Annotated in this window: 53 protein-coding genes, 3 tRNA genes and 1 pseudogene (1 of these 57 only partly in view); 43 read left to right on the top strand and 14 right to left on the bottom strand. The window is 42.1% G+C overall.

Annotated features, from left to right (window positions below; translation table 11 throughout):
• Positions 1 to 15: 15 nt before the first annotated feature.
• Both RM556_RS14565 and yciH read right to left on the bottom strand, forming a co-directional pair.
• Positions 16 to 825: a response regulator gene (locus RM556_RS14565; RefSeq protein WP_311359815.1), complete on the bottom strand. Its 810-nt coding sequence runs from the start codon at positions 823 to 825 to the stop codon at positions 16 to 18.
• Between the two features lie 29 nt (positions 826 to 854).
• Positions 855 to 1,178 carry a stress response translation initiation inhibitor YciH gene (yciH, locus tag RM556_RS14560; RefSeq protein WP_409220093.1) on the bottom strand — a complete coding sequence of 108 codons (324 nt, stop codon included), beginning with the start codon at positions 1,176 to 1,178 and terminating at the stop codon, positions 855 to 857.
• A 254-nt stretch (positions 1,179 to 1,432) separates the two neighbouring features.
• On the opposite strand from yciH, the gene RM556_RS14555 reads away from it, so the two are divergent.
• The 23 genes from RM556_RS14555 (at position 1,433) to RM556_RS14445 (ending at position 24,553) form a co-directional block, all read left to right on the top strand.
• Positions 1,433 to 2,458 (top strand): Fe(3+) ABC transporter substrate-binding protein, encoded by a 1,026-nt coding sequence (locus RM556_RS14555; RefSeq protein ID WP_311374950.1) that lies wholly within the window; start codon positions 1,433 to 1,435, stop codon positions 2,456 to 2,458.
• A gap of 13 nt (positions 2,459 to 2,471) precedes the next feature.
• A complete protein-coding gene (locus RM556_RS14550) occupies positions 2,472 to 4,106 on the top strand; it encodes an iron ABC transporter permease (protein ID WP_311359818.1) in 1,635 nt (544 codons plus the stop codon).
• A complete protein-coding gene (locus RM556_RS14545) occupies positions 4,099 to 5,142 on the top strand; it encodes an ABC transporter ATP-binding protein (RefSeq protein ID WP_311359819.1) in 1,044 nt (347 codons plus the stop codon). The genes RM556_RS14550 and RM556_RS14545 overlap by 8 nt, the downstream gene beginning before the upstream one ends.
• A 117-nt stretch (positions 5,143 to 5,259) precedes the next feature.
• Complete coding sequence (locus tag RM556_RS14540) at positions 5,260 to 7,332, top strand: EAL domain-containing protein (RefSeq protein WP_311359820.1); 2,073 nt, start codon at positions 5,260 to 5,262, stop codon at positions 7,330 to 7,332.
• Between the two features lie 248 nt (positions 7,333 to 7,580).
• Entirely contained in the window at positions 7,581 to 9,374 is a 1,794-nt protein-coding gene (gene aspS / locus RM556_RS14535; protein ID WP_311359821.1) for an aspartate--tRNA ligase, read from the top strand.
• A 3-nt stretch (positions 9,375 to 9,377) separates the two neighbouring features.
• Positions 9,378 to 9,857, top strand: a complete 480-nt coding sequence (nudB, locus tag RM556_RS14530) for a dihydroneopterin triphosphate diphosphatase (RefSeq protein WP_311374949.1) — start codon at positions 9,378 to 9,380, stop codon at positions 9,855 to 9,857.
• Between the two features lie 3 nt (positions 9,858 to 9,860).
• Positions 9,861 to 10,385 (top strand): crossover junction endodeoxyribonuclease RuvC, encoded by a 525-nt coding sequence (ruvC, locus tag RM556_RS14525; protein WP_311359823.1) that lies wholly within the window; start codon positions 9,861 to 9,863, stop codon positions 10,383 to 10,385.
• Positions 10,386 to 10,400: 15 nt separating this feature from the next.
• Complete coding sequence (gene ruvA, locus RM556_RS14520) at positions 10,401 to 11,030, top strand: Holliday junction branch migration protein RuvA (protein WP_311359824.1); 630 nt, start codon at positions 10,401 to 10,403, stop codon at positions 11,028 to 11,030.
• 89 nt (positions 11,031 to 11,119) lie between these two features.
• Positions 11,120 to 12,136: a Holliday junction branch migration DNA helicase RuvB gene (gene ruvB / locus RM556_RS14515; RefSeq protein WP_311359825.1), complete on the top strand. Its 1,017-nt coding sequence runs from the start codon at positions 11,120 to 11,122 to the stop codon at positions 12,134 to 12,136.
• A 541-nt stretch (positions 12,137 to 12,677) separates the two neighbouring features.
• Entirely contained in the window at positions 12,678 to 13,148 is a 471-nt protein-coding gene (locus RM556_RS14510) for a tol-pal system-associated acyl-CoA thioesterase (protein WP_311359826.1), read from the top strand.
• Positions 13,138 to 13,821, top strand: coding sequence for a protein TolQ (gene tolQ, locus RM556_RS14505; protein ID WP_311359827.1), 684 nt, complete (start codon positions 13,138 to 13,140; stop codon positions 13,819 to 13,821). Before RM556_RS14510 ends, tolQ begins: the two co-directional genes overlap by 11 nt.
• Positions 13,822 to 13,867: 46 nt before the next feature.
• On the top strand, positions 13,868 to 14,290 hold the full coding sequence (gene tolR, locus RM556_RS14500) for a protein TolR (protein ID WP_311359828.1): 423 nt from the start codon (positions 13,868 to 13,870) through the stop codon (positions 14,288 to 14,290).
• A complete protein-coding gene (gene tolA, locus RM556_RS14495; protein ID WP_311359829.1) occupies positions 14,280 to 15,116 on the top strand; it encodes a cell envelope integrity protein TolA in 837 nt (278 codons plus the stop codon). The genes tolR and tolA overlap by 11 nt, the downstream gene beginning before the upstream one ends.
• An 11-nt stretch (positions 15,117 to 15,127) precedes the next feature.
• Positions 15,128 to 16,513, top strand: a complete 1,386-nt coding sequence (tolB, locus tag RM556_RS14490) for a Tol-Pal system beta propeller repeat protein TolB (protein ID WP_311359830.1) — start codon at positions 15,128 to 15,130, stop codon at positions 16,511 to 16,513.
• 31 nt (positions 16,514 to 16,544) lie between these two features.
• Positions 16,545 to 17,120, top strand: a complete 576-nt coding sequence (gene pal / locus RM556_RS14485) for a peptidoglycan-associated lipoprotein Pal (protein WP_311359831.1) — start codon at positions 16,545 to 16,547, stop codon at positions 17,118 to 17,120.
• A gap of 6 nt (positions 17,121 to 17,126) precedes the next feature.
• Positions 17,127 to 17,945: a tol-pal system protein YbgF gene (ybgF, locus tag RM556_RS14480; protein ID WP_311374948.1), complete on the top strand. Its 819-nt coding sequence runs from the start codon at positions 17,127 to 17,129 to the stop codon at positions 17,943 to 17,945.
• 144 nt (positions 17,946 to 18,089) lie between these two features.
• Positions 18,090 to 18,165: transfer RNA gene (locus tag RM556_RS14475), tRNA-Lys, on the top strand.
• A 30-nt stretch (positions 18,166 to 18,195) separates the two neighbouring features.
• A tRNA-Lys gene (locus tag RM556_RS14470) sits at positions 18,196 to 18,271 on the top strand.
• 191 nt (positions 18,272 to 18,462) lie between these two features.
• On the top strand, positions 18,463 to 19,521 hold the full coding sequence (gene nadA / locus RM556_RS14465; protein WP_311374947.1) for a quinolinate synthase NadA: 1,059 nt from the start codon (positions 18,463 to 18,465) through the stop codon (positions 19,519 to 19,521).
• 99 nt (positions 19,522 to 19,620) lie between these two features.
• Positions 19,621 to 19,710: transfer RNA gene (locus RM556_RS14460), tRNA-Ser, on the top strand.
• Positions 19,711 to 20,203: 493 nt separating this feature from the next.
• Positions 20,204 to 20,578 carry a helix-turn-helix domain-containing protein gene (locus tag RM556_RS14455; protein WP_311359835.1) on the top strand — a complete coding sequence of 125 codons (375 nt, stop codon included), beginning with the start codon at positions 20,204 to 20,206 and terminating at the stop codon, positions 20,576 to 20,578.
• A gap of 2 nt (positions 20,579 to 20,580) precedes the next feature.
• A complete protein-coding gene (locus RM556_RS14450; protein ID WP_311359836.1) occupies positions 20,581 to 21,915 on the top strand; it encodes a type II toxin-antitoxin system HipA family toxin in 1,335 nt (444 codons plus the stop codon).
• Positions 21,916 to 22,120: 205 nt separating this feature from the next.
• The gene (locus RM556_RS14445) at positions 22,121 to 24,553 is read left to right on the top strand and encodes a DNA polymerase II (protein ID WP_311374946.1); all 2,433 of its coding nucleotides are present in this window, start codon (positions 22,121 to 22,123) and stop codon (positions 24,551 to 24,553) included.
• A 99-nt stretch (positions 24,554 to 24,652) separates the two neighbouring features.
• On the opposite strand, the gene RM556_RS14440 is transcribed toward RM556_RS14445, so the two are convergent.
• Both RM556_RS14440 and RM556_RS14435 read right to left on the bottom strand, forming a co-directional pair.
• Positions 24,653 to 25,792: a porin gene (locus RM556_RS14440; RefSeq protein ID WP_311374945.1), complete on the bottom strand. Its 1,140-nt coding sequence runs from the start codon at positions 25,790 to 25,792 to the stop codon at positions 24,653 to 24,655.
• A gap of 11 nt (positions 25,793 to 25,803) precedes the next feature.
• Positions 25,804 to 26,214 (bottom strand): phosphate ABC transporter substrate-binding protein, encoded by a 411-nt coding sequence (locus tag RM556_RS14435; RefSeq protein ID WP_311359839.1) that lies wholly within the window; start codon positions 26,212 to 26,214, stop codon positions 25,804 to 25,806.
• Positions 26,215 to 26,464: 250 nt separating this feature from the next.
• Here RM556_RS14435 and RM556_RS14430 point away from each other — a divergent pair, with 250 nt between their 5' ends.
• Positions 26,465 to 27,100, top strand: coding sequence for a DUF4304 domain-containing protein (locus RM556_RS14430; RefSeq protein ID WP_311374944.1), 636 nt, complete (start codon positions 26,465 to 26,467; stop codon positions 27,098 to 27,100).
• 67 nt (positions 27,101 to 27,167) lie between these two features.
• Here RM556_RS14430 and RM556_RS14425 read toward each other — a convergent pair whose 3' ends face one another.
• Positions 27,168 to 27,602: a universal stress protein gene (locus RM556_RS14425; RefSeq protein WP_311359841.1), complete on the bottom strand. Its 435-nt coding sequence runs from the start codon at positions 27,600 to 27,602 to the stop codon at positions 27,168 to 27,170.
• Positions 27,603 to 27,789: 187 nt separating this feature from the next.
• A complete protein-coding gene (locus RM556_RS14420; protein WP_311374943.1) occupies positions 27,790 to 29,193 on the bottom strand; it encodes an MBL fold metallo-hydrolase in 1,404 nt (467 codons plus the stop codon).
• A 182-nt stretch (positions 29,194 to 29,375) separates the two neighbouring features.
• On the opposite strand from RM556_RS14420, the gene RM556_RS14415 reads away from it, so the two are divergent.
• The 5 genes from RM556_RS14415 (at position 29,376) to RM556_RS14395 (ending at position 34,805) form a co-directional block, all read left to right on the top strand.
• Positions 29,376 to 29,606, top strand: coding sequence for a hypothetical protein (locus RM556_RS14415; RefSeq protein WP_311359843.1), 231 nt, complete (start codon positions 29,376 to 29,378; stop codon positions 29,604 to 29,606).
• Between the two features lie 130 nt (positions 29,607 to 29,736).
• Positions 29,737 to 32,817: a hypothetical protein gene (locus RM556_RS14410; RefSeq protein ID WP_311374942.1), complete on the top strand. Its 3,081-nt coding sequence runs from the start codon at positions 29,737 to 29,739 to the stop codon at positions 32,815 to 32,817.
• A 145-nt stretch (positions 32,818 to 32,962) separates the two neighbouring features.
• Complete coding sequence (locus RM556_RS14405; protein ID WP_311359845.1) at positions 32,963 to 33,358, top strand: hypothetical protein; 396 nt, start codon at positions 32,963 to 32,965, stop codon at positions 33,356 to 33,358.
• Positions 33,359 to 33,467: 109 nt separating this feature from the next.
• A complete protein-coding gene (locus tag RM556_RS14400) occupies positions 33,468 to 34,154 on the top strand; it encodes a hypothetical protein (protein WP_311374941.1) in 687 nt (228 codons plus the stop codon).
• Between the two features lie 69 nt (positions 34,155 to 34,223).
• Positions 34,224 to 34,805 (top strand): hypothetical protein, encoded by a 582-nt coding sequence (locus tag RM556_RS14395; protein WP_311359847.1) that lies wholly within the window; start codon positions 34,224 to 34,226, stop codon positions 34,803 to 34,805.
• Positions 34,806 to 34,901: 96 nt separating this feature from the next.
• On the opposite strand, the gene RM556_RS14390 is transcribed toward RM556_RS14395, so the two are convergent.
• The 3 genes from RM556_RS14390 to RM556_RS14380 form a co-directional block, all read right to left on the bottom strand.
• Complete coding sequence (locus RM556_RS14390; protein ID WP_311359848.1) at positions 34,902 to 36,050, bottom strand: serine hydrolase domain-containing protein; 1,149 nt, start codon at positions 36,048 to 36,050, stop codon at positions 34,902 to 34,904.
• A 79-nt stretch (positions 36,051 to 36,129) separates the two neighbouring features.
• On the bottom strand, positions 36,130 to 37,359 hold the full coding sequence (locus RM556_RS14385; RefSeq protein ID WP_311374940.1) for a HAMP domain-containing sensor histidine kinase: 1,230 nt from the start codon (positions 37,357 to 37,359) through the stop codon (positions 36,130 to 36,132).
• Positions 37,352 to 38,041, bottom strand: a complete 690-nt coding sequence (locus RM556_RS14380; RefSeq protein ID WP_311374939.1) for a response regulator transcription factor — start codon at positions 38,039 to 38,041, stop codon at positions 37,352 to 37,354. Before RM556_RS14380 ends, RM556_RS14385 begins: the two co-directional genes overlap by 8 nt.
• Before the next feature lie 77 nt (positions 38,042 to 38,118).
• On the opposite strand from RM556_RS14380, the gene RM556_RS14375 reads away from it, so the two are divergent.
• From RM556_RS14375 to RM556_RS14360, 4 genes are all read left to right on the top strand, one after another.
• A complete protein-coding gene (locus tag RM556_RS14375; RefSeq protein WP_311359851.1) occupies positions 38,119 to 39,243 on the top strand; it encodes a S41 family peptidase in 1,125 nt (374 codons plus the stop codon).
• A 102-nt stretch (positions 39,244 to 39,345) separates the two neighbouring features.
• Positions 39,346 to 40,410, top strand: coding sequence for a type 1 glutamine amidotransferase domain-containing protein (locus RM556_RS14370; RefSeq protein ID WP_311359852.1), 1,065 nt, complete (start codon positions 39,346 to 39,348; stop codon positions 40,408 to 40,410).
• A 42-nt stretch (positions 40,411 to 40,452) separates the two neighbouring features.
• Positions 40,453 to 41,712 (top strand): aspartyl protease family protein, encoded by a 1,260-nt coding sequence (locus RM556_RS14365; RefSeq protein WP_311374938.1) that lies wholly within the window; start codon positions 40,453 to 40,455, stop codon positions 41,710 to 41,712.
• 71 nt (positions 41,713 to 41,783) lie between these two features.
• Positions 41,784 to 42,656 carry an SDR family oxidoreductase gene (locus RM556_RS14360; RefSeq protein ID WP_311374937.1) on the top strand — a complete coding sequence of 291 codons (873 nt, stop codon included), beginning with the start codon at positions 41,784 to 41,786 and terminating at the stop codon, positions 42,654 to 42,656.
• Between the two features lie 13 nt (positions 42,657 to 42,669).
• Here RM556_RS14360 and RM556_RS14355 read toward each other — a convergent pair whose 3' ends face one another.
• A complete protein-coding gene (locus tag RM556_RS14355; RefSeq protein ID WP_311374936.1) occupies positions 42,670 to 43,965 on the bottom strand; it encodes a sigma 54-interacting transcriptional regulator in 1,296 nt (431 codons plus the stop codon).
• Positions 43,966 to 44,204: 239 nt separating this feature from the next.
• Here RM556_RS14355 and RM556_RS14350 point away from each other — a divergent pair, with 239 nt between their 5' ends.
• From RM556_RS14350 to RM556_RS14310, 9 genes and pseudogenes are all read left to right on the top strand, one after another.
• Positions 44,205 to 44,855 (top strand): DUF3365 domain-containing protein, encoded by a 651-nt coding sequence (locus tag RM556_RS14350; RefSeq protein WP_311359856.1) that lies wholly within the window; start codon positions 44,205 to 44,207, stop codon positions 44,853 to 44,855.
• A gap of 226 nt (positions 44,856 to 45,081) precedes the next feature.
• On the top strand, positions 45,082 to 46,677 hold the full coding sequence (locus RM556_RS14345) for a cytochrome ubiquinol oxidase subunit I (protein WP_311359857.1): 1,596 nt from the start codon (positions 45,082 to 45,084) through the stop codon (positions 46,675 to 46,677).
• Positions 46,674 to 47,810 carry a cytochrome d ubiquinol oxidase subunit II gene (cydB, locus tag RM556_RS14340; protein WP_311359858.1) on the top strand — a complete coding sequence of 379 codons (1,137 nt, stop codon included), beginning with the start codon at positions 46,674 to 46,676 and terminating at the stop codon, positions 47,808 to 47,810. Before RM556_RS14345 ends, cydB begins: the two co-directional genes overlap by 4 nt.
• Before the next feature lie 14 nt (positions 47,811 to 47,824).
• Positions 47,825 to 47,929: pseudogene (gene cydX, locus RM556_RS14335) on the top strand (cytochrome bd-I oxidase subunit CydX); the annotation flags it as partial.
• 78 nt (positions 47,930 to 48,007) lie between these two features.
• Complete coding sequence (locus RM556_RS14330) at positions 48,008 to 49,642, top strand: ABC transporter transmembrane domain-containing protein (RefSeq protein WP_311374935.1); 1,635 nt, start codon at positions 48,008 to 48,010, stop codon at positions 49,640 to 49,642.
• Entirely contained in the window at positions 49,639 to 51,195 is a 1,557-nt protein-coding gene (locus tag RM556_RS14325) for an ATP-binding cassette domain-containing protein (RefSeq protein ID WP_311374934.1), read from the top strand. Before RM556_RS14330 ends, RM556_RS14325 begins: the two co-directional genes overlap by 4 nt.
• On the top strand, positions 51,188 to 52,060 hold the full coding sequence (locus RM556_RS14320) for an MBL fold metallo-hydrolase (protein WP_311359861.1): 873 nt from the start codon (positions 51,188 to 51,190) through the stop codon (positions 52,058 to 52,060). The genes RM556_RS14325 and RM556_RS14320 overlap by 8 nt, the downstream gene beginning before the upstream one ends.
• A gap of 2 nt (positions 52,061 to 52,062) precedes the next feature.
• On the top strand, positions 52,063 to 52,818 hold the full coding sequence (locus RM556_RS14315) for a sulfite exporter TauE/SafE family protein (RefSeq protein ID WP_311374933.1): 756 nt from the start codon (positions 52,063 to 52,065) through the stop codon (positions 52,816 to 52,818).
• Positions 52,819 to 52,830: 12 nt separating this feature from the next.
• Positions 52,831 to 53,241 (top strand): TIGR01244 family sulfur transferase, encoded by a 411-nt coding sequence (locus RM556_RS14310; protein ID WP_311374932.1) that lies wholly within the window; start codon positions 52,831 to 52,833, stop codon positions 53,239 to 53,241.
• A gap of 53 nt (positions 53,242 to 53,294) precedes the next feature.
• Here RM556_RS14310 and RM556_RS14305 read toward each other — a convergent pair whose 3' ends face one another.
• From RM556_RS14305 to RM556_RS14290, 4 genes are all read right to left on the bottom strand, one after another.
• On the bottom strand, positions 53,295 to 54,227 hold the full coding sequence (locus tag RM556_RS14305) for a PA2778 family cysteine peptidase (RefSeq protein WP_311359864.1): 933 nt from the start codon (positions 54,225 to 54,227) through the stop codon (positions 53,295 to 53,297).
• 2 nt (positions 54,228 to 54,229) lie between these two features.
• Entirely contained in the window at positions 54,230 to 54,610 is a 381-nt protein-coding gene (locus tag RM556_RS14300; RefSeq protein WP_311359865.1) for a PA2779 family protein, read from the bottom strand.
• A 320-nt stretch (positions 54,611 to 54,930) separates the two neighbouring features.
• Complete coding sequence (locus RM556_RS14295; protein ID WP_311374931.1) at positions 54,931 to 55,482, bottom strand: TlpA disulfide reductase family protein; 552 nt, start codon at positions 55,480 to 55,482, stop codon at positions 54,931 to 54,933.
• Positions 55,483 to 55,566: 84 nt separating this feature from the next.
• Positions 55,567 to 57,066, bottom strand: a complete 1,500-nt coding sequence (locus RM556_RS14290) for an Hsp70 family protein (RefSeq protein WP_311374930.1) — start codon at positions 57,064 to 57,066, stop codon at positions 55,567 to 55,569.
• 240 nt (positions 57,067 to 57,306) lie between these two features.
• Between RM556_RS14290 and RM556_RS14285 the strand changes: the two genes are divergently transcribed.
• Positions 57,307 to 57,671, top strand: partial view of an iron-containing alcohol dehydrogenase gene (locus tag RM556_RS14285; protein WP_311359868.1) — the 5' portion only. 835 nt of this gene lie beyond the right edge of the window; only the first 365 of its 1,200 coding nucleotides appear in the window; its start codon is at positions 57,307 to 57,309; its stop codon lies beyond the right edge, outside the window.

Here is a 57,671-nt window from a genome sequence, read left to right as displayed (position 1 = left end):
ACAGCTTGTTAGGGGCTATTCGCCCTCAGAATCCAACAAACGGATTAGCATTGCTTTCACCTCATCAGACTCAAATGGTTTATCACAAAGCGCATTTACACCAGTTTGCTGTATGTTCGCCATGTGAGGACTAGAGCTAGACTCCGAAGTCACCATGATGATTGGGATATGAGTGGTTGCTGGGTTGAAGCGTATGAACTCTGATAGTTCTCGACCGTCCATTTCAGGCATATTGTAGTCGGTTACCACAAGGTCGAATTCATGGTCTTTAAGCATTGTCAGCGCATGCGCACCGTTCTCTGCCTCTTTCAATTTACTCAAGCCCATTCCCTCTAAGACTCGGCGAATATGATTCCTCGCTAGTCGACTATCATCTACCACGAGTACCCTGACATCTTGAACATCGAAGAAGTTCAAGTTGAGCTCATCGGTATTAATCAACTGCAAGCTGGCGTTTAAGCCTCTGGATAAATGAATTGGTTCAAACGGTTTTGGCAAAATCGCTGCAACACCGGCTTGCTTGAACTCATCTAACTTGCTCAGACTGTTCTCACTGCTGACAAGCATGAATGGAATAGAGGCAGTGCTTTCGTCCTGTTTGATAAACTTGATAATATCCAGTCCGTTACCATCAGCAAGATACATCGTGCTCACCACAATATCAGCACCATGGGCACTAATGGCTGCTTTAGCCTCGCTGACTGTCTTTACCACATCAACTGTTTGTACATCTTCGCCCAACAACAAGGTCTTGATGATCTTGCTTTGGGTGTCGGAAGGCTCCACCAATATTATGTGTAAATCTGATATAGAAAGTTTATGCATTGCTTCAGTTTCTCTCGCTCAAAGTAGGTTTAGCCGCCTGCTAACTTAACTCGCATTCCCTTAGCTTCTAATAGTTGTTTTAGCTTGTCACGAACATCGCCTTGAATTTCGATCTTATGATCCTTAACCGAACCACCGCACCCACATTGTTTTTTTAATTGTGTGCACAATGCTTTCAGTTCTGCATCGTTCATAGCCAAGCCATCTATAATACTCATTCCTTTGCCTTTTCGCCCTTTAGTTTCTTTGCGAATGCGAACAATGCCATCGCCTTTAGGGGCATCACTTTGAGTATTATTTGTTTCTTTTATTCTACCTGTATCGGTCGAATACACTAATCTTGAATCATTCATTGTCAAAAAACAGATATTTCGTTAGTTGTCATGGCATTGAGTATATCTTATGGCTAATACCATTGCTATTGAACACTTTTTATAAACACGACGTAGTGAAAGTTACTTAAAGTAATTGCCCTGTAGTATTGCAATTGAGAACTATTATCAATTACACTTGTCGTAATCCTAAGTATCGCTATTCAAATACAAATGAAAGGCGTTGAACTTATCAGTAAGTAACTGAATAACATAAAAAAGGGGTTTTTGCCTAGATGAAAGTGATGAACAAAACGAAAATGTTACTTGTTGCTTCATTTGCAACATTTTTTACGGCAACTAGCATCGCTGCTGAAGTTAATGTCTACTCTGCTCGTAAAGAAGCATTAATCAAGCCGATTCTTGACGACTTTACTGAGCAAACTGGTATAAAAGTCAATTTGATTACGGGCAATGCTGACGCACTTATTTCGCGAATAAAGTCTGAAGGTCAATTTAGTCCTGCTGACGTGCTTGTGTCGACAGATGTCGGCCGCTTAGTTCGAGCCAAGCAAATGGGCATTACACAAGCTAACGATGACGATATTGTGAAGAGTAGTGTGCCAGCTTACTTGCGCGATGAAGACGAACATTGGACAGCATTGACACTGCGTGCAAGACCCATCATGTATGCAAAGGATAGAGTTGACCCTGAAACACTATCTACGATGCAAGGCCTTACCAAAGAAGAGTGGAAAGGGCGTATTTGTATCCGTTCTTCAAACAATATTTATAATCAGTCAATGATTTCTGGCATGATCCAGACACAAGGCGATGCACAAACGCTAGCTTGGGCTGAGGGTTTAGTTGAAAACTTTGCACGTTCCCCAAAAGGTGGTGATCGCGACCAAATCAAAGCCGTGGTTGCTGGTGAGTGTGATATTGCCATTGCGAATACCTATTACCTTGCGGGGATGCTGAATTCCGAAGATGCAGACACTCGCAAAGTGGCTGAGCAAGTTGCTGTATTTTGGCCGGATCAAGCGGGCGCTGGTGCTCATGTGAACATCTCAGGTATTAGCATCGCCAAGCATGCGACAAACACAGCCGAAGCTAAAAAGCTGGTTCAGTTTATGTTGAGCGACCAAGCTCAGTCATGGTATGCAGACACAAACCATGAATATCCTGTAAAAGAAGGCATAGAATGGAGCGATACGCTGAAGGAAATGGGCGAGTTTAAAGCACAAGAAGTCTCGCTAACCAAAGTAGGTGAAACAAATGCGAAAGCACTTATGTTGATGGACCGCGCTGGATGGCGTTAGACTCGATCGCCGAATGCAATTAAAAGCGTCGGCATTCTCCCTTTATACAGTATTGGCAGGCCTAATCATTGGCCTGCCAATTTTCGTTGTGCTCCTGAGTTTTTATTCATTGGACACTGCTGTTTGGACTCATCTCAGTGAAACGGTATTAAGCGGCTATATTTACAATTCATTAGTCCTCGCGCTTGGTGTTGGCTTCGGGGCTACCTTATTAGGTACCGGTCTGGCTTGGTGTGTTGTGAGCTACGATTTTGTCGGCAAGATCTGGCTTCAGCGTCTTATTCTTTTACCTCTGGCTATGCCCGCATACATCATTGCCTATACTTATACTGGGCTACTTGATTTCTCTGGTCCTGTACAATCAACGTTGCGAACATGGTTTGAGCTCGGTAAACAGGATTATTGGTTCCCTGAGGTAAGGTCGTTGCCAGGAGCAATCATCATGATGGCACTGGTTTTGTACCCCTATGTGTATATCTTGGCTCGAACCGCATTTGCTGAACAGGCGCAGAAATTCCGTGAAGTCAGCGTGCTTGCCGGTGTTTCAAAATTTCAACATTTCTTGCAGGTGGCATTACCATTAGCAAGACCCGCTATTATGACGGGTGCAGCGCTGGCGATGATGGAAGCATTAGCCGATTTCGGAACCGTTGAGTACTTTGGAGTCAGTACTTTTACCACCGGCATTTATCGCACGTGGTTCGGGATGGGTGACATCCAAGCGGCATCGCAGCTATCAGGTTTACTGTGTATGTTTGTCTTTGCTTTGTTAGTGCTTGAAAAGCAAAGCCGGCGAAGTGCTGAAACATATTCATCGCGGCAGGGTACAGGGACTCAGGCGCTTAAGCTAAGCACCGGGAAAGGAACAACAGTCCTTTTGTTGTGCAGTTTACCGCTTATATTTGGCTTCATAGTGCCATTTATTCAACTCGCGGTCTGGGCTTTAGCCTATACTGATGCTGGCAGTCTAGGTGAGTACCCGTCATATGCCTTGAATTCAGCTATGCTTGCAGCCATTGGTACCGTGGTTATCGTGCTACTCGCCTTAATGTTTAGCTATGCCAAACGGCTTCAAGCAACAAAGCTAAACCGTTCCGTTGTTCAATTTGTTGGTTTGGGCTATGCAATGCCAGGTACCGTTATTGCAATTGGCGTGCTTATCCCTCTTGGCTGGCTAGATATCAAATTAAACCTCTTTACCAAGCACTTTTTTGATGTCCAACCCGGTTTAGTCTTTTCTGGCACTATTGTCACTTTGATTTTTGCTTATACTATTCGTTTCATGAGTGTCGCTTTGCACAATACAGAGGCCGGTATTCAACGTATTAAACCAAGTATGGATGAAGCTGCTATCACACTCGGCGACACGCGCTTACAAACCTTATTCAAAGTCCATATTCCTTTATTGTCGGCTAGCCTGCTAAGCGCGTGTTTACTGGTATTTGTGGATATATTAAAAGAATTGCCAGCGACGCTCGTGTTACGGCCATTCAACTTCAATACTTTAGCGGTGAAAACCTTCGAACTGGCTTCAGATGAGCGCTTAATCGATGCTGCTTTGCCAGCTATCACGATTGTACTCGTCGGCATTCTTCCGGTGCTATTGTTAACGCGAACCTTGAATCAAATAGAGAAAAAACATGCTTGATATTCGAGACCTTACACTCAGTTACGGCGACAATACTGTACTTCATAATGTGTCGCTGTCACTTGCTCAGGGTGAAATTGGATGTGTCCTTGGTCCATCAGGCTGCGGTAAAACAACCTTGTTACGCGCTATTGCTGGCTTCAAAAAGCCTGAGTCCGGCTGCATTACTATTGGCGAGCAAACCGTTTGTGATGAATTGGTAAATATCGAAGTAGCTGAGCGGAAAGTAGGGGTTATTTTCCAAGATTTTGCTTTATTCCCGCATTTGAGCGTTGAAAAAAATATTGCTTATGGATTGCAGAAAATCAATAAGCAAGAGCGCAAAACATTGACTGACAGTGCAATGGCGCTGGTAGACTTACAGGATTATGCGCACAAATATCCCCATGAATTGTCGGGCGGACAACAACAACGAGTTGCCATTGCCAGAGCATTAGCGCCCAAACCAGATTTGCTGCTTCTTGATGAAGCATTTTCTAGTCTTGACCCCGAACTGCGTGAGCGCTTGTCAGGCGAAATACGAAGCCTGTTAAAAAAACAAAACATCACAGCATTGTTAATTACCCACGATCAAACAGAAGCGTTTGCTATGGCTGATAAAATTGCTGTATTGCAAGATCATGTTTGTCATCAGTGGGATACGGCTTATGCGCTTTATCATGAACCCGCGACAGAATTTGTGGCGAAGTTTATTGGTGAAGGTACATTTATAGAAGGTACGATCAGGCAAGAAAATCAGCAATTGATTATTGATACGCACTTGGGAAGCTTTCCTCTCGAGCCCGGGAAACCGCTCGCAGAAGGCATCAAAGGGAAGCTATTGGTGCGACCTGATGATTTACGGCATCAAGATGAAAGCTTATTAAAAGCTCAGGTGGTAGGGCGTTCATTCAGAGGTGCGCACATCATGTATCGGCTACAACTTGAGAATTCCAATGAGACGCTGCTTTGCTTGGCTCCCAGCCATCATGACCACGCAGTTGGTGAAAGTTTTGGGATCCATTTAGAAATCGAACATGTCATTTGTTTTGCTTGATCTTGTATATTTCAATAAATTATTGCGTTGTGGTTAAAATTCGACCATAGTGACAACGGTGCGATAAAACCTTAGTGTTTGATATGGAGAGCGTTTTCACAGGAGGGTATGCAGTAGATGTTTAAGAGTATTCAATCTTCATTGATTGTTATTGTTATCAGTGTTGTGATCCTTTCGTCTTTGACGGTTCTAGCTGTAGCCCTAAATGAAAGCGAATCGTCATACACAGTGGTAGCTAAAAAGGGGGCACTGGGTGTTACCCGAAGTATTGCGAAAACACTCAATAAAGTAGAGGCATCTGAAAGTCAATTAAGTGACGTGATGGCGTATTTTGAGCTATATCCAAACGTTGTCATGGCTGAGTTGAAAACTGCTGACCGCACCGTTTTAGCTAGCTACAAAAGCAAATTTCCTGTTGCTGATTTATCACTCGCTGCACAGTCGATAGAAGAGCTGCCTAACGAACCACCGCTTGGCTCCTTTGAAACCCACAATGAATTGCTTACCACAACCTTGGTGACTTTGCAGAGTGGGCAAACTGCATATTTAGTGGTCATCAGTGATATTTCTAGCCAGATATTTTCAAATAGAGAGGAGCTATTAACAACATTAGCGCCACTTGTGCTACTCGTGATGATGGTCTCTTTATTTATCACTGTATGGTTAATCAATCGTATTACGTGGCCAGTCATACAACTCACCGATTTTACCAAACGCGTAAGAGATGAAAATAACTATAAGTTGCGTGCTACGCCTACCGGTACTCAAGAAGTGATTACCTTGAAGCGAAATATCAACGCGATGATGGACACCATCAGCGAAGAATTAGACAAAAACCAAGCGACTACCGATCAGTTGATTGAGCAGCAGAAGCTAATGTCTAAACTCGCTAACTTCGACAGTCTAACGGGCTTACCAAACCGACAATTCGTGCTAGATAACTTGCGTTTAGAACTGTCTCGCGCTAAACGCTCGAAACAAGAAATCTCGCTCCTGTTCTTTGATCTCGACGGATTCAAAAATGTGAATGATTCTCTTGGACATGAAACGGGTGATAGTTTGTTGATTGCTGTATCAGAGCGAGTAAAAACGGTATTGCGAGAGGGCGACCTATTTGCCCGCTTAGGTGGTGATGAATTCCTGATTGTGCCAGACAAAGAGGCTCACTCGGTTGCCAGCCCAGTGATGCTTGCCGAGCGTTTGCTTAAGGCTATGGAAGCGCCGGTCATATTAGACGATATAGAATTGCAGATGTCAGTAAGCATCGGTATTGCCAATGCCTCGGATGTTGACTTCGATTTGTCACAGCTAGTGGGCAACGCGGATATTGCGATGTATCGCTCTAAGACTGATGGCCGAGGCACGTATACCGTGTTTACCGATGACATGAATGAAGGGACGAAGCGTCGCTTGGAAATTGCCAACAGTATTTTGAATGGCTTAGAGCGAGACGAATTTAAAGCGTTTTATCAACCCAGAGTTGACCAACGGGGCACGATTGTAGGTTATGAAGCGCTCATCAGGTGGGAGCATCCTACATTCGGTAATATTTCACCGGTAGAGTTTATTTCGATAGCTGAGCACAGCGGTAAGATTAGGAAGATTACTGCCTGGATGGTTAAGCAAGTCTGTAAGGAGCTGGCTCAGATCCAAGCGATGAAGTCAGCCGATATCCGTGTGTCGATAAACCTGTCGGCGCATGACCTTCACGATAAAGGTTTATATCAATATCTGGTAGATACGATTAAAGAATACAAAGTTAGCCCGAAAAACCTTGAGTTTGAGGTGACTGAATCTGCTTTTTTAGAAAGTTTTAAGGTCAGTAATCAGTTTATTAACAAAGTACATCAATTGGGGTGCTTAATTGCTCTCGATGACTTTGGCACGGGTTACTCGTCGCTCAGCTACCTTACTCAAATGAGTGTAGACACGCTGAAAATCGATCGTGAGTTTGTCAAAGAACTCGATTCGTCTACTCAAAGTCGGCTAGTGACTCAAAGTATTATTGATTTGGCAAAGCGCCTTAAATTAAGCGTATGTGCAGAAGGTGTTGAAAATCAATTTCAGCAAGATTACTTAGCAGAAAATCAATGTAATCAGTTTCAAGGTTTTTATTACGATAAACCTGCGCCATTGAGCAAACTAGCTGATGCGCCGAAGGATTATCGTTCTCACTTTGAGAAAGTCTAAAGCACTGTTTCTGCCAGTGTACGATTATCCAGCAACATGCCCCGAATAAGTTACTAATAATTGCATTCAGCCGTTTAGAATCCCGATTGATTAGTTTATAATTCCATGCTTTCAGGCACACGAGTGTAGCCGTGCAATCTTTTGTACTGGCTTTTACACATGCTCTTGCTCTTTTACGAGCAAAGTCGAGGCCATTCGAACAAGTATCGTCTGATACTCAAATAATTAGCTCTATTGGGATGTAGTTTATGCGCACAGATTACTGTGGAAATATTGATGCAAGCTTCGCGAATAAAGAAGTGACGCTTTATGGTTGGGTGAACAAGCGACGTGACTTGGGCGGTGTGATTTTTATCGATTTACGTGATCGTGAAGGCATTGTGCAAGTGGTGATTGACCCTGATACTGCGGACACATTTGAGCTAGCATCTACTTTGCGCGCAGAATTTTGTGTTGAGATTAAAGGCTTAGTGCGTTTACGCCCAGACTCTCAAGTAAACAAAGATATGAAAACAGGCGAAATTGAAGTGCTAGGTAAGGCTCTTTCTATCTTCAACAGCGCGCCAGCATTACCTCTAGACTGGAATCAAGAAAACTCTGAAGAGCAGCGATTAAAATATCGTTACTTAGATTTGCGCCGTCCGATGATGACCGAGCGCTTAGTATTCCGTTCAAAAGTAACTGCCGCGGTGCGTCGCTTCCTAGAGGATAGTGGTTTTCTTGATATCGAAACGCCAATTTTAACCAAAGCCACACCGGAAGGTGCTCGCGATTATTTAGTGCCAAGCCGGACGCACAAAGGTCAGTTCTTTGCATTGCCACAGTCTCCTCAATTATTTAAACAATTGCTGATGATGTCTGGCATGGATAAGTATTATCAGATCGTAAAATGCTTCCGAGATGAAGATTTGCGTGCCGATCGTCAACCTGAATTTACCCAAATAGATATCGAAACCACTTTCTTAGACGCTCAAGGTGTTATGGATATCACAGAGCGCATGATTAGAAACTTGTTTTCACAGTTGCTAAACGTTGATTTAGGTGAATTCCCTAAGATGAGCTATGCAGAAGCCATGCAGCGCTACGGTAGTGATAAACCAGACTTGCGTAATCCGCTTGAACTGGTTGATGTAGACGATATTGTGAAAGATATTGATTTTAAAGTATTCAGTGGCCCAGCAAATGATGAAAAAGGCCGTGTTGCAGCTATTAGAGTACCTAACGGTGCAACGCTATCACGTAAACAGATTGACGAATATGGTAAATTTGTTGGTATCTACGGAGCAAAAGGCTTGGCTTGGATTAAAGTCAATGACTTAGCTGCTGGTTTGGAAGGTCTACAATCGCCAATTTTAAAATTCTTCGATGACGCTGCTGTAACAGCATTACTAGAAAAAACGGGTGCACAAACAGGTGACATTTTATTGTTTGGTGCAGACACTAGCGCAATCGTTACAGATGCCATGGGTGCACTTCGTTTGAAGCTTGGTCAAGATTTTGATTTGTTGGAAGGCGAGTGGAAACCTTTATGGGTTGTCGACTTCCCAATGTTTGAAGAAGTAGATGGTCAATTATACGCGTTACATCATCCATTCACTGCGCCACGTGACTCTAGCATTGACGCGCTGAAAGCAAATCCAGCAGCAGCATTGTCAAACGCTTACGATATGGTCTTAAACGGTGTTGAGCTAGGCGGCGGTTCGGTTCGTATTCATAACATGGATATGCAAGCAACTGTATTTGAATTACTCGGTATTAGTGATGAAGAAGCGAATGAGAAATTTGGTTTCTTATTAGAAGCACTGCGTTACGGTACCCCACCACATGCTGGTCTGGCATTCGGTTTGGATCGCATGGTTATGCTAATGACGGGAGCAGAGTCGATTCGCGATGTGATGGCCTTCCCGAAAACCACTACTGCGGCATGCCCATTAACGGATGCGCCAGGATTCGCTAATCCAGCTCAACTTGCTGAACTTTCTATCGTAACCGTGTTAGAAAAAGAAAAAGGTGAGGCGGAAGATGGCGCTGGTGATGCATAATCGATGCAGTTAAAACGGCCTGAATCGGTACTTGTGATTATTCGTGACTTGAATGAGCAAGTACTGATCATGCAACGTGATGATGATGCTGATTTTTGGCAATCAGTCACCGGCACAGTAGAAGAAGGTGAAGCCCCCTTAGTGACAGCCTATCGGGAATTACTGGAAGAAACCGGTATTTCCCTGTCAAAAGCGCAGCATCCCATTGTCGATTGTCGACGAGTGAATCAATATCAAATAAGGTCTGCTTGGCTTTATCGCTACCCCGAAGGTACACAGTTCAACAACGAATACGTATTTAGTATACAAGTGCCAGTAGGCCTACCAATTAAGTTAACAGAGCACACAGATTACGCTTGGGTAACAAAATCAGAAGCTATTGAGCGCGTGTGGTCTAAAACTAACCGCGACGCTATTGCTGATTTTGTGCCGGATGTTCAAGTGGCTCACGTTAGCAAAACCCCACTTAATCCACAGAGTTAATCAATGTCCATCATTCTTGGAATCGACCCAGGCTCTAGGATCACCGGATATGGTGTGATCAAAGTTGCGGGTGGCAAGGCAAGTTACTTAGGTAGTGGTTGTATTCGCGTTGCTCATGACGAGTTGTCCATCCGCCTAAAAAGAATATTCGATGGAGTGAGTGAAATTATTCAGCAATTTTCTCCTGACGATTTTGCGATTGAACAAGTATTTATGGCCAAAAATCCCGATTCAGCACTGAAGTTGGGACAAGCTAGGGGCGCAGCCATCGTTGCGGCAACAAATTTCGATTTACCCGTCGCCGAATATTCTGCCCGACAAATCAAACAATCTGTTGTAGGCACAGGTGGCGCAGATAAAACACAGGTGCAGCATATGGTCATGCATCTATTGAAATTGAGTGCCACTCCACAGGCGGACGCAGCGGATGCATTGGCAGTCGCTTTGTGTCATATTCATACTCAACAGAGTTTAATTAAAATGTCAGGACGCGTATCTAAAACAGTGCGTGGAAGACTCAGAAAATAATAGGTAATAGACGACATGATCGGCCGAATTCGCGGAACTCTTATTAGTAAAACACCGCCCGATATTCTTATTGATGTGCAAGGCGTGGGATACGAAATTCAACTGCCGATGACCAGCTTCTATCAACTACCCAACGTAGGTGAAGAAGCGATAGTTTATACCCACTTTGTGGTGCGTGAAGATGCGCAACTCTTGTTTGGTTTTTCAGATACATCCGAGCGTGCTTTATTCAGAGAGCTGATTAAAGCGAATGGGGTTGGACCTAAACTAGCGTGTACCATCCTGTCAGGCATGTCGGCACAGGACTTCATGCACTGCGTGATCCATGAGGACGTTACAAATCTAGTTAAATTGCCAGGTGTCGGAAAGAAAACGGCAGAACGCTTGGTTGTAGAATTGAAAGATAAACTTGAGAAACTATCTCAAGCTGATGCACACTTTGATATGTCAAATACATCAGCTAATTTGGTTGATGTGAAAAAACCACTCTTGCAAGGCTCTGCGCATGCGAAAGACGAGGCGCTCAGTGCATTATTGGCATTAGGTTACAAACCCGTGCAAGCAGAGAAAGTGATCAAACAAATCTACCAAGACGGAATGACCAGTGAACAAGTGATCCGTGAGTCACTCAAATCAATGGTGTAGGTTTAAATATTGTGTGGCTTGTCCAACACAAGATGAATACGAAAAAATAGCAATTAATAGTTACGAGTACACTATTCAAGGAATATCGAATGATTGAAGCTGACCGTTTGGTTCAAGCTGGCGCAGATCGCGAAGACGAAGTCATTGATCGCGCAATCCGACCGAAAATGCTGTCGGATTACACAGGACAAGACCATGTGTGCGAGCAAATGGAAATTTTTATTGAAGCTGCTCGCAAACGAAATGATGCGCTTGATCATCTCTTGATATTTGGGCCTCCAGGTTTGGGTAAAACCACCTTGGCGAACATTGTAGCAAATGAGATGGGTGTAAATATTAAAACTACCTCGGGCCCAGTATTGGAAAAGGCAGGGGACCTTGCTGCATTGCTAACCAACTTGGAAGAAAACGACGTTCTATTTATAGATGAAATTCACAGGTTAAGCCCTGTCGTGGAAGAAGTGCTATATCCCGCTATGGAAGACTATCAGCTTGATATCATGATAGGTGAGGGTCCAGCTGCTCGTTCGATTAAACTAGACTTACCGCCTTTTACCTTAATTGGTGCGACGACTCGTGCGGGTTCACTCACATCGCCATTGCGAGACCGTTTCGGTATTGTGCAGCGTTTAGAGTTTTATAACGTCACAGACCTTACCGATATTATTCAGCGCAGCGCATCTTATTTGAATCTCCAAATGGAGAAAGAAGGTGCATTTGAAGTTGCAAAACGATCTCGCGGCACACCTAGAATAGCAAACCGTTTGTTACGTCGTGTTCGTGATTATGCGGAAATAAAGGCTGACGGAAACATCAATTCAGACGTTGCAGGCAAGGCACTCAATATGCTTGATGTTGACCAACAGGGCTTTGATTTCATGGACAGAAAACTATTACTCGCCATCATTGAGAAATTTATGGGGGGCCCAGTCGGCTTAGACAATATCGCAGCAGCCATTGGCGAAGAAAAGGAAACGATCGAAGATGTGATTGAACCCTATCTTATTCAGCAGGGTTTTCTGCAAAGAACACCACGCGGTCGTATCGCCACGCAACACGCTTATTTGCATTTTGGATTGACTCTGCCGTCCTCGGAAAAAGACTAGGCCTGTTATAAATCGTCATTCCTGTAACCGAACGTCATTCCTGCGATAACTTGTCATTCCTGCGATAACTTGTCATTCCTGCGAAGGCAGGAATCTGGTCCCCGCCTGCGCGGGGATGACGAGAAGCGGGGATGACGAGAAGCGGGGGATGACAAAATGCGAAGGCAGGAATCTGGTCCCCGCCTGCGCGGGGATGACGAGAGGCGGGGATGACAAAAAACAGGCAAAAAAAAGCCCACACAATCGGTGGGCCAAAACAACAAGTAAAACGGAAGGAATACCGTTATCAGGGAACATAAATAGCTAAACGACAAGTTGGGTTAACTAATTAAGTGATGCGTATTTTAGACAGATCCGATGAGATATCAAACTAGAAATACTTGCTAGATTAATTAGTTTTTCTAATGGTTTGCTTGAGCTGGTCAACTTTTATTTAACAAGGTCTCACTGTTGGTCGGCTTTTTGGGTCGAAGTGAAACTTTCTTTGATATATCGACATTCGTATTGCCATACAAAATCTAGGGTAAAATAAGAGGCTAATTTGAACAATTCAGATGTTTTTTCTATACCTATTCGCGTATATTACGAAGATACCGATGCCGGTGGTATTGTTTATCATACAAATTATTTAAAGTTCATGGAACGCGCCAGAACCGAATGGTTGAGAGATTTAGGCTTAGAACAACAAAGTTTATTGGAACAATCCGTAGGTTTTGTCGTCAAAGACCTGAATATGCAAAATACTAAGGCGGCAGTATTCAATGATATGTTGAGTATTAGCTGTGAGGTAGTAGAATTGCGCAAGGCAAGTATGTTGTTCAAGCAACATGCATATCGAGTAAAAGACGATAGCCTCGACAAAAATATAATACAAAATAATAAAAATAATCTGAGTAGTGAAAAAGAACTACTTGTAAGCGCTGAAGTTAGAGTGGCCTGTGTGGATTTAGGAAAAATGAAACCTATTGCCATTCCTGACTTTATATTAAGGGAAATCAAACGTGCAGTCTGAAATGTCTATCCTTAACTTGTTTTTAGAAGCAAGTATAGTTGTACAATTTATTATGCTCTTGTTACTCACGGTATCCGTGGTGTCTTGGGCCTTTATCTTTCAACGCAATGCGGTATTAAAAGCAGCGACCAATGAAGTAAAAGTCTTCGAAGATAAATTTTGGTCCGGCGCTGACCTCAATAAACTCTATCAGGAACTCTCTGCCAGAGCGCAGCTTACCGGCTTATCCCTGATCTTTTGCTCTGGGTTTAAAGAGTATGTGCGTCTACGCAAAACATCAGGTGCTGTTAGTGAAGCAATTATGGATGGTACCTATCGTTCTATGCGTGTCACGATGTCTCGTGAAGTAGATGAACTTGAAGCTCGCCTGCCATTCTTAGCGACTGTTGGTTCGATTTCTCCTTATGTCGGCTTATTAGGCACTGTGTGGGGGATTATGAATTCCTTTATCGCACTTGGCCAAGTTAAACAGGCCACCTTAGCAATGGTTGCACCAGGCATAGCAGAAGCGCTGATTGCGACAGCAATCGGTTTGTTTGCGGCTATCCCAGCGGTTGTTGCATTCAACCGTTTCAGCAATCGTGTCGAAAAATTAGAGAACGCTTATGGCAACTTCATGGAAGAGTTCTCAGCTATCTTAAATCGCCAAAATATGGCGTCCTCCAACCAATAGGCGATGCACGTGCATAGCTTACGTTGGCAAATAGAGGAGGTGTGAAGTGTTTGTAAGAAAACGTAGAAAGCCAGTTTCAGAAATCAATGTGGTGCCTTATATCGACGTTATGTTGGTGTTGTTAGTTATTTTCATGGCAACGGCCACTGCAGTGACACAAGGCGTGAAGGTTGATCTGCCAAAAGCGGATGCCAAAACAATCGAAACTGAAGAAGACGACATGTTGATTGTGTCAATTGATGCAGCGGGTTCCTATTATTTGAACATCGGTGATGACTCGAATGCAGAGTTGACCGCAGCAGACGTGATCGGTTTAGTTCAAGCCAAACTCGCGCAATCACCGAACATTCCTGTCGTTGTAAATGGTGATGGCAAAGTGCCTTATGAGAAGGTAGTCGAACTGATGGTGATATTGCAAAGCGCTGGTGCGCCTTCAGTTGGCTTGATGACTGATCCGAATGACGTTTAAAGAAACAAATAAATCACGTAAGCCAATGGACCTGAAAAAGAAATCATTCTTGATTTCTATCGGTGCGCATTTGGCTTTGGTGATTTCGTTATTAGTGAGTTTTCAATTCGCGGCAAAACCGGTCGACTTGGCGACGGGAACAAAAGATACCAAAGCCCCGGTGATCATCGAAGCAACGTTCATCGACAGCAATGTGCTAGAAGCAAAAAAACGTGAGAAGCAACAAGCCGAGGCGGCTGCAAAAAGAAAACGTGAACAAGAAGCGGCTCAGAAACGTAGAGATCAACAACGTAAAAAAGAGCAGCAAGAAAAGGCTGATAAAGCAAAACGTTTAAAGGCTGAGCAAGATAAAAAGCGCAAAGAGGAAGCTGCGCGCGCTGAACGTGAACTGCAAGAAAAGGCGCGTTTGGCAGCAGAAAAAGCAAAGCAAGAAAAGGCTGAACAAGAGCGCCAGAAAAAGCTGGCTGAAGAACGAGCCAGACAAGATAAAGCTTTGCAAGAACAAATAGCGCAAGAGCAAGCGGAACGAAATGAGCGTAGGCAGCGTCAAATTTTGTCAGAGCTGCAAATTGCAAATAGCAAAATAAAAGCGCGAATAGAACAAAACTTAATAGAAACGGGTAATTTATCGGGTAAGTCCTGTCGCTTGAAATTGCGCATAGCAGCGAACGGTCTAGTCTTAGATGCCCGGAAAGTTGATGGCGACGACGCGCTTTGTATAGCGCTTAGAAATGCAGCACTACGAGCGAAAACTTTACCAATGCCGGCAGATGAAGACGTAAATAAAGAATTAAGAGATACAATTTTAAGGTGGGATAATAATTAATGGTTCAAACAATGATAAAAGAGCTACGCTCAGCCAAACAATGCTTAAGTACGTTATTTGTGTTCCTGACACTAATCGTGGCCAGCGCACAGGTCAGTGCAGCCACTAATGAGATCATCATTACGGGAGGCGTTGACTCCGCGCGTCCTATAGGAATTGTCCCTTTCAAATATACCGGCACTGTAAGTTTACCAGAGAACTTGAGCGAAGTTATTGCATCTGATTTACAGCGCAGTGGTAAATTCAGTCCATTGAAGTTATCGAACATGCCACAATTTCCTAGCACTGATAGTGAAATTAACTACCAAGCATGGGCCGATAAAGGCATCGATATGCTTGTTGTGGGCAGTATTGAAGCAAGCGGTTTGAATCAATTTTCAGTGCGCTTCGAACTTGTTGATGTGTTACAAGCTATCTCAACAGGTGGACAATCCAAGTCACTTCAGAATGGCCAACTGGTATTAACCAGAGATCACATTCTTGAACAACGCTCTAAAACGATAGAAAGTGCAGACTTCAGACAGTATGCGCATATTATCAGTGATATTGTGTATGAAAAGCTAACAGGTGAGCGCGGCGCATTTTTAACACGTATCGCATACATCAAAGTGATGGACAGAGACACTAATCCAAAACCTTTCCGTTTAGTCATTGCCGACTATGACAACGAAAACCCGACTACCTTATTGAGTTCACCTGAACCATTGATGTCACCTACATGGTCGCCAGATGGCAACAGTTTGGCATACGTGAGTTTTGAAAATAAACGCTCGCAAATTTACATTCAAGATATTTACACGACTAGCCGTACAAGATTGACCGATTTTCCTGGCATTAATGGTGCGCCAACTTTTTCTCCAGATGGCAAGAAGCTAGCAATGGTGCTGTCTAAAGACGGTAATCCTGAAATCTATGTGATGGATTTACAAAGCCGCAAACTTACCCGAGTGACGCGAAATCGTGCCATTGACACCGAGCCTTCTTGGACGCCAGATGGAAAAAGCTTAATATTTACTTCCGAACGGGGTGGTAAACCGCAGATTTATCGAGTAAATTTAGCGAGTAACCGTAAAACTAGGCTAACATTCGAAGGCGAGATGAATTTAGGGGCTGCGGTAACACCAGATAATTCGCAATTAGTGATCGTAAATCGAACGCGAGGCAATTATCATATAGCGAAACAAGATTTGAAAAACGGTGATATGTTGGTGTTGACTAAAACGTACCTAGACGAGTCGCCCAGTATTTCTCCGAATGGAAGTATGATAATATATAGCGCACTGGAGAATGGTAATTCGGCATTGTCCTGGGTTTCACTCGACGGGCGCTTTTCGTTTAGAGAGCCAGTGACTGATGGGGAAGTAAAATCTCCGAGTTGGTCGCCGTTTTTACTATAAATTGAATTTTATAAAATAATAAGGAACTAGTATGTTGAACAAAAACACACTCAAAACGCTTATGGTAGTTGTACCTTTACTAACGTTAGCGGCATGTAAATCTGGCCCTACGGAAGAAGAGATACAAGCTGAGAAAAACCGCGCCGCTGAAGCTGCTGCGGCTGAAGCTGAAGCTGCAAAAGCAAGAGCGGAAGAAGAAGCACGTAAAGTTGAACTTGCGAAAGCGGAAGGCTTACGTAAAGCACAACAAATGATGGAAGATGAGAAAGAAAAACTTTCTAATCAAAACGTTGTTTATTTTGACTTCGATGGTGCAAACGTGAAGTCTGACTTCCATTCAGTACTAGATATGCATGCGGCATTCTTGGTGAAAAACCCAGGTCAATCAATTGTTATCGAAGGTCACTGTGATAACCGTGGTACGCCAGAGTACAACATTGCATTAGGCGAGCGTCGTGCTAAATCAGTACAAACTTACTTACAAAACGCAGGTGTGAGCTCTTCACAAATTTCAGTTGTATCTTACGGTGAAGAAAAGCCAGCTGTACAAGGCGCGTCTGAGTATGCATTCGCTCAAAACCGTCGTGGTGTAGTGGTATATCAATAAGAACCTATGATTAAACCAATTCTAACAGTTGGTCTCATTAGTTTTACAGGCGCTTGGGCATTCGCTCAAGCGCCTGTTGTCGATCTAAACGATCCAAAAGAAACTGAGCAGACACAAACAACACAAACTAACAGCAGTAATTTGGTGATTGCGAATCCAACCGATATCGAAACCCGCTTACTGATTTTAGAAAGAAAAGATAAAAGCCGTGTGGAAGCGCAGCAGCGAGTGCAAATGCAGCTTGATACCTTGCAGTCGGAAGTCGATGAGTTAAGAGGCTCTATTGAGCTACATAACCATCAACTGGAGCAAATACTGCAACGTCAGCGTGAATTGTACTTAGAGCTTGATAATCGTTTTGCTAAGCTGTCAGAGCAAACGACATCGCTGGGTCAATCTACTGGAGCCACTCCAAGTGTGCCAAGCACCACGCCAAGTATTCCAACAGGGCAATCTGAAGAGCAAGCGTATCAGTCTGCGGTTAATCTAATTCTGAAAGATCGCAATTATGATGACGCAATTCCAGCCTTTCAAAGTTTCCTGAGTGATTTTCCAAACTCTAGTTATACCGACAATGCACATTATTGGTTAGGACAACTATTGTTCAATAAGCAAAATTGGGACGGCGCACGAGAGCAGTTTGAGAGCGTAGTGAATAATTTCCCTGATTCTCCAAAACGTGCTGATGCAATTTTGAAGCTAGGAATGGTCGAAAAATCGGTGAATAATTTGTCACAAGCCAGAAGTTTATTCGAGCAAGTGATAAATGAGTACCCAGATTCGACACCAAGTCGCTTGGCAAATGAGCAACTAAAAAGCTTGTAATTTTTTAATTACGAGCTTTTTGTTTACTTTACACGCAAATCGTAAATTAAATTAAATAAAACGCATTTAAAGGTTGCACCGCGTTTCGATTTGAGTATTATATGCCGCCGTTGACGTAGATACGCAACTGAAAGAGATGCAATTGGGTCGTTAGCTCAGCTGGTAGAGCAGTTGACTTTTAATCAATTGGTCGCTGGTTCGAATCCAGCACGACCCACCAATTATCTACATCAACTATCCTTTTGAAAGTGGGTCGTTAGCTCAGCTGGTAGAGCAGTTGACTTTTAATCAATTGGTCGCTGGTTCGAATCCAGCACGACCCACCACTTCAAAATCTATGTGCAAATATTTACATCCTTCCTTGCACATTCAAATTAGCAAATCACAGAAATAGACAGCAATAGTTAATAACATTGCATTCAACGTAAAATTTATTTCCCCAGCCTACTAGCAAATTGTGAACTTTTTATTGCACTAGGTTATAATAATCAAACCATTGAAAAATACTTTAAAGCTCATGACAAACGCGGTAAAAGCAGAACGAATTTCATATCCTTTTCCAGCAAAGCCTATTCCAATCACTTCAGATTATGCAGAACAACTGAAAGCGGAAATACGCACCTTGCTGCAACAAAAAAACGCGGTATTAGTTGCACACTATTATACGGACCCCGTGATTCAAGCTTTAGCAGAAGAAACGGGTGGCTGCATTTCTGATTCTCTTGAAATGGCTCGCTTTGGTCGTGACGCGGAGCAAAAAACCTTGCTTGTTGCTGGCGTAAAATTCATGGGTGAAACTGCCAAAATATTAAGCCCAGAGAAAACCGTCATCATGCCAACCCTAGAAGCAACTTGTTCTTTGGACTTAGGTTGTCCAGTAGAGCAGTTTTCAGCTTTCTGTGATGCACACCCTGATCATACTGTGGTGGTGTATGCGAATACTTCAGCTGCGGTGAAGGCGAGGGCAGATTGGGTAGTAACATCTAGCATTGCACTAGAAATCGTTGAACACCTAGATAGCCAAGGCAAAAAAATTATTTGGGGTCCAGACCGCCACTTGGGTGCTTACATTCAAAAAGAAACGGGTGCTGAGATGCTCATGTGGGACGGCGAATGTATTGTACATGATGAGTTCAGCGCGCAGGCCCTAGAGAGAGCTAAGCACTTACATCCTGATGCAGCAGTCCTAGTGCATCCAGAATCGCCCGCTAGCGTGGTAGAGATGGCCGATGCAGTTGGTTCTACGTCTCAATTAATAAAAGCCGCGACAGAGCTTCCTAACAACAAATTTATTGTGGCAACAGATAAAGGCATTTTCTACAAAATGCAGCAGCTAGCGCCAAACAAAGAATTTATCGAAGCACCAACAGCAGGTAATGGAGCAACGTGTAAAAGCTGTGCTCATTGCCCGTGGATGGCGATGAACGGTTTAGAAGCAATGCGTGATGCGCTACTAGACCATGACGGTCGCGAAGTCTTTGTGAACGATGATTTACGTCAACGCGCTTTAGTGCCACTAGATCGTATGTTGGGCTTTGCTGCTGAGTTAAATATGAAATTAAAGGGCAATGCGTAGCTAATACTCCGTAAAAGAAAATCAATGCTTGAAAGGTGCGATGGTTTTCCCTACTATACGCGCCGCATTTGCTAATTCCTGATTGGCAAACACAGTTTAGGAGAGGTGGCTGAGTGGCTGAAGGCGCACGCCTGGAAAGTGTGTTTAGGGTTAAACCTAACGAGGGTTCGAATCCCTCTCTCTCCGCCAGATAATGTTGAAGCCCTTATAGAATAAGGGCTACAGCACCGCAGTTTTAGAGTTTTTGAAACTCTGTCACGCTACTCTGTCTCAACAAGGCAGAAGACGATGCAAAAAAATACATCAACCTGCCTCTATTAGTACAAAAATTCATCAAATTATTTTTTTCGTATCCGCGAGGGTATTGTCGACCGAAACATGCAGAAGGCTCGGTTGATATTGAAGCGCATATGATAAAATGTCGCCAATTTACCGATATTGACTACAAATTTTTTCATTTTGATAATCAATCCAATCGTATTATCGTACTTTCTTAGACTAGTAGCTTGCTGATAAATCCCTTTTATATTCCCCTTGGCGATTTCTATAGTGAATAAATCTAATGTATCGGGGTTTTAATGCTTTTATAGTGAAAATGTACACTATTAAAAGGGTTGCATAATAATGAATATAAACATTATAATTGTTCTTATATTCTACAATGATGTTAATTAGCAATATTATGAAGCTAGAAAAAATGAACAACAAGGCTATCATGATGGAGATGGGGCAGCGCTTTTTGCTGGCACGTTTAAATGAAGGCTTAGAACAAATAGAGTTGGCAGACAAGGCTGGTGTGAATGTAAGCACTGTCCAAAGCTTGGAAGGTGGTAAGCGAAGTGTTGGTTTTGAAAAAATCATTTCGATATTACGTGCTCTAGGGAAGTTGCACGAGTTGGATAACTTCATGCCTAAACCACCTGTGCGATCTACTTCGTTGCTCACCACGAAGAATCAAGTACGTAAACGTGCAGCAAAAGGTAAGAAGAAGCAATCCAGTAACGAGCCGTTTGAATGGAATAAAGTCATACCACACACAGATAATACTAAGGATTGAAAATGGGTGATGTGCTAGAAAAAGCCGATGTGTATTTGTGGGACACTAAAATAGGCTCAGTCATTTGGCAAAACGAATTAGGGTACTTTGAGTATGACCGGTATTTTCAGCGCTCAGGAATTCAGCTATCCCCAATTAAGATGCCGCTAAGCAACAAAGCGTATTCGTTCAGTGAGCTATCAAACGAGACTTTTAAGGGCTTGCCAGGCTTGTTGGCTGACAGCTTGCCAGACAAGTTTGGTAATCGTTTGATCGATCAATGGCTAGAAAGAAATGCGCGTACACCTGAGTCATTTAGCCCCATTGAGCGTTTATGCTACATCGGCTCTCGCGGAATGGGGGGATTGGAGTTCAGGCCAGCGGTCGGCTCGATAAAAGAAACAACATCCGAAGTGCAATTAGATGAATTAGTGGCGCTTGCCAATAAAGCCCTGCAAGAAAAAACAGAGCTTGATGTTCCCCTTGAAAATTCGGAGCAGGGTAAGCAAGAGGCAGTTGAACAAATCATTCTTGTGGGCACCTCAGCAGGCGGTGCCAGAGCAAAAGCTGTTATTGCATGGAATAAAAAGACCAACGTGATCAAAACCGGGCAAGCACCAGCAGGGCACGGCTTTGATTATTACCTGTTAAAGTTTGATGGCGTGGATGGCAACAAAGATAAAGAGCTGTTGGCTGATCCAAAAGGGTTTGGTCTACTGGAGTATGCCTATTATCTGATGGCAATCGACGCTGGCGTCAACATGAATGAAAGCCGAATATTTAACGAGAATGGTCGCTCTCACTTTATGACTAAACGTTTTGACCGATTAAATGGAGGTGACAAGCTTCACATGCAATCACTGTGTGGGATTGCCCACTACGATTTTAATGAATCGGGTGCTTATTCCTATGAACAGGCCATTGGCGTTATGCGTGAATTAGGCTTGTCAGCAAAAGAGATTGAGCAGTTCTATGTTCGTATGGTGTTTAATGTAGTGGCCGTCAACCAAGATGATCATACTAAGAATATTTCGTTTTTAATGGATCAAACCGGTCAGTGGTCACTGTCGCCAGCCTATGACATCACTTATAGCAATGGCGCTGGCTGGACAAGCCGACACCAGATGACGATCAATGGCAAGGCAAAAGAAATAACAATAGATGATTTGTTTGCCGTTGCCAGTCATGGAGATCTATCCAAAGCGAAAGCGAAAAAGATAATTAGGAGAGTGGTGTCGTCTGTAGCTAATTGGTCCCATTTTGCAAAGGTGTCCGGCTTGGCTGATTTTGGTAATATGTCTCAATTAGTTAAAGAGGTCGGCGAAGCTCATCGACTTTATCTTGGCGAAGATTTGTAGCCAGTATTTGATTTAATAGTTTGCTCTTGCCTAATCTGGTTTTAGTTTAAATGCAGAAGGCACCGTAATTTGAAATTGTGTATCAAAACACCGCAAAGCACTCCAATACACCTTGATTAAAACCTTATTTTCTTCACACACTCAAGCTCAGATATATTACACTGCTCACAACAGTCTCTGGCATCAAGCAAAGTTCGTCATCTAAATGCAAATTCCCCAACAAACAGGCTTTTTATTAACTCGACATGCCCAAGACACTCGTTCAGGCATTGTTATCACACTTTGGTTAAAAACTGAAAATGGGCCTGTAAAACTGACGATTGAAAACGAGCAGGCCTTGTTCTTTATTGAATCGAGTCAGATCGATAATGTATTAGGCTTATTGTCGAAGCATAAACTTCACTTCGCCTCTTATAAGCAACTGCCAATAAAAACCTTTGGTCATGAATCGGTATCAGCTATTTATTTTAAACTTATGAAGGACTTCTATGCGGCTCGTGATGCCTTGAAGCAGCACGGTATTAAGGTTTATGAGGATGATTTTCGTCCCGATGAACGCTATTTAATGGAGCGCTTTATAACTGCCAAAATCGCATTTGTGGGCAACGAAACAGACAGCGCTCAATATAAAGGAAATGTCAACAAAATAGCTAACAACAATGAGGCTAATAGCAAGCACCTCACGATAAAAAACGCTAAATGTAAGCCCGGTGATTGCGATGTTCACTTGGCAATGATTTCAATTGATATTGAATGCGCGGTTACTGATGATGAGGGCCATGGTGCTTTGTATTCAATTGCAGCATACAGTGATACTGAGCAAGTGGTGTTCATGATTGGCGAAGCTCAAGAAAATTCTCTCCCTTACATACGTTGGCTTGAAGATGAGCACGCATTACTGGTTCAATTCATAGCATGGTTCAAGGACTACGATGCTGACGTCATTATTGGCTGGAACGTGATCAACTTTGACTTCGATTTATTGCAAAAACGCTGTGATCTACACAATATTGACTTTGCTATTGGTCGCGATGGCCGCAAGCCGTATTGGCGAAAAAATCGAAACAGTGACAACAAATATATTTCAATTGCGGGTAGGGTAGTGCTTGATGGTATCGACTTATTAAAAACAGCCACTTATAGCTTTCCTAGCTTCTCATTGGAAAATGTCGCTAGAGAGCTGCTGGGTATTGGCAAAAAGGTCGACAACGTAGAAAGTCGCTTGGCCGAAATTACCGAAAATTTTATCAATAATAAACCTGCGCTGGCTGCATACAACCTTGAAGATTCTCGTTTAGTGTGGCTCATTTTCGAAAAAACGCATCTGCTAGAATTTGCCATGTTAAGAGCACATCTAACAGGTTTGGAGTTAGACCGAATGGGCGGCTCTGTTGCGGCCTTTACTAACTTATACTTACCTAAATTACACCGAGCAGGGTATGTCGCGCCGAATATGGGAGATGGTACCTCAGGTTTAGTCTCGCCTGGCGGCTTTGTGATGGATTCAATTCCCGGCTTGTACAACAATGTGTTAGTGCTCGATTTTAAGAGTCTTTACCCCAGTATTATCAAAACCTTTAATGTTGATCCAATGGGCTTGATCGAAGGACTAAATTCACCTTCAAGCGCAATTGAAGGTTTTGACGGCGCTTACTTTTCCAGAGATAAGCATTTTCTGCCCAACATAATTGATAATTTGTGGAAGGAGCGAGACAAAGCGAAAAAAGAAAAGAACGCCGCCTTATCTCAAGCCATAAAAATTATCATGAATTCATTTTATGGTGTGCTGGGTTCAACGGGTTGCCGGTTTTTCGATCCTCGTTTATCAGGCTCTATTACTAAACGCAGTCATGAATTATTGATTACCACGAAAAAGTGGATTGAAGCCAAGGGCTACAAGGTTATTTATGGGGATACCGATTCGATATTCGTGCATGTGGGGGATGATAAAAGTGCCGATGAATGCAAGCATTTAGGCAAACAATTACAAACGTTCATCAATGATGAGTGGCAGCAAAATATTCAAGAACGCTTTAAGGTCGATAGTCAGTTAGAAATTGAATTTGAAACGCACTTTATTAAGTTCTTTATGCCAACAATACGCGGCTTGGATATTGGTACGAAGAAGCGCTATGCAGGCACAGTTGATAAAAACGGTGAGCAAGCACTTGTTTTCAAAGGCTTGGAAAGTGTTCGTACCGATTGGACCGAACTTGCCAAAGAATTCCAACAGACGCTATACCACAAAGTATTTAACGAGCAACCTGTTGAAGACTACGTGCGCAAAACGGTTGCCGATACGCTAGCAGGAAAATTTGATAGCAAATTAATATACCGCAAGCGTATTAGGCGCAATTTAGAAGATTATGTGAAGAATGTGCCACCGCATGTAAGAGCTGCGCGCTTAGCTGATGAGCACAACAAGCTGCTAAAGAAGCCACTAAAGTATCAAAAAAAAGGATGGATAGAATACGTGATCACGGTGAGTGGTCCGCAGCCTGTGGAGTACATTAATTCAGCGATTGATTATCCATTCTACATCGAGCGGCAATTAACTGCGATAGCAGATGCTATCCTACCTTTCATATCAACAAGCTTTAATCAGATCACGAACGACCAGTTAGATTTGTTTAGGTAGTGTGGATACTGTGCCCCTTGAAAGAATATTTCAGAAATAGTTTGTAAAAATGCACGCTTAAATACTCCTTTTCCGGCGTGCAATGTGTTTTTTTAAGAACTAAAAGACGTAGTTAACTGCGAAGCGAACTAACGAATCTTCTTCGTCATTAATGTCGTTGGTGAATTTAGTGATATCCGCTTTCAGTGCAATGCTTGTGCTTAAGTCATATCGAGTTCCCACTGATAGTGTATTGTTTTCCGACATAACACTTTGCTGAATACCAACCACTAACTGAGTTAATGGCACCTGCAACGGAGCAGGGAAGGCAGCGATGTCGCCAACAAATTTCGGATCACGGTTGATGTCAGACTTTTCGTAGGTAATAAACGGTGTCCATTTACCCGCACGAATACCCGCGGTGACATAGTAGTTTTCTTCTTGAGGATAGAATGAATCCTCAATTTCGATGCCTGTATATTCAGCGGCAACAAACCAGTTAAAAGCATCGTATTCTATACTCGCGCCATAGAATACGCCCGAATCATCAACAGCTTGTAATTTGCTTTCAAAGTCGCTTGATATTTGGCCTAGTTGTCCCAGAGGTGCGTCTAAAGCAGGAATATCAAATGTGACCTTACCCGCGGCATAGACACCTCTAAACTTCCAATTCTCATATGCAAGATCTGCACTAACAAGAGCGACATTGTTGATGGTTAACTCACCTGGCTGACCACCTAGCGTAAACTCGTTGTTAACGTTTCCTACAACGAACTGTAGCCCATACTCCCAATCTCCGCTGTATCCGGCATAGTCCACACGAACACCGTCGATGTTGTTAAATGGCACGTCGTATACCGACGCTGGAGCAACTACCCAGTGATATGAATATGCAACATCTAATGATGACGAGTATCTAAATAGCGGCATTCTTAGGCGACCAATCGATATACTCGTGTTTTCTGTTGCGGCGTAAGTAAGATAAGCCCACTCAAAATTAGCACTAAAGTCATCTGAACCTCGAGTAACTATTTGACCTGTAGCCGTGACATTTTCTGAGACATCGCCACTGACTTGAAGGCCAAATAAACTCTGGTTTGCAAAATCGATGGAATCTTCGAACCCATACAAAGTATCTTCACTGGAAGCAATTCCACCAGTAAAGTTAGCGAACCCATTTATTCGAACATCGGCATGAGCAACAGAGCTTACTGCCAATGTAACTAATGACAGAGTGAATAGTTTATTAAATGATTTCATATTGAGTCCCCTTACAGTGAAATAACTTTGACAGCATCAGTGACGGATGCTTTATCAACATAGCCAATAACACTTGGATTCTGAGAAACCAGTTCAATGACGGCTGCGTCGTTGTCTACTTCTTTAGGTGGTACACCTTTACCAGTGAACACCAGTTTTGACCAATGAGCTGATACTTGGCTAGAAGTTCTTCCTAAAATATCGGAATCAAAAGATTGTCTAACTTCGCTGCCGCCAACTTGATTGACGGCAACTGTTTCGGCGCCGCTTGGAAATTTCTTTTCTTTGCCCAAAAAGATTCGTTGTACAACTTTTGTGTCTATAGCGTCGTTATTGGACGGATGCACAATAACCGCAATTTCTGCCATTGCTGTGCTAGACAGCAACACCAGTAGCGCTCCAATTAATGCTTTATTTAACATAGAGTGTTTCCTATAGTTGTGAGTGAATGTTATCGAAGTGAAGTGCTACTGCTTAATAAATCTTTACCTCTCCCTTATGTAACGGCACATTCACGGCAATTTTTAGGAATTTTATTTTATATTTATGAGTATTTTTTTGACTGACGCGACATCTTCATATTAAGTAGTATGCAGGTCAGAATAACCACGCGACTTTATCGCCCCCTTAATCACTGCATAAAACGCAAACGTAAGCCGAGAGAACATTGAAATGGACCACAATAAATTAATCGCTAAAAATGCAAAGGAAACACTAAAACCTTTAGGTTTTGTTCGCTCAGGAAAGTCCAGAATTTGGTTTAAAGATAATGGTTGGTGGGCAGTGATTATTGAGTTTCAACCGAGCTCATTCTCAAAAGGTACGTATGTGAATATTGCTGTGAATCATTTTCTCTACGAATCTTCTGGTTGGACTTTTCATATATCCAAAAGGCTCTCACCTTTCGCAGATGCGCAAACAGATGATTTTGAATCAACGCTTGAAAGTATGGTTAGTCAAGCAGCAGCAGTTGCCCAAGAGCTACAAAATAAATTCAGTTCAGTGAAAGCATTCTTTGATTATTATCAATCCATGGAACAGCGTACTATTTGGAATAGTCTGTATGCTGGTATTTTTTCGGCATTGTTAGGAAATACCAAGAAGGCAAAGGAAAGCTTCCAAATAATATGCGATGACGTTTATTCAATGGGCTGGGAGTTGGCTATACAAAGTAGAGCGAAAGACTTAATGTTTCTTTTGCAGGATGAGAAAGCGTTTATTAACTCACTTCATGGCACTATTTTGAGAAGCCGAAGCATGATGGGTTTGGAGACTGCTAACGGTAACTTAGTAAAACTGCCAGAATAGGTACTATGCGTCCATTAGCAAAAAACGCAATTTTCATTACGTTTTTTGCTCTTATTTATATTAACTATTAATCCTGCACACGCACTGCTAACACGTCTTGTTTAACACCGTGCAAGACAGAATTAGCGGTAGATCCAAGTAATAATTTAATACCACTTCTTCCATGTGTTCCTATGACTATTAAGTCTGCATGAATTTGATTTGCAATGTTATGAATTTCGTCAGCGGCATCGCCCACCTTAAAGTGTACGTTTTGCTTGTCGATACCAAACTTTTCAGCGATATCGTGAAGTTGCTGACGCGCTTTACCCATTCGCTCTTCTTCATTGATTTGGTTGTAATCTAATCCATAAAGATAAGGGTTGATGTATGTCATTGGTAGTGGCACGTAGACCAAATTAAGCTGTTCTATTGACGAGCAAACATTCAGTGCTTTATTTATCACCTGCTCATACTGTGCATGAATATCGATTGCCACTAAAATTTTTGTGTAGTTACTCATAGTGTTTCCCTCTTAATATTATGTCAATGTATGTGTCGTCTTTCTTACTTCACTATAAGCTTAGCAACTGAGGTGAAAACAAGTTTGAGGTAGGTCAAGAGATGAGCGGAAATAGTCTGTCACAGTAATTTGTGTAAAAACGCAAACCTAGTAGTAGAACGCAAGGGCGTTATGATGCTTAGCTTTGTTAGAATGCGATCGCTTGCCCCTTTGTCGGTATGATGCTGTTGATGTTTTGCTTATCCCATAAAACGAAAGACAGCTTATCTAAGGCTAGCGCATCGCCATGAACCAATACGACGTTTGGTGTTGGTTTGAATTGCGTAATCCACTCTATAAGCTCTCTTTGTCCTGCATGAGCAGAAAACCCACCTAGGGTTTCTACTTTAGCTTTAACGGCAAAACTATCATTGAATATTCGGATCATTTTTTTACCATCCACTAACATTCTGCCCAAGGTTCCCATTGCTTGGTAACCACAAAATATAACTGTGTTTCTACTGTCCCAAATTCGACTTTTGAAGTGATGTCGAATCCTGCCGCCGGTGCACATGCCACTTCCGGCAATAATAAGCGCTCCTTTGTTGATTCGATTAATTGCCATTGAGTTCTCTGGCGTAACAGATAAAAATAAACTAGGAATGAAGTCTTTGGTGATGGAGTGCGCGTCTGGGGTTGCTTGATCAATATCCTTGCTATCTAAGGAGGAAAACCATTTGTCATAAATTTTTGTAATTTCAATAGCCATCGGACTGTCGAGTATCACTTGCCAGTTTTGCAAAAGTCCCTCTCGATGCAACTGGCCGAGATAAAACAATATTTCTTGAGTTCGACCAACCGCAAAAGCCGGGATCATAATGTTGCCACCACGTTTTTCAGTTTCTACAATAATTTCCCTAAGCTGTTTGACGGTGTCTTCAATTGGACGGTGATTTCTGTCTCCATAAGTTCCCTCAACTAGCAAAATGTCTGCTTTGTCTAAAAAGCTCGGGTCCTTCATTAAGACGGCTTCTTTATTGCCTAAATCGCCCGAAAATACGAGTGTTTTTGAACTGCCTTTTTCTTGAATAGTTAATTGTACAATCGCAGACCCTAGTATGTGGCCAGCATCAAAAAATATGCAACTTGCTTGCTCACTGAGAGTAAAGCGTTCGTTATAATTCTTCGTAACGCAAAGAGACAGTACTTCATGCACATCGTCTTCACTGTATTCTGGCTCAAGTGGGCTTTTTCCTTTGCGCAACAGTTTTCTGTTTTCTCGTTCGAGATCACCCAAATAAATATTGATTGAGTCTAGCAACATGATTTTTAACAAATCAGCAGTAGCGTCAGCACAATAAATAGGTCCTTTAAACCCCAAACTAACTAACTTGGGTAGCAGTCCGCTGTGGTCTAAGTGAGCGTGAGATAACACCACAGCATCAATATCAGAAGGTTCAAAGTCAAAATCTTCTCTTCCTATTTTCTTAAGAGAATTTGCTCCTTGATGCATTCCGCAGTCTAACAGGACTTTACCCAAGGCAGGAGATTCCACTAAGTGACAAGATCCCGTAACTTCTTGTGCTGCACCCAATATTCTAACTGTCGCCATGTTAACTTTTCCGTTTTATAAAACCTGTATCTATTAACCTTAGCAAACAGTTAGGAAAGTGCGTAATTACATTAATCCTTGAACTGAACTTCCACTGTAAATTCAACACTAATGAACTACACTATTGTATTAAATGATGTGAGCACAAAAGCTCAGGTATTTAGTCAACATGGACAACTCATATGAATAAAGTTTTTCGTTTCGCCGCTGCCATAGTAGTGCTCGCCTTAGCAGTCTATTTAATGGTGACATTATTCTTTGTATTTTTGGTTCTCGCTGGTATCGGCTTGCTGTATGTCCTATTCATGCGGTTTTTCGGTAAGTCGCCAAAGGCAAATATGCATGAACCAAGCGATGGGATAGTAATAGAACATGACCCCTTAGATAGTGATGACAAGAGTCGTAAAGATTGATCACGCTTTTTTCACTATCTTGCATTTTACATTTTAGCACCTCATACTGTTCATAAAACAAACAAGCTGTTACCTACATGGATGTACGCAGCCGAAGCGAGTGATTCGGTACTTTTAAAGGAAGAACGTAATGAAACGCCTTTCTGATTACACCAAGTTAGTGCCTGAAGAATTACTTGTCGTCGGCAATCTAAAAGACCTCATTGAAAAAATTAACGAGATTGACGAAAAACTAGATGAGGCGAGTGCTGCGATTGATGATGCTCAACTTATCAAAGATTTGCTAATACGCCTAAAAATGAATGCTCAAGAGCTTTTAGCAAGTCCCTCTATCGAAAAGCTCACAAATTTCATCAATTTGACCAATGATGAAATGAGCCATCTAAACCTAAATGCTAGCACTGATGTAACGAGTACCGACGCCTTCAAAAAAGCCTTAGTGAGCGTCGAAAAAGCGAAAGCGTTTTTGGCTAAAGGCGAAGAGTTAGTCCTGCCCATTGGTCAACAGGAGTCTTTTGAAAAAGATATCAAGTTTACGAAAGAGCATACAGTGTCTCCAAAAGAAGAGTTTGAACTGGGCTATTCAGTAAAAGCTGACGCTAAGTTCAGTATTAATGTTCTAAATCACGAGCAAGCAAAGGATTTATTGGCGATGCCGGTGAAAGAGGGCGATGTTGTTATTAATCAGGATGCCTTCGCCAGTTTCCTTGTAGGCGGGAAGGCATCGGCTAAGTTGCAATCGATTTCAGCATCAATTGGCGCTAGCTTTGGCGCAGAAATTGAGCTCGATACTTATTACCAAATAAACACGGCAACACCGAGTTATAAAGCGCTGTGGGCAATGTACTCTGATGGCATGAAGCCTTGGAATATCAAGAGCATGCAAAAACACCTGCAGTTCATCAATAACCAAGGTTTTCGAGCAATTACGGTAAGAGGAAGAAGGCAGCTATCGATTTGGGGGGAAGTTGCCCTTGGCGAATCATTTAGTACAAGTACAGATATAAATAATCAATCGCTAACTGCCGAGGTTACTGCCGCCGCTGGGTATTCGCGTAAACACACCTATGAGGGTGATACAGAGCTGTTTATGCGCAAAAATAAAGATAATCAACTCGAAATAAAAGTGAGCTTTGATGAGAAAACGGTGAATTCGAGTAACTTTAGCTTGTCGCTAAAATCTGAGTTCACAGGGCTTGATAAAATCGTCACAGAATATACCGATATTATATTTGGCCGAGGGGACGAGTTGATCGCCGAGCTTGAAAAATATAGCACTCCAGGCAAGACGATATTGAAGAAGATTAAAGATGAGCTTGACGAAGGTGCTTGGTACGCCTCAATCTCGCAGCTAGTCTTAGGTGAGAAAAATACTGATCAGGTTGTCACAGAAATGCTCGGTGAACAAATACAAGAGTTCTTCGATTCCGAGGTGTTGAGTGTAAAATTGGATCCTACAGAGTTATCTCGAAAGGTCATTGATACTTTGATGGAACAGTTTGGTAGTGAACTGGATAAATTACCCGGTTCAAACGCTGAAAAGAAACAGATATTAAAAGCTGCTGTTGATGGTTTGAGTACGGTTATTGGTGGTTGGCAAACCGAGGTAGAAGCCCAAGCACAAAGTTTTGTTGATAAGATAAAAGCCAAGGTAACAAATGAAGGTCGAAAGGTGCTTGCACCAATTGAATCCTTGAGTAAAGAAATAAAATCTCAGTTGGAAAGAGTAGACCAAATTACGACTGACATCTTTTCAGAAGCATTAACAAAGTACCAAGAATTTAAAACGCGAGTGAACGAAGGCGTCAAAAAAGCACAAACGATCAAATTAGCGATTGCACATGAGCAAAGCAAATCACTGATGGAGTCCGAAGCTTTAGGTTTTACAGTCGTGTTCCTCAGCAATTCAAAGTCCGCGCAAAGTTTGTATCAATTGCTAGTTGTCGGTGCTGACCAAGCAGCGAATCGATTAATGAGAAGCTTAGCGATAGATGGTCAAATTCTCATCAAAGACCGCACCCAAAGAATTCAACGAACCATGCAACAAGAGCTATCTCAGAGCTTGTCCATTATGGGCATAGATTTCAGCCAAAAAAAGGTTAGCGTTGGAGACCTCAGCATTGAAACAGATGCCGGTGGAAGTCTTAGCGTAATTAATCGCTTGGAAATTTCAGATACGGCCTTAGGAAAACATGAAGAGCGTAAAGCCGTTGCAAACCTAGCTTATCAATTCGCTAATGCTGCGTTGAGCGGTAAAACAGACACAACCTTTAATCTAGCTTACCGTAATGTTGACAAACAAATGCATTCAAAGCAGCAAATGGAAGACATTTTTAAGTCATTTAGCTTTACAAAAGCACACCTAAGTAATCTAGAGCATGAATTGCCAGAGATTGTGTCACCTAAAGCAATCGAAAGGGCATTGGTAGAGTTCGATAAATACCGTGGTCTCTACAAAAAAAGTACGGTTAGTATACAAATGCTTTCTAGTAAGTTCGTTTATAAGCAATTAACAGAGCTAGAAGCCGATCCGTTATTTGATATGGCTGCTGATTTTTTAAGAGCTATTTATGTGAACGTTGATCGGCGAAAATTTTTAGAGCCTATCTATAGTGCATACAAAGCAGTAGAAAGAGAACTAGACTATTCAGCGTTCTTTGATTTCGCCGTAACAAATAAAAAGAATTTCATTATTAACCCTAGAAAATTTCGGTCTAATTTAAAAAGTAAATTTAAGAATACGAATTATCTTGATGATAATTTTTGGGAAAGTACCAAAATGGATGGGGCTATATCGGGCAGTGCAAAACGCTTTAAAGCTGCAGTGCTAGACCTAACAGACTTAGGGCAAGAATCTAAAGGCCTGTCGAGTTTACCCAGTATTCTCAGTCATATTGACAAAGAAGTTAGGTTGTTCTCTTCCTTATCACAAGCAGAAAAAGAAACAGGCATGAAGGTATTTAAGCAACAATTAGCGAGTCTACAAGATGCTATGGAAGAAGCTATTAACCCATGGATTGACGTTAATTCAGTTGGCGCTACCTGGGTCAAGGAAAAGCTACGAATTCCATCAAATGTGAACTATCAGTTACTGATGTTCATGTCTGTTCTATCAGAGTTGTGCAAACCAGCTGAAGCAAAGTCTTTGTTCTTGGTGACGATTACTTTGGAGAAAGAAGGTAAAGCGCCAAGGGTGATTGTTTTGAAATAAAAAGCAACATCGTTTCTATCGAAAACGCAGAGTTGGTGAATACAAATAAACCAACTCTGTTTTTACCTCTATTTCACCCGTCATACATTATCCTCCTGATTTTAAGCCAAACTTATAAACAAGCTATAAATAGGAGATAGCACTCATGAAAATCTTTTTAGCTCTCGCGTTAGCATGCACTCTTTCGGCCTGCGTGTCTGTTAGCCCAAATGTCATTGATGAGGAACAGCCTTATGCAACAGTGACTATTTATCGAAGTGATCAAGTGCAAGGAAGTGCTGTTGATGTTTATGTAGGATGGGCTGATAACTATCATGTTGCGTTGTCCCCAGCGGATAAACTAGATGTTCAAGTGCCTGCTGGCTTACAAACGTTTCAAATTAGAGCACATGCTGATTTAAGCAATGATTTAACGATTAAAGTAATGCCGAATGAACATCTTTGTCTTTTAGCTGAAGTTAACCCACAAAATTTCGTCGGTCTAAATTGGTTTGTTTCCGGTTATCAGCTTCGCCAAATTGAGTGTGTTAGCCAAAACTAACTCTGACCCCTTTTCTGCTGGTTGGTGACAATTTCTTACATTTCCTAGCTGAATAAATTGAAATAGCGACTTATAATGGCGCTCTGAATCAATCGTAAGAAGCCCATTTTTGTCTGAATTAAGCAGTGTCCACCTTCGTAATAGAAAGCGACAACTACACGGTGTTGTCGCGGCTTTGATTTGTGCGAGTAGTTTCATACTTGGTTTAACCCTTATCCTTGTGGTTGTCCCAGACTTTAACAGTGGGCCAGACGCGAGGCTTGAAACTCTCACTAAATTTACTGGCTTTATGCAGTTTTGGTACTTTCTTGTCTACGTGGTGTTTGGTGCCAGTTTGTTGGTGTTGAGCGTCGCTCTGCTAGAGCCGGATGGCCGCGAGCAGAAACCTCTTGAGCAAATGACGACCTTAGCGAGTTACCTATGGGCTTGTTATATCTTTGCCAGTGGCTTTATTGCTATTTTTTCCATCGAATTTTTATTTTCTCAAGACTACGAGTTCTCAGCTGGTATCACCGAGCTATGGCGTGACATCTATGCAGTTCAAATGGGCTTAGGTGAAGGAGCGGAATGGGTGGGGGCTATCTGGGTGCTTATGATGAACGCATGCCTACAAAAAGAAGGTCGCTTTGGAAACAGTATCGTATATTTTGGCTACGTGATTTGTGGGTTTGGCTTATTGACGCTAGTGCCTAGTTTAAAAGAAGTGGGAGCTGTATTTGGCTTGCTGCAGGTTGTTTGGTTTTTATGGGTTGCGAGACTCCTGTTTCTTGAACGATACAAATATATAACGCCATAAATTCACCCGTTATTCACTCTCAAAATGGAAAATGGACTAGGTCTATTAATAATCTATTTTGAGGAAATTATGAAAAAAACACTTTTATCTATCGCGCTTTTAAGCACCTTTGGCTCAGCTTCAGCTGAGCAACTCTCATACGACTTTGTGCAGGTAGCAGCAATTCAAACTGAATTTGCAGATATTGTAGGCTTCAAAGCAAAAGGTTTTGAAGTAAAGGGAAGCTACGAATTTTACCCTAATGTATTTACTGAAGTCACTTACTTCAGTGCTGATGATACTGCCAATGATATCAAGTTTGATGTTGACCAATGGCAAGTTAAGGCCGGATATATTCAGCGTTTATCAAGCAACACGGCACTCGATTACTCTTTGGGCTACGGGAAAATTGAATTTGATTATCGCAAAGGTGAACTGAGAGCAGGAGATGAGACCAATTACTACAGTCTTAATACAAGTATCAGGCATATGCTTGTTGAAGACGTAGAAGTGTATGCTGGTCTTGGCATTCAAAAATGGAAAAAAGGATCTGATCAGAAGTATTACACACTTGGTTCACAGTACACTTTTGGCGACTTTGTTGCAGGGGCTTCTTATACTAAGTTTTCTGATTCAGAAGTGTTTGCGATCACTGGGCGCTACACCTTTTAAACTATTGAAATACAATAAAGCACAAAAAAAGGTAAAAACGATGTTTTTACCTTTTTTATTGCCCGCTGATTTAAGCCTTTAAATTTTAGAACAATGCTACTTGAGCAATGAAACCACAATAGATTGCATCAGTTGTTGACTTTGACTAATACAGGCATCATAACCATTACAGTTAACAAACATTGAAATAGTTGTCTCTTCATTCACAAGGTGGTAATTCTCTGTTTTATAACCGGGTTCATCGCCACCATGATGATATGCTGCTCTGCCATTACCAGCCTCTTTGAATAGACCTAGGCCGTAAGAATCGTTTGAGTTAATTGTCACCATGGAATTTTCGCCAATTAACAAATCTCGAATGTCTTCTCCAATAATTGAGTCGTCAGTCAGTATTGCGTTTAGCAATAGGTTCATGTCTTGTACTGATGATACGAGAGGGGCATCGGCTACACCAATGTTCTCATAGATTACTTTAGAATCTTCTAAATCTTCGTCAAAGATCACGTAACCCGAAATAGTTGAGCCAAGATCCTTTTCTAAACCATTATAGTAGGTATGATTTAAACCTAAAGGAATAAAGATCCTGTTTCGCATGGCAACAGAGTGATGTTCGCCAAGCACTGAATCCATAATTAAACCCGCCAATAAGTAGTGTGTATTTGAATAATGAAAGCCTTCTCCAGGCTCGAAGTAAGCCGGTTTATCCAGAGCAAATTCAAGTGCAAAGCTATCTGTTTTCAGTGATGTAGGGTCGTTGATTAAGGCATCGTACCATTGTGCTGAACTAGCTGGGTCGAGGTAGTCGTAAACACCCGCAGTGTGGTTTAATAACTGACGAAGTGTGATGCTTTCGCTGTTCTCTATTTTTGACAGAATTGAGTCTGGCAGCCAAGTATCAATAGTATCATCAATATCAAGCAAGCCATCTCTGTGCAACATCGCGACAAGAAGAGCTGTTGCTTTTTTTCCTGAACTGCCGGTGGGCATGACGTCATCAATCTGCATTGGAGCTAATGTTGTTAAATTTGATACACCAGCGCTACCAACAAAATTCATTTCTGGTGATTCAATAGCTAAAATAACACCCGGCAAGTCACCCTCTACAGCTTCATTGATAATTTGCTGATAATCAATGTCTTGTGATGGAGTGAAGAACTCGTTGTTATCACTGCCATTGCAGGCACTTAAGCCCAGTGTGATTGCTGAAACCAGCAATAAAGGTTTAAATGGATTTTTACTAAACATAGTCGTTTCCTTAAAGTATGAAATGGATAATTGTCCAATTAAACTTTAAGGTGGCTGCGGTGAAGTTGAAGTGAATTTTCTAGCTCAGTTGGGTATCTACGATCACCCGATAGACGCCTGTTTTCTGGCTGATATCAATCTGCCAATTCATTTCTTCAGCTATCCGATTAACAAGATATTGTCCGTGACCAAGTCCCTGATAATAGGGGCGTTGAACCTCTCCCTTTATGTTGTTTTCAAATATTAATAGTGCGCCATCAGAACTAATTTTCATACCTGCACTGTTGCTATGGTAAAAGCCATTATTCACTAAGTTTTGGCATAACAAGCTGATCAGATAAGGATTACCTGTGGCTCTGAGTTTAGTGTCTACTTTAATACTCACATCAAAACTTGAATCAGGATAGCTATTATAAATATTCAGCACTGTTTTCTCGATAATTGGCAATAAGACTAACTCTTCAAAACATAAGTTTTCTTGTCGCGCTAAAGCCAATAATACTTCAACAGTTTGTTCTAGTTCATTTGATGCCTGAGAAACAACCTTTGTTGCTTCATTTCCTAGTTCTTTACTTGAATGCATCGCAAGCGTGTTTTTGATAAGCGTAATCGGTGTTCGCAACTCATGACTTACATCACGAGTAAAATTTTGCTCACGTTCAAGTAAAGCTTGAATTTGGGCATAAGATGCATCTAGTGCACTCGCAAGTTGACCAATCTCATCTTCGCGATCAATGCCATAGAGTGTTTGGGTAGGTTGTGAATGTCTATTGGCAATATCTTTAGTCAGCAGCCTAATTGGTGACGATAACCACTTGGCCAAATACCACGAACTAAGTAAGCAAAGTACCACTACACTGGCCGAAATGCTGTATAAAAATAATGACTTAAATCCACTCAAATGTTTGTTAGCGTTCAACTTTGAGATATCGAATATGATATAAATTGGCCGACCCTGAGTATCGATGATGGAATCATAAATGAAGTAACGCGTGCTAGCCTCATTGTTTTCTTTGTTAAGGTGAAATTCGCCAGACGACGAGCGTTGAACATTCGCTGCTATTGAAGGCGGAATTGTTGATTCACTTGTATAGATAGCAATGTAGTCGAGTGGAGAGTTCTTGTGGCTATGAAGGGGCAATTGATTCTTGAGTTTGCTCACTTCATTCGCTAATAGTGATTGGTAAACATTATTTTCAGCAGTCTCAATAAGCAACGCCGATAGGCGAATGAAAAACAAACAGATGATGATTGATAGCCCTGCAAATGCCAGCAATAGCCGGCTGTTTAGGCTATTAAGTTTAATCATTAAGGGCCTTCAACTGGTAGCCAATATTGCTGATAGTATGAAGAATTTGTTGTCCAGCCATTTTATCAATCGCTTTGCGTAAAGCATATATATGTGATTTGAGTGCATTGCTTTCGGGCGGCTCATCGCCCCAAACATGTTGCAATAGTTCAGAACGGCTTACTGGGTAGGGGTACTCTTCCAGCAGTTTTTGTAAAAGAGTAAAGCCCACCTTTGTTGTTTTGAATACCTCACCATCCCATGACGCCTCATAGGCTCTCTTATCAATTTTTAGCTTACCTTCAGTAATTGTTGTGTTTTCATGTAACTTCGGGCGTCTTGCCATCGCTTCGCATCTAAGGACTAACTCGCGTAGATCAAATGGCTTCGTTAGATAGTCATCAGCGCCTTGTCCGAATCCTTTTACTTTGTCTTCGAATGCGTCTCGCGCAGTTAACATTAAGATGGGAACATTAACTTGTGCTTGCTTTTTCACTTCAGTACACACTTTCAAGCCGTCTATATCTGGTAAATTCAGGTCCAAAATAATTACATCAAAATGATGGTTTAGGGCAAGTTCGACGCCCTGTGTACCTGTCGCCGAGTAATCGACTAACCATCCAAGATTTTCAAGGAAGTTAGCTATTTGAGTGGCGATGGCTTGGTTGTCTTCTATCAGTAAGACACTCATTTGGGTTTTCATTTACTTGCCTTGTAAGTTAATCAAGCTGAAAGCAAACACTATCTTGTTTACAGTGATTTTAGGGTGAAATTTAGTTTATGAAAAGTGAATACACCATAAATTTCACCTCTTATTTACCCTTACTAGCTCAAGCTCGACTTTATCTAATTACTGAGTTATTTCCCTTGTTATTGATGGAGCTAGGCATTATGTTTGAAATTATTCACGGTAGGCACAACTATTTCTTTGCATTGTGCAGAGCGATGGTCTTTTCTCTTACACTCAGTCTCTTATTCTCAAGTGTGTCAATTGCTAAGGATACAGCAACAATCGAGAGAAAACGTGCCATTGTATATGCTTTGCAAGAGAGCATAGAAAGTCACTATGTCGAAACTACTCTCATTCCTGGTATTAAAGCAGCGTTATCAGATTTTATTTTGTCAGAGGATAAGGCTGCAAATGAAGATGAAGCGCAATTTCTTCTTGAGCTCAGGAGCCTTTTAAAGGAGTTCGACGAGCACTTTTCTGTTTCCCACCTACCCGAAACCACGCCAAATAAAGTTGAAAAACTATCTTGGTTTGAGCGTCTGGCACAAGACAATTATGGTTTTACTCGAATTGAAAAGCGGGACAACAATATAGGTCTAATCGACTTCTGGGGCTTCGCCGACGCTACCCAAGCTGCAAGGCAGAGCGTCAAAGAAAAACTTGAGTCTCTGCAGGGGGTGAAAGGACTTATTATTGATTTGCGCAACAATGGTGGGGGAAGTGCTCAAATGGTCCAGTACATCTCTAGTTTTTTTCTAGCAGGGAAAGTGCATTTAAACAGTTTTTATTCTCGTTCAAGCGAGCAAACGCAGGACTTTTATACATTTGAACTTATTGATTATCCTGCTTTTGAGCGTATACCTATTGTCATTTTAATTTCCAACAAGACGTTTTCAGCAGCTGAAGAGTTTGCATACACTTTCAAGCACTTAAATCGCGCTGTCATTATTGGAGAACCAAGCAAAGGCGGGGCAAACCCTTGGCAGTATTTTAACTTGCCACTTTTGGAGGAAACAAAGCCCGGTATTCGTGTTGCGATTCCAACTGCAAAAGCGATTAACCCGATCACACAGCAAAACTGGGAAGGGAAAGGTGTGCAGCCTCATCAGCTGGTTGAAAGTGAGAGTGCAGAAGAAATAGCGCAGTCTATGTTGCTCAGAAAAATGAGATGGTAAGTCCTACTACGATGTTTTTTTAGACCATCGTAAATCGAACTTGAATCTTCACGCTAAATTCACCAGCGAAAGAGTAGTCTGTTCTTTTTAAGGAGGTATTTTATGTTGAAAAAAGTCGGGTTTTTACTATTAGCCATTGTGCTAATCATTGGTGGTTCGGTCACGTGGTTTATTAGTCTGCTTGGAGATGAGTTGACCTACGATTATTCTCAGCATAGGCCAGAACAGATCCCTTACATTACGAATGCCATACATGAAAGTCGAGGTAGAATCTTGGCTGTTGTAACTAGCACCGAATTTATTGGTGAAACAACTAGAAAAACCGGTTATGAGTTAACGGAGTTGTCGCGTGCTTATTACGTTTTTAGGGTAAATGGCTTTGCTGTAGATGTAGCCAGTATTAGAGGGGGAAAGCCCCCAATGGTTTTAGATGCAGATGATATGGGAACGTTTGACTACGCCTTTCTCAATGATAAAGAGGCCATATCGAAAGTTGAAAACTCAATGCCAATCGATGAAGTTGACCCGCAAAAATATGATGCGATTTACTTCGTTGGCGGCAAGGGGACTATGTTTGATTTTCCGAATAATAGACATGTTCAGGCACTCGTAAACTATTTTTGGAAACAACAAAAAGTGATCGCAGCCGTGTGTCATGGGCCAGCTGCTTTTGTCAATGTTCAATCAGAGAACGGCGATTTCTTCGTGGCGAATAAAGCGCTCTCTTCATTTACAAATGACGAAGAACTATTTTTGATACCAAAAGCAAAAGAAATATTCCCATTTTTGCTCCAAAGTAAACTCGAAGAGCGAGGCGCCGATTTTATCGCAGGTGAAAATTATTTAAATAAAGTAGTAGTCGACGGCAATTTGATCACCGGGCAGAACCCTTGGTCAGTGTGGGAACTCGCCGAATCGACAATTAGAGCGCTTGGCTATTCACCCGTGCAACGGATGTTTACAGCTGAAGAAAACAGTATCCAAGCCCTTGGAATCTATTCGGCTTCCGGTTATGACGAAGCACACTCATTTGTTGTATCAATTAATCAAAATGCAGAACAAGAAGTCAGTCGTTTATCGCTTGCGACGCATGCAGTGGTAGCTCTCATTAATTCAGAATTTAAACGTGCAGCTCGTATCTTAATGCTTTTAAACGCGATCGAATAAACCCACCTGACTTTAATCACCAAAACTTTGTAGGTACTTAATATGACAAGATTAATCAGAACGATGTGTTTTTTACTGTTCACAACTATGAGCTTAAGTGCATGCTCAATTGCGAATAGCCTGCGCATGATGAATGCTAATAATGGTATTGAGCCCATCTGGAATCAGGATACTACTGGTATGCCATATACTGCGTTGCAGGCATTTTACATCGGAGAAAAACCCTATATAAAAGTCAAGGCCAACGGCCAGCAGGAGCTATTGTTCTTAATCGATACAGGCGCTTCCTTTACGATGCTTTTTGATACGAAAGACAGTGCGAAGCTGACATTTGAACGCGGTTTTTCTCTTGAAGTGGCGGGATGGGGAGAGGGGAAAAATACACCCGCTTATCAAACCGAGTTAAGGTCGCTTAGCTTTGGTGATATTGAGTTTAAAGACGTGAAGGTAGCCTATATTCCAATTTCGACAAGCCAGTATTATATGACACCGGATGAGGCGATTTTTGATGGCGTATTAGGGCACGATTTGCTGCAACATTTTGTATGGACCTTCGATAAACGGGAGGGCTTGATTAGTGCTTCCGAATTAGCATTTTCAGCCAATGAAAATGACGTCGTTTTACCTTTTGATGTCAGCCTATCAAAACTCAGTATACCGGTAAGCGTGACGTTTAACGACAAAGATACAATCAACAGAGAAGTACTCATTGACACTGGTAGTCGGCACTATATGAAATTAAACTCGGCATTCCCCAAAAACAACGATATAGAGCTACCAAAAGCGTCGATTCAAGCCGCAGACTTTGGTCTCAGTGGAAAAGCTGAGCACATAAGAGTGACATTGCCTAAGCTCGAGTTAGGTTCGCTTGTATTACACAACGTAAAAGCAAACATTATTGACAGTAACGATGAAGACGATTGGTGGATTATTGGTAGCGCGTTAATGAACCAATTTGTCACCATTTTTGACTACCCCAATAAACAGTTTGTCATACGTCAGTATCCCCATATGGAATTTATCACAAAGTTTAATTTAGCAGGGATTGATTTACGCAAACTCATCGAGGGTAACTTTTTGGTACGCTATGTTTATCCTGGTTTACCTGGTGAACTAGCCGGCCTTAAAGCGGGGCAGCGAATCATGTCTATCAACGGCATTCAAAGCAATGAGCTTAGTGAACAGGATTGGCTAGAAATGAACGCGATACCTAGCAACTTTGTATTTTGCTTTGAGGATACAAGTTGCCAAAACCTCAGTAGTAAGCACATTTCAGGTTACTCTGATAATGAAGTTAACTAGCTTGTTTATTCACCTTTCATTTACCTAATGGCATCTATTATTGTGTTAGTTAATTAACACTAGGAAATGTAATGAAACGTATCGCGATCTTTGGAGCGAGCGGCTATCTAGGGACTTACCTCGTAGATGTTGCTCGCAAATTCGGCTTCGAGCCAATCTCGTTTGTGAGAGTAAACAGTACTATCAGTATCCAGCTCGAGAATAATAGCGAAATAAGGCTCGTCGATGTAACGAGCCCAAGCACGCTTATTGGTCAGTTGGATGATTGTGACTATGTCATTTCTACCGTCGGCATTACTCGTCAAAAAGACGGTTTAAGTTATGATGATATTGATTATCAAGCTAACATGAATATTTTGTGTGAAGCTCAATCAGCTGGCATTTCAAAGTTTATGTACACTTCGGTTTTTAAAGGTGCAGAACACCAAGAAGTGGGTCTGTGTGAAGCTAAAGAGCGATTTGTGAAGCAGCTACAAGTTTCAGGAATTGATTATTGTGTTGTGCGCCCAACAGGCTTTTTTTCTGACATGCTAGAGTTTTTGCAAATGGCACAGAAAGGTAGCGTGCATTTATTCGAACAAGGAAAGCAGAGAATTAACCCCATTCATGGACAAGACTTGGCGGAAGCCATGATTAATCTGTTTCGTATTGGGCTTCCTTCCTTTATACAAAACGAGGTGCCCATCGGTGGGCCGAAAATATTTACCTATCGTCAGATTGCAGAACAGGCTTTCAGTGTTATCGGGCAACCAACCAAAGTAAGGTACTATCCTGAATGGTTACGCAGGTGCGCTATTTTTATGGGAAAGAAGTGTTTGTCTGAGTCAAGCTTTGGACCCTACGAATTTTTTTTGACGTTCGCAGCAGTAGAGATGGTAGCTCCCAAATATGGCTCCCACCAATTAGAAGCTTTCTTCGCTGAGTCAAAAAGGGGGCAGAGTTAATTTCTATACCTTCTTATTCGTATTTCAGTTCGTATTTCTGAAACTTGCGATACAGGGTTCGAGTGCTCACTCCTAAGCAGGCAGCGAGTTCGTCTATTGGTAGCTTTTCTGTTTCGCAAATCCGACGAAGGTACACTTCTTCAGCTTCTTCTAAGGAGACCAATTGTTTTAAATGACTGTCTTGATGATTTGAGAAATGCACTTGCTCTGGAAGGTCGTCAATAGTGATCACATCTTCATTGGCTAATAGCGCAGCTTGTTCAACGATGCTTTTTAGCTCTCTAATATTACCTGGGAAGCTATATTCAGAGAGGCGATCCAACGCTTTTTTATCGAAACGTTTGTGGCGTAACTCCGAATGACTAAGAAAGTGTAAGGCGAGGGAAGGGATATCTTCAGCCCGTTCATATAGCGATGGTAAAGTGATGGGAAAGCCAGCGATGCGATAATAAAGATCCTTTCTAAATTCACCTTTTTCGACTAGCTCGAGCAAATTTTTGTGGCTGGCACATATTAGGCGGAAATCCGCTTTTCGTTGCTTTATTCCGCCGACCGTTCTGTAGCATTGAGTTTCTAATAAACGGAGTAATTTAACTTGCATACTGAGCGGAACATCGGCTATTTCATCGAAAAACACCGTTCCACCATTGGCAATTTCAATCAGGCCTTTTTTGGCATAACTGGCACCAGTGAATGCACCTTTTTCATGACCGAACAATTCTGATTCGAATAAGTTTTCATTTAAACCAGTACATTCGATTACTACGAATGGCTTTTCGGCCCGACGACTCGACTCATGCAAGGCTTTTGCTACTAGCTCTTTACCTGTGCCTGTTTCACCATGCAATAACACGGCAATCTCTGAACTGGCAGCACGATTAATTTTGGTGAGCATCGTTTTAAATGGCGCAGATGCACCAATCATTTTGTTGGCGTGCGACTCCGCAGTCGCAAATTCAATTTTATCTAAAATTTCTAAAAAACCAGTGGTGATCCCGTCAGCGTCTTTGACCGGCCGCATTATGATATCGCAATAGGTTTTCCCTTGCTCCGTATTGTGAATATGGATCACGCTGCTGGCACGTTCCGTTTTCACACACTGCTGAATTGGGCATTCTTCGCCATGCTTGTCGCAGGGTGAACTATGGCCGTGAGAAACTTCAAAACAACGGCTACTGCCAACTCTGACTTCGGTCTCGTAAGTATCTCTGTATGCTTCATTAACCGCTAAAATAGTGTAGTCGGTATTGATAAAGATAGCGGGTTTATCAATAGAGTTGATCATAGCTTGAACGATCGAAACATTCATTTGGGCGATTCCAGAAGTGTGCCAACAATGTCTTATTCTGTGTCAATATTGACACCAATATCAAGGTTAATTCGCTAAAAATAAAAGAAATATAGGAAATATACAACTAAAACAGTGTGTTAACTTTTGAATTAGATTGGCATGCGTTTTGTTACTACATTCATACTACATTGTAATGGTGGGGATTGTGTGGCTGTCACACATCTGCCGTTTTTACGGATGATAAATAAGAGGCGAAAATGAATAAGACCAAACACATTTTTTGCGTGGCGTTACTTTTTTCGGTATCCCAAGCGATATCGGCGAACTCTCCACAACAAACGTTTCCGGAAACTCTCTCCAAGCAAGGTTCACCAGTGGAAGCCTTGGAATTTCATGCAGAGGATATGCAATATAAACAACTCGAAGCGCAAGCGAAGCAGCGCATCAAACTTTTTTCAACCAAGTTGAAGTCAGCATTAGTTGGCGCAATTCAAGAGGATGGCTTCAAGCACGCCGTGTCTGTTTGCAAAGACCAGGCGCCTGCGATTGCGCAAGAGCTGTCAAATGATGGTTGGACGATATCTCGAACAAGCATGAAGGTAAGAAATGCGGAAAACGCGGCGAATGATTGGGAGCAAACGATGCTCGAAAAGTTTGAACAGCGCTATAAAGCAGGGGAGCTAGCGTCTAATTTGCACACAAGTACCCTGGAAAATGAATCCTACAAATACATGCAAGCAATTCCGACTGGCGAGCTCTGTTTGGCGTGTCACGGCAAAAGTGTCGACCCTTCACTTTTGCAGCATATTCAAACTAACTATCCCTCAGACAAAGCAACAGGATTCACGCTCAAAGATATTCGAGGAGCGTTCGTTGTAACAAGCCCTGTTTTGAAGAATCTAGATTAAATCCTTTCATCGAATTATCTTATAAAATCCAGTGTCATTTATGGCGCTGGATTTTGTCATATATGGCATTGGACTTTTGGTGGGGTTCAATTAATTGCGACGCCTTAATTTATTTTTCATTAAAAGCAATGGTTTATGGTGATCTGTGAGTTTGGCATGTCTTCTGCAAACACACTAACAGCAATATAAATTAATTTACTTTTCTGTGTATTTTAGGAGAAACAGCATGAACGAGACTCTCGTTGAATTATCTCGTTGGCAATTCGCCATGACTGCCATGTTTCATTTTATATTTGTTCCTTTGACGCTCGGCATGACTTTTATGTTAGCTATCATGGAATCGGTATACGTGATGACGGGCAAAGAAGTCTACAAACAAATGACCAAATTTTGGGGAAAACTCTTTGGTATTAACTTCGCTATTGGTGTTGCTACCGGTTTGACCATGGAGTTCCAGTTTGGCATGAATTGGTCATACTACTCTCACTATGTTGGTGACATTTTTGGCGCTCCACTGGCTATTGAAGGCTTAATGGCGTTCTTCTTAGAGTCTACTTTCGTTGGCTTATTTTTCTTTGGATGGGACAGAATGTCTAAAGAGAAACACTTAATGGCTACCTGGTTAGTCGCTTTAGGCTCAAACTTCTCTGCATTGTGGATTTTGATTGCGAATGGTTGGATGCAATATCCAGTTGGTTCAGAGTTTAACTTTGAATCAATGAGAATGGAAATGACAAGTTTTACTGAAGTGATGTTCAACCCGGTTGCACAGGTGAAGTTTGTTCATACCGTTTCTGCAGGTTATGTAACTGCCGCTATTTTTGTTCTCGCAATATCTTCCTATTACTTATTAAAAGGCCGTGATATTGCCTTTGCTCGTCGCTCTTTCGCCATAGCTGCTAGCTTTGGTCTGCTGTCAGTTTTATCAGTGATCGTTTTAGGTGACGAAAGTGGCTATGAATTAGGTGATGTTCAACAAGTAAAATTAGCCGCGGTAGAGGCAGAGTATGAAACTCATCCCGCGCCAGCACCTTTCACCTTGATCGGCTTACCCAATGATGAAACTCAAGAAGTGGATTATGCCGTTCAAGTACCTTATGCAATGGGGATTATCGCCACGCGTTCACTGGATGAAGAAGTCACCGGTCTGAAAGACCATAAGATAGCTCATAGAGAACGCATTTTATCTGGTATCAAGGCTTACGAATTACTTGATAAAGTGAGAACAGGCGAAGCAACGGAAGCCGAGCGAGCTGTGTTTGAGCAGCACAAAGATGACATGGGTTATGCCATGCTGCTAGAGCCTTTCACAGATAATATTTCTGAGCCAAGCGAAGAGGCATTAGCTAAGGCTGTTGAGTACAGTATTCCTGCGGTCGCACCATTATTTTGGAGCTTTAGAATAATGGTAGCTTCTGGTTTTGCCATGTTGGTGTTGTTTGCATTGGCTTTCTATTACTCCACAAAACATCAAATTACGAAACCTCGTTGGTTGTTAAAAGCAGCATTATTGAGCTTACCATTACCATGGATCGCTTCTGAAGCCGGTTGGTTTGTAGCCGAGTATGGCCGTCAGCCATGGTCGATTGCGGAAATTTTACCGGTACATACCTCTGTTTCTAATCTCAGTGTATCGGATGTTGTGATTACGATGGTTGCTTATTCCAGTTTTTACGCAGTCATGTTCGTCGCCGCTTTTTATCTGATGCAAAAATATGCCAGAAAAGGGCCGTCTGCGACCTTTGCTGAGCAGGAAGAGCAAGCGCTTGAAGAAGCATCCAACCTCCTAACTGAAACTCAAACTCAAGGGGCACACTCATGATCGATTATGAATTTCTTCGTGTTATCTGGTGGGTACTTGTCGGTGTCCTTTTAATTGGTTTCGCAGTAAGCGATGGCTTCGATTTAGGCGTAGGAGCATTGCTTACACTCGTCGGTAAGACTGATGCGGATCGACGTGTCATGATCAATACAATTGGGCCGCATTGGGATGGCAATCAAGTTTGGTTTATTACTGCAGGTGGCGCCATATTTGCGGCATGGCCAATGATTTATGCCACAGCTTTCTCAGGCTTCTATTTAGCATTGGCTTTAACCTTGATTGCCTTGTGGATGCGTCCATTGGGCTTCGATTATAGAGGGAAAATCGCGAATAAAAAATGGCGTGCTGGATGGGATTGGGCACTTTTTGCCGGCGGTATTATTCCATCGCTCATTTTTGGTGTTGCTTTTGGGAACTTGTTCTTGGGTGTGCCATTCAGTCTTGATGACACCTTAAAATCAAGCTATGACGGTGGCTTCTTCGGTCTGTTAATGCCATTCGCTTTATTATCAGGTTTAGTCTCTGTCGCTATGTTGCTCAATCATGGTTCTAGTTGGTTGCAACTTAAAACTGACGGGGAACTTCGTCGTCGCGCTAGAGCGGTATCGGTAGTGTTGTCAGTTGCCACAGCTGTACTATTTGCTTTGGCAGGTTTATATCTGGCGTTCGGTGTTGATGGTTATGTGATTACGTCAGTAGTGGATACCCAAGCGACAAGTAATCCCCTTACTAAAACTGTAGAGGTGGTACCAGGAGCTTGGATGAATAACTACGCAACGTATCCATGGATGATTGTTGCACCATTGCTAGGTATTGGTAGCGCGATTGCTTGTGCATTTGCATCATACCGAGGGAGATGCGGACTTGCGTTTGTATCAAGTGCATTGACTATTACTGGCATCATTCTTACGGCAGGTTTTTCAATGTTCCCGTTTTTAATGCCAAGTAGCATTATGCCCGACGCCAGTCTCACTATGTGGGATGCCACTTCATCGTTACTCACGTTGCAGACTATGTTCATTGTCGCCTGTATTTTTGTTCCAATTGTGTTGGCCTATACCGCCTATGGTTTCTGGGTAATGCGTGGACGAATTAAACAAGCTGACCTTAATAAATCTCACGCCATTTACTAACGAGGAGTTTCAATATGTGGTATTTCACTTGGATTTTAGGCGTACTGCTCGCCTGTTCATTCGGCATTATTAATGCGATGTGGTTAGAAGCTAACGAAGATATGGACAGGAAAATGGAATCTGATATTCAACCTGACTCTACTTCGAACACAGAAGCTCAGAAAAACTCAGAGCTTGAGTCTTCGGACAAGTAAGTTATGAAGCAGACAACAGTAAATCAAGATAGCGCTCAACGATGGTTGCGGGAAACGACTAGTCAAGTTCGAGCGCGTCAAATGGTGCTGTTGTCTGTCCGTTTAGTGCAGCTTGTTGCTCAAATCAGTGCATTTTGGTTCTTGGCTTTCATCATGCATTTGATTGTGGTTGAGCAACAAGCGGCTCTTTTTAATGATCTTTTACCTTTGGTTGCATCATTATGCGTTTGGGGTTTATGCGTTTACTTAGCTGATTTCCTCGGTACAAACGTAAAGCAATCTATTGAGAGAGAACTAGAACACTCGATTCATCACATACTTAATTCACAGCAGATCGCAATCACCCGTCGTTTTTCTGCGACTTTTTGGCAACAGTTATTACTTGTTAATTTATCGGACTTAGGGGATTACTTTGTGCAGTACAGTGTGCAAAAGTACTTATCTGTTTGTACGCCAATTGTCGTTCTCTTAGTTATTTTCCCAATTAATTACCTGGTTGCTTTGTGCTTGCTAATAACGTTGCCCATCGTACCCTTATTCATGATTCTGGTTGGCTTTGGTGCCGCCAATTTACATCGAAAGCACTTTGTAGCGTTGGAACGTTTGGGCGACTTGTTCTCTGATCGCTTAAAGGCACTTCCTATGATTACAGCAAACGGGCAACATCAACAACAGGCGGAACGCTTGAGCACGGCTAGTAATATCGTTAATCGACGAACGATGAATGTTGTATCTATCGCGTTTCTGTCCTCGAGTGTGCTCGATTTCTTCGCCACGGTATCTATTGCACTTATCGCAGTATTCATTGGTTTCACGATGCTCGGCGAATTGAGTATAGGCCCGCAAATCAATTTGCATACTGGCTTATTTATGTTGCTAGTTGCACCGCTATTATTTTCTGAATTGCGCGCATTGGGAAAGTTTTATCATCAAAAGGCAAAAGCGGATGCGGGTGCTGAACGATTTTCACAGGTGCTCGCTGAAAGCGCTAAAGAAAATGTAGGTGTGAAGACTAAATCTGACCTCGTTGAAGGCAGTTTTAAAGGTGTTGCATGGCTCAATTATCAAATCCATACACCCGCATTGCACGCTAGCAAATTAGTATTGCAGCCAAATGATTGGATACTATTAAGCGGAGTATCAGGTAGCGGAAAAACAGCCTTATTGGAAGCGTTCTTAGGTTGTCGGCAAGCCACTCATACCATGAAAGCTGAGATAGCGTTATTATCACAACACGCCTGTATTCTGGATGCTAGCTTAGCGTTCAATCTTCATTTAGGGAGCGCTGCTTACTCAAGCTCTACATTAGAACGAATGCTTGCAGAGGTTGGACTTGCTGACTGGCTGTTATCTTTACCTGACGGTTTGCATACTCAACTGGGTGATCTCCCCGCAATGTCAGGTGGTGAAGCACAAAGGTTGGCACTGGCTCGCATTTTACTATTGCAAAAAGAGATTGTGCTGCTAGATGAACCAACGGCTCATTTGAGTGACGAGCAACGGAGAGATATCGCCAACCTTATCCGAGAAAAGCTTGCTGATAAAACGGTCATTTGGGCTTCCCATCATTCTTTACCCGAAAAGTGGTTTACACAGAGTTGGACAATCATAGATAGTGAAATACAGGTGCTATCATGAAGCTCTTCACCACGCTTGTCCTAGCAGTTTTGCATGCCGCGGCTGCTTTTCTAATACTGATGGTTGCTTCTTGGTTTATAGCGGCTTGCAGCGTCGCAGGGATCGGGTTTAACTACATGCTCCCAGCAGTTGTTATTCGGGCTCTGGCAATTATCAGGATAGCCTCTGGCTATTTCTCAATGCTTGTTGGGCACTCACAATTACTTGACTCTCTCGCTCGCTTAAGAAGTACTTTGTTTGCTTCCCTAGATAACCACGTGAACGTTTCGCGTAAAGACTCACTGCAAGCTCTCGACCATCAGAGTGAAACTGTTGCTGCAATTTGGGTTGCTTGGGTGGGGCAAAATGCGGGTATGTTTACTTCTTTATTTTTACTTAATATCGGATGCTGGTGGTTGAGTCCTGAGTTGACCCCAGTACTGACCGTATTTTGCCTTTTTTACTTGTGTCTTTATTTGGTTTTGTTGCTAACAATGCTGCGCAAAGCTAAAGACCTAGTGAAAGCGAAAAGTGATGCTCAGTTTGCGCTAGTACAACATATAGAATCGGCGCCTATCTGGCATTTGTTAAGTGACTATCAAGCCTATTCGCCTTCATTACGTACGCTTCGTTTACAAGCGGCACGACTGCAAAGCCTAGTCAGAGTCGCAAGCCTTTTGTTGTTTGCCGGAAGCATGCTTAGTTTATGTTGGATATTGTCATTCTATGCGAACAAGTTTGCAGGGAATGCTGTCTTTTTAATTGTGCCGATAGCCTTACTTTCAGTAAGTGATTGGCTAACACCGTCACTAGCAAGTCAACGTCAACTGATTGATTACTTTGATGCAAAAGAGGGTTTAGATAAGTGTGCCCATGATACTTCCTCTCTCAATGTACTATCTAACGACATTCATAGCATTGAATTGAGTCAGTTTGTGCCAAGTTTCACTGCGTTGAAAGCCTTGGAACTAAACTTTGAAGCCAATACATTGAGTATCTTAGTTGGTAGTTCTGGGGTAGGGAAGTCGAGGCTTCTTCAATCGATAGCGGGTTTGGCAGACTATAAGGGTTTACGTCGGCTTATCTCTCCAAATGAGGAAGTAGAAAGTAGTATAGAAAAAGGTCTACTGTCCAGTGCCTTATATGTTGAGCAATTTCCTTACGTCTTAAGTGACACTTTGCGTGCCAACCTGCATATTGCCAATCCAAACGCGAGTGATGCACAAATTCGTCAAGCATTGAAACAAGTAAATTTGGACTACCTTCATAACCTAGACATGTGGCTTGGAGATGCTGGACGACCTTTATCAGGCGGAGAAAAGAAGCGCTTGGGTATCGCTAGAGCAATATTGACTGATGCGAACATCTTGTTAATAGACGAACCTTTTGAAGCGCTTGATCAGCAAAGCATCGCCAAATTGTGCAAGATCTTTACACAGTTAGCTGAGAATAAAACACTTATTTTGGCGACTCATTTAATCCCTTCAGATTTACCTTACGACCAGTGTATCTCACTTGAAAAAGTGGATGGCAGGTCTTCAGAACTTGCTATAGGAAACAAACATTATGAATAAACTTAATATTCAATCATTTTTTGATAATGCTACAAATACAATTACTTACGTGATAAGTGATTTGGCCAGTAAGCAAGCCGCTGTTATCGATCCTGTACTCGATTTTGATCCTAATGCTGGGACATTGAGTGCTCAAAGCGCGGACACAATTATTACTTTCTTAGATGATCATAACTTGAGTTTGGAGTGGATACTTGAGACTCATGCTCACGCAGATCACATTACGGCCTCTCATTATTTGAAAGAGAAAAGAGGGGGGCAGATTGGCATCGGTGAGCATATTAAAAAAGTCCAAAGCACCTTTAAAAAAACATTTAATCTGAACGGTGATTTACCATGCGATGGTAGCCAGTTTGATCACTTGTTTGAAGACGGAGAAATGATCAAGCTAGGCCATTTATCGATTGAAGTAATCCATACACCTGGTCATACACCTGCCTGTGTCAGCTACAAGGTAGAGGACGCTATATTCGTTGGAGATACCCTATTCATGCCTGATTATGGTACTGCTCGCGCAGATTTTCCGAGCGGAAGTGCCAGAACACTTTATCAGTCTATCCAACGAATTTTATCTTTACCTGATTCTACTCGCATATTTGTCGGTCATGATTACCTCAACGAAAAGCGGGATGTGTATCAATGGGAAACCTCAGTGCTTCAAGAGAAATGTCATAACATCCATTTGCGCAACGGAACCAGCGAACAAGACTTTGTGGAGCTCAGAAATACGCGAGACGCCAGCCTTCCCGTTCCTCGTTTGTTGTTACCCGCAATACAGATAAATATTCGTGCAGGCCATTTGCCCACGGAAGAGTCGAATGGCGTGAGCTATTTAAAAATACCAATCAGTACTGAGTTGAACTAGCTGTGTTTGATATCAGTGTCTGGGTAGGCGCGATTTGTATGGGGCTGAGTTTAGGTCTATTAGGCTCTGGTGGCAGCATTCTAACGGTTCCATTGCTTGTATATCTGGCACATGAACCGCAAAAAATTGCGATTGCTGAATCACTTTTGATCGTGGGAATAGTCGCACTAGTGGGCAGTATCAACCATATCTTGAAACGCAAGGTTGCGTTCCGGTCAGTTTTGGCTTTCGGCTTACCTAGTATGGCTAGTGCACTATTAGGCGCGTATGCCTCGCATTGGGTGAGCGGGCAAGTTCAGTTGTTGACCTTTGCGGTCACTATGTTGGCAGCCAGTGTGTTTATGCTCTATCCGGTATCAAATAATCAAGAACAGCATAGCGCCCGTCAAACTTTGAGTTTGCTACTTGCTGGATTGTTTGTGGGGGCTTTGGCGGGCTTTGTTGGCGTTGGGGGCGGTTTTTTAATTGTTCCAGCACTCTTGTTGTTTGCTAACACTCCGATGAAAGCCGCCGTGGCCACAAGCCTAGTGATCATTGCAATGCAAAGCTTTGCTGGGTTTTCACAATATGCTTTTGAATTTGCTAAAACGAATACGTCACTCAATTGGCCGTTGATTGCTTTGGTAAGCACATTTGCTGTTGCTGGTTCATTTGTTGGCATGTTTGCAGCCGAACGTTTACCACAACAGCACTTAAAAAAGCTATTTGGGATAGCGCTTATTCCATTATCGACATTTATTTTTATTTCGAATTTCTAAGAGAGTTTAATTATGACAATCAAACAACTATCCGAAAACTTTTCCGTGTCAGGTGAGCTGTCAGAGCAAGACTTTTCGACTTTAAAAGAGTTGGGGGTCAATCTCGTTATTAATGTAAGACCCGACAATGAATCAAGTGAGCAAGTTAGTAATGAAGACTACCAAGTGATTTCTAGGGCCCATTCGATTGAATATGCATTCATGCCAGTAAAACCTTGTGAGTACACAGATGCTGACATAAAAAAAATGCAAGCACTCATCCAGTCGACAGACGGCAGAGTGCATAGCTTCTGCCGAACAGGTGCAAGGGCTGCACATCTTTGGGCACTAACTAACAAACAGAAATTGTCCTACGCAAATCTACAAGAAATACTAGCGCAGCACGCTTACGACTTAAGCCCAATTGCACTTCGTTTTAAATAGGCTCGAAACGGGTTTAGACTTTGTTAGACAATTATATTGTTATTACTGTCATTCTAGTTTGGCAACAAACCCCTTGTTTTTAAAAGTGTTTGATTGTTTGGGAAGTCTTCTAATGCCTTAGTAAGTATTATAGTAGCTTGCTCATATTGCTTAGACTTTATGAGTGCGTAAGCGAAGTTGTTTAGATACGCAGGCTCAAACTTGCCTACGTGATAGCCTTTTTCAAACCAATCAATGGCAGCATCATGGTCAACGTCTACAAAGTGATTAGCCAGTAAAAAATAAGCTAGCCATTCTGAAGGCCATTGAGTTGTTGCGGTTTTTAAGAACGATATAGCTAAGCGAGGTTCACCTATTTTAAATAAGTCATATGCAGCACTTGTATACACAAATGAATTCATACTTTGGCTACTAACATCGGGTGGGACTGGCGCTAGAAACCAATAGTTTGCTCGTGCCCACGTTCTCTCGAATAGCTCAAACGACATTGAGTGATTTGGTGTTAGGCCAGTGTGTAAGGTAAACGTTCTCTCTTCTTTGTTATAACCAATGACTAAGGCATAGTGCCATTGCGGGAGCATTTGTATCGAAAGGTTTTGGAAAACAATGACTGGAATGTCATCATTTATGAGTGTCATAATTTGACTTAAACTACCTCGTTCCGAGTAAGGTAAAAAACCATAGCGTCTGCTTGCTCCAACCATTTCAAGCTGCAAGCTGCCTTCTTTACCAGGAATAAACAGATTAGGTGCAATTTCGTCAGCACTTATAGTGGCTCCATGGAAATTAAAAACTTCAGCTAGAGTGGTCGGGCCGCAATAAAACTCTTGTTGTGGGTAGAAAGGTACGTTTTCGATTGTTTTTGAGGCTGGTAATAATGTTAATTTCTGTGCGCCGAGTTTGTCTGCCTGTGGAGTTCCTTGACAAGCAGCGAGCAATAAAAAGCCCGCTATAAAGCAGGCTTTATTGATTAGTTTACTTAACATTCTTAGCTATTGATTGGTCGTATAAAAGGGAAAACATCTGTCACACCAACTAAATCTAGAATGGCAATTACTGCGAAAACAGTAAGCACCGCACCAACGATACCACCTGCTGGAGCTTCATTTAACTCTTGGTTTAACAATGCAATTTCATTGTCGGTTAAAGCATTTATTCTTGCTATCGCATCGTTTTTGTCGACACCTAGGCTTTCGAGTTCGCTCTCGACGTCGGTTCTATTCACCATGTCTAATAGTTGTTGCTTATTGTAGCTAGCATGCTGAGCTTGCATAACGCTATCGGAACTAACGACCTCAGCTTGAGCACCAGCCGTAAAAAGAATGAAAGAGCTAGCCGCAGCACATAATAATTTTGTTAAGTATTTCATATAATCTCCAACAGTTAATCACATTACTGAATATTGGAGTCTACGCTAACACTGCTCTTGTTGTTTTTCAAATGCTTAGAACGGATATTGCCGCTAATTCTAAAAAGGGGTCAGAGTTACTTTCACGAAAAAGCACATGAAAACTGAGTTTGTAGCAGTAAGCAAAGCCTAAGCTTAGCAAACCTTCTAATGGCATGGATGCCATTAGAGAGCGGCCATGGATGGCGAAAAGCGTGTTTGTTAAGCTTAGGCTTTGCTTGCTGATGCTAACTCATTAAAAACAGGCGCAGTGAAATTAACTCTGACCCCTTTTTTGGTTTTTAGTTGAGCTGGTTTACTAGGTATGCGGCGACTTTGTCAAAACGAGGGTCGTCTGGGTTTGACTCCATGGTAGTGCCCAGAATTTTACCGTCGTGAGAAACGAAGAGAGTGGTTGGTGTTCCAAATATCTGAAACACATCTTCTGCTACTTCGTCACCATCGACCAAGGTTTGAAAGTGAATGTCACGTTCTTTTAATGAGCCTTCTGGGTCTGCACCAATCGGTTCGTTCACGCTGATGCCCAATACTATAAGTCCCTGTTCTTCATATTTGGTTCGCACTTTTTCAAGCCCAGGATGGAGCTTTTTACAATACGGACACCATGTTCCCCAGAATGTAATGATCATAGGTTTGCCAGCAAAATCACTGAAACTCACTTCTTCGCCACTTTGGGTTTTTAAGGTCCAGTGGGGCGCGTCGGGGTGACTTGGCGATGCTTTTTCAGAAACTGGTTTGTCTTGCGCTTGCGCAGGCGCCGAGTAGGAAGAGACAAAGGCAATAAATCCTGCAACAAACAGCGCGCTGATAAAAGATTGGGTGAAAGACTTCATTATAAACTGGCTCTTAGTATGTCGTATTAGTGCAATAGACAGACTAAGAGGCTTGAAACTTTCATACTAGTGGCTTCTTTCTCTTTATAGCTTACTCGCCTGAATCGCTAGACCTTCGCAGACAGAGTTAAACGCGTCACCCTCGATAACGGGCAGGTCAGGCAGCATAATTTCTTGTAGCTGCTTTTTGACAATAGGCGATAAGCTCATGCCACCGGTGATAAAAAGCATCTCTGGAGCTTGTTCGCTGTTCTTTAAACAATCTGAAACTAAGCGTTTAACCTTATCTAACCAGGGTTGCATTGATCTATCTAAATCTGCGAGTGAGATGTCTACTTGATAATCAGGCTCTACATAACTCAGTGGAAGCGTGATTTGTTGTTTTGACGATAGCATTTCCTTCGCAAGCCGTGATGAGTTCACCAGTCTGGCCGATAGTTTTTCTTCTTGAACCGTTAACAAGCGACCCAGCTGTGCTGGCTCTTTGACGATTGACATGGTTTGCGCAATGTCCAATCCATAATCGTCAGAGAAAAAGCGATTCAATTTTGGAATATCATCAACAGCACACATATCAGTGTAATAGATAGGGGGAATAGGCAAACCACTTTGCATTTTTAAACCTGAACCCATGGTTGGCGCGATAGATTTAATAATCAGATTTTTGTCGCACTCCATACCGCCTAGTCGAGCTCCTGTGACTGACAGCACATCCTGTTGGCGATGTAAGTTAGTCAGTTTTTCAGGAGATAAAGTAATACAACAGATGTCGCTCGTTCCGCCACCAATATCGACCACTAAAACATTGGTTTCTTTGTCCAGTTCTCGTTCTATTTTATATGCTGCGGCAATGGGCTCTTCCAAAAACTCCACATGGGTGAACCCCGCTGTTTTTGCTGCTTCACGCATAATATCAATAGCTTGACTATTACCGTCCTCGCCACGAGTCCCGTGAAAACGTACGGGGCGGCCAATCACTGCAGTATCAACAGTTTGCTGTAATTGCTTTTCAGCACTTTCTCGGAAGAAAGCTAATTGTTTTGCAATCATCCCAACAAATGCTTGTTGTTGACCTGACACTAAATTTGCGCCAAGAAAGTTCTTGGGAGAATAAATGAGTCGACCTTTGTCAGGTGATTTTAGATATCGGCGAAAACCTTCTTCGCCGAAAGCAAAGTCGCCACTTTCTACCAGTTGTAACAGGCTTAGATCGTCAACAGTCATATTTTTCAATAACAGCTGTATTGCTTTTCGCTGAAGAGCTGGACGGTTATGAAACTCAGCTCGAAGTTCATCAATTTTGTCGCCGTAGCTTTGTTGTTCGCGTGGATCTTGAGCTTCGTAGTAGTGTTGCTTGGCTTTGTCTATTTGGTCTGTGATTGCACGTTGAATTTGCGAGACTTTTGCCTCAATTGCGCTAGCAGGTGGTGTGGGTAATTCATCTTTGTAATAGATAAAGACAGACGAGCGAATTTTGTTCGAATTTTCTAGGCTTGGATCGAGTCTAATGTAATGATGTTTTTGCCCATCAAAATAAACTACTTCTGAGTTTGATGTGCCGTAGTCGATGCCAATTGCAGCCATTATGTTCCTAACTTTTTGTTTATTACGCGATAAAAAAGAACCGCGGATTGTAATGAAATAGATGCGTTAAACAAGCATTATTACCAAGCTCTGTAAACTTAAGCGCAGACTTTCCCTCAAGTATAGCAAAGACACTAAACCATGCGATATCGACTCCACTGTTGTTTGCAATAATGCGAGGTTTGTCATGTTCGATACCAAGTGCTACTCTAACCAAGACGTATTTAGGAGTTTGGCAAAATGTCCAGAACACACTTCACTTTCAGCACCACAAAAAAAATTATTTGTGAGTTGAACGGACTTAAAAATATAGCAGAAGAATGTCACAAGCTAGGAATGCAAACAGTGTTGATCGTGACTGATGTGGGTATCATTAATGCCGGTATCCTAGAACAATTGACCGCTGTTTTGGACGACTCGAATGTCAGTTTTCATATTTTTCAAGATGTTCAGGCTGATCCCAGTGAAGATAAAGTGCTCGATGCGAGTGAGTTTGCACTGTTACGCAATGTTGATGGTGTTATTGGCTTTGGTGGCGGTAGCCCCATGGATGTTGCAAAGCTAGTTTCTATGCTGTGTTCGCAACCTGTTGACTTCAAGGATCA

Source organism: Alteromonas sp. W364, from assembly GCF_031846205.1.
Lineage (GTDB): Bacteria > Pseudomonadota > Gammaproteobacteria > Enterobacterales > Alteromonadaceae > Glaciecola > Glaciecola blandensis.
This window is presented reverse-complemented; position numbering and strand designations above follow the sequence as displayed.

What these genes read in the sequence shown, in the direction of transcription:
- RM556_RS14360 (WP_311374937.1), top strand. Translation starts at nt 41,784, where the DNA reads ATGAAACGTATCGCGATCTTTGGAGCGAGCGGCTATCTAGGGACTTAC.
- RM556_RS14320 (WP_311359861.1), top strand. Translation starts at nt 51,188, where the DNA reads ATGAATAAACTTAATATTCAATCATTTTTTGATAATGCTACAAATACA.
- RM556_RS14345 (WP_311359857.1), top strand. Translation starts at nt 45,082, where the DNA reads ATGAACGAGACTCTCGTTGAATTATCTCGTTGGCAATTCGCCATGACT.
- ruvC (WP_311359823.1), top strand. Translation starts at nt 9,861, where the DNA reads ATGTCCATCATTCTTGGAATCGACCCAGGCTCTAGGATCACCGGATAT.
- RM556_RS14540 (WP_311359820.1), top strand. Translation starts at nt 5,260, where the DNA reads ATGTTTAAGAGTATTCAATCTTCATTGATTGTTATTGTTATCAGTGTT.
- RM556_RS14425 (WP_311359841.1), bottom strand. Translation starts at nt 27,602, where the DNA reads ATGAGTAACTACACAAAAATTTTAGTGGCAATCGATATTCATGCACAG.
- pal (WP_311359831.1), top strand. Translation starts at nt 16,545, where the DNA reads ATGTTGAACAAAAACACACTCAAAACGCTTATGGTAGTTGTACCTTTA.
- cydB (WP_311359858.1), top strand. Translation starts at nt 46,674, where the DNA reads ATGATCGATTATGAATTTCTTCGTGTTATCTGGTGGGTACTTGTCGGT.
- RM556_RS14435 (WP_311359839.1), bottom strand. Translation starts at nt 26,214, where the DNA reads ATGTTAAATAAAGCATTAATTGGAGCGCTACTGGTGTTGCTGTCTAGC.
- RM556_RS14375 (WP_311359851.1), top strand. Translation starts at nt 38,119, where the DNA reads ATGAAAAGTGAATACACCATAAATTTCACCTCTTATTTACCCTTACTA.
- RM556_RS14415 (WP_311359843.1), top strand. Translation starts at nt 29,376, where the DNA reads ATGAATAAAGTTTTTCGTTTCGCCGCTGCCATAGTAGTGCTCGCCTTA.
- tolB (WP_311359830.1), top strand. Translation starts at nt 15,128, where the DNA reads ATGATAAAAGAGCTACGCTCAGCCAAACAATGCTTAAGTACGTTATTT.
- RM556_RS14545 (WP_311359819.1), top strand. Translation starts at nt 4,099, where the DNA reads ATGCTTGATATTCGAGACCTTACACTCAGTTACGGCGACAATACTGTA.
- tolA (WP_311359829.1), top strand. Translation starts at nt 14,280, where the DNA reads ATGACGTTTAAAGAAACAAATAAATCACGTAAGCCAATGGACCTGAAA.
- RM556_RS14380 (WP_311374939.1), bottom strand. Translation starts at nt 38,041, where the DNA reads ATGAAAACCCAAATGAGTGTCTTACTGATAGAAGACAACCAAGCCATC.
- ruvB (WP_311359825.1), top strand. Translation starts at nt 11,120, where the DNA reads ATGATTGAAGCTGACCGTTTGGTTCAAGCTGGCGCAGATCGCGAAGAC.
- RM556_RS14385 (WP_311374940.1), bottom strand. Translation starts at nt 37,359, where the DNA reads ATGATTAAACTTAATAGCCTAAACAGCCGGCTATTGCTGGCATTTGCA.
- RM556_RS14365 (WP_311374938.1), top strand. Translation starts at nt 40,453, where the DNA reads ATGACAAGATTAATCAGAACGATGTGTTTTTTACTGTTCACAACTATG.
- RM556_RS14310 (WP_311374932.1), top strand. Translation starts at nt 52,831, where the DNA reads ATGACAATCAAACAACTATCCGAAAACTTTTCCGTGTCAGGTGAGCTG.
- RM556_RS14405 (WP_311359845.1), top strand. Translation starts at nt 32,963, where the DNA reads ATGAAAATCTTTTTAGCTCTCGCGTTAGCATGCACTCTTTCGGCCTGC.
- RM556_RS14440 (WP_311374945.1), bottom strand. Translation starts at nt 25,792, where the DNA reads ATGAAATCATTTAATAAACTATTCACTCTGTCATTAGTTACATTGGCA.
- RM556_RS14370 (WP_311359852.1), top strand. Translation starts at nt 39,346, where the DNA reads ATGTTGAAAAAAGTCGGGTTTTTACTATTAGCCATTGTGCTAATCATT.
- RM556_RS14325 (WP_311374934.1), top strand. Translation starts at nt 49,639, where the DNA reads ATGAAGCTCTTCACCACGCTTGTCCTAGCAGTTTTGCATGCCGCGGCT.
- RM556_RS14295 (WP_311374931.1), bottom strand. Translation starts at nt 55,482, where the DNA reads ATGAAGTCTTTCACCCAATCTTTTATCAGCGCGCTGTTTGTTGCAGGA.
- RM556_RS14430 (WP_311374944.1), top strand. Translation starts at nt 26,465, where the DNA reads ATGGACCACAATAAATTAATCGCTAAAAATGCAAAGGAAACACTAAAA.
- RM556_RS14565 (WP_311359815.1), bottom strand. Translation starts at nt 825, where the DNA reads ATGCATAAACTTTCTATATCAGATTTACACATAATATTGGTGGAGCCT.
- aspS (WP_311359821.1), top strand. Translation starts at nt 7,581, where the DNA reads ATGCGCACAGATTACTGTGGAAATATTGATGCAAGCTTCGCGAATAAA.
- RM556_RS14555 (WP_311374950.1), top strand. Translation starts at nt 1,433, where the DNA reads ATGAAAGTGATGAACAAAACGAAAATGTTACTTGTTGCTTCATTTGCA.
- RM556_RS14390 (WP_311359848.1), bottom strand. Translation starts at nt 36,050, where the DNA reads ATGTTTAGTAAAAATCCATTTAAACCTTTATTGCTGGTTTCAGCAATC.
- RM556_RS14350 (WP_311359856.1), top strand. Translation starts at nt 44,205, where the DNA reads ATGAATAAGACCAAACACATTTTTTGCGTGGCGTTACTTTTTTCGGTA.
- RM556_RS14550 (WP_311359818.1), top strand. Translation starts at nt 2,472, where the DNA reads ATGCAATTAAAAGCGTCGGCATTCTCCCTTTATACAGTATTGGCAGGC.
- RM556_RS14395 (WP_311359847.1), top strand. Translation starts at nt 34,224, where the DNA reads ATGAAAAAAACACTTTTATCTATCGCGCTTTTAAGCACCTTTGGCTCA.
- ruvA (WP_311359824.1), top strand. Translation starts at nt 10,401, where the DNA reads ATGATCGGCCGAATTCGCGGAACTCTTATTAGTAAAACACCGCCCGAT.
- RM556_RS14290 (WP_311374930.1), bottom strand. Translation starts at nt 57,066, where the DNA reads ATGGCTGCAATTGGCATCGACTACGGCACATCAAACTCAGAAGTAGTT.
- nadA (WP_311374947.1), top strand. Translation starts at nt 18,463, where the DNA reads ATGACAAACGCGGTAAAAGCAGAACGAATTTCATATCCTTTTCCAGCA.
- RM556_RS14445 (WP_311374946.1), top strand. Translation starts at nt 22,121, where the DNA reads ATGCAAATTCCCCAACAAACAGGCTTTTTATTAACTCGACATGCCCAA.
- RM556_RS14410 (WP_311374942.1), top strand. Translation starts at nt 29,737, where the DNA reads ATGAAACGCCTTTCTGATTACACCAAGTTAGTGCCTGAAGAATTACTT.
- RM556_RS14300 (WP_311359865.1), bottom strand. Translation starts at nt 54,610, where the DNA reads ATGAAATACTTAACAAAATTATTATGTGCTGCGGCTAGCTCTTTCATT.
- nudB (WP_311374949.1), top strand. Translation starts at nt 9,378, where the DNA reads ATGCAGTTAAAACGGCCTGAATCGGTACTTGTGATTATTCGTGACTTG.
- RM556_RS14330 (WP_311374935.1), top strand. Translation starts at nt 48,008, where the DNA reads ATGAAGCAGACAACAGTAAATCAAGATAGCGCTCAACGATGGTTGCGG.
- RM556_RS14355 (WP_311374936.1), bottom strand. Translation starts at nt 43,965, where the DNA reads ATGAATGTTTCGATCGTTCAAGCTATGATCAACTCTATTGATAAACCC.
- RM556_RS14420 (WP_311374943.1), bottom strand. Translation starts at nt 29,193, where the DNA reads ATGGCGACAGTTAGAATATTGGGTGCAGCACAAGAAGTTACGGGATCT.
- yciH (WP_409220093.1), bottom strand. Translation starts at nt 1,178, where the DNA reads ATGAATGATTCAAGATTAGTGTATTCGACCGATACAGGTAGAATAAAA.
- RM556_RS14450 (WP_311359836.1), top strand. Translation starts at nt 20,581, where the DNA reads ATGGGTGATGTGCTAGAAAAAGCCGATGTGTATTTGTGGGACACTAAA.
- RM556_RS14305 (WP_311359864.1), bottom strand. Translation starts at nt 54,227, where the DNA reads ATGTTAAGTAAACTAATCAATAAAGCCTGCTTTATAGCGGGCTTTTTA.
- RM556_RS14455 (WP_311359835.1), top strand. Translation starts at nt 20,204, where the DNA reads ATGAAGCTAGAAAAAATGAACAACAAGGCTATCATGATGGAGATGGGG.
- ybgF (WP_311374948.1), top strand. Translation starts at nt 17,127, where the DNA reads ATGATTAAACCAATTCTAACAGTTGGTCTCATTAGTTTTACAGGCGCT.